Below are 57,171 nucleotides of genomic sequence, written 5' to 3'. Positions count from 1 at the left end.
GTCGCGCAGCGCGCCGGTGCCGTCGTAGAAGGCGCCGCGCTTTTCCACGCCCAGCTTCTCGGCCATGGTGATCTCGATGCTGGCCACCATCTCGCGGCGCCAGAGCGGCTCGAACAGCACGTTGCCGAAGCGCAGCGCCAGCAGGTTCTGCACGGCTGGCTTGCCCAGGTAGTGGTCGATGCGGAAGATCTGCTCTTCGCGGAACACGCGGCGCACGGCGGCGTTGATGGCGCGGTTCGACTCGAGGTCGTGGCCCAGCGGCTTTTCCAGCACCACCCGCGTCTTCGGCGTGGCCAGGCCCGCCGCGCCCAGCTGCTCGCAGGCGGTGGTGAAGAGGCTGGGCGCGGTGGCCAGATACATCACCACGGTGTCGGCATTGCGCTCGTGCAGGCGGGCGGCCAGTCGGGCGTAGTCCTCGGCCTTGGACAAGTCCACCCGCTGGTACTGCAACAGCGCGGCGAAGCGCTCGAACTCCTCGGCCGTGGGGCGCTTTTCCTGGATCACGGCGTCGAAGCGGCTGGCGATGAGCTCGCGGTAGGCCGCGTCGGTCATCTCGTCGCGCGCCACGCCGATGATGCGGCCGCCCTCGGGCAGCGAGCCGTGGCGGAAGGCCTGGAAGAGGGCGGGAAGCAACTTGCGCCATGCGAGGTCGCCCGTGCCGCCGAACAGAACCAGATCGAAACTCATCGTGCGGTGACTTTCCTGACTGAAAAACGAAGGAATGAAGCGAAGGGGGCCTGAAAATCTGGCGGTATGTTACCGAGTTTCATGGATGCGGTCATTCCCGACACGGGCAGGGTGCACCAGCGTCTTACACTGGCCGGTTGATGCACCGCAGGGCGCGGAAAGCCCCCCGCCCGGCCCTTCCATCGACATCGCCCCGGCCGCAAGAGGCCCCCAGCAGGAGAACGCCATGAACCAACTCGACGCCCTCAAACAGTTCACCACCGTGGTGGCCGACACCGGTGACTTTCGCCAGCTCGGCGCCTTCCAGCCGCAGGATGCGACCACCAATCCGTCGCTCATCCTGAAGGCGGTGCAGAAACCCGATTACGCGCCGCTGCTGACCGAGGCCGTGTCGCGCTGGCGTGGCCGCCCCCTGGACGAGGTGATGGACCGGCTCATCGTGCGCTTCGGCTGCGAAATCCTGTCGCTCATCCCTGGGCGCGTCTCCACCGAGGTCGATGCGCGCCTGTCGTTCGACACCGAGGCGACCATCGCACGCGGCGAACGCATCATCGAGCTGTACCAGGCAGAGGGCATCCCCACGGACCGCGTGCTCATCAAGATCGCCTCGACCTGGGAAGGCATCGAAGCGGCGCGCCGGCTGGAGGCGCGAGGCATCCACACCAACCTCACGCTGCTGTTTTCCTTCGCGCAGGCGGTGGCGTGCGGCCAGGCGCGGGTGAAGCTGATCTCGCCCTTCGTCGGGCGCATCTACGACTGGTACAAGAAGCAGGCCGGCGCCAGCTGGGACGAAGCCGCGATGGCCGGCGCCAACGACCCGGGCGTGCAGTCGGTGCGGCAGATCTACCAGCACTACAAGCATTTCGGCATTGCCACCGAAGTGATGGGGGCGAGCTTTCGCAACGTGGGCCAGATCGTCGCGCTGGCCGGCTGCGACCTGCTCACCATCGCGCCCGACCTGCTGGCCCAGCTGGCGCAGAGCGAGCTGCCCGTGCAGCGCGCGCTCGACCCCGAGGCGGCGCGCGGCTTGGAGCTGCCCGCCGTGAACTACGACGAGCCGGGCTTTCGCTACGCGCTCAACGCCGACGCCATGGCGACGGAAAAGCTGGCCGAGGGCATCCGCGCCTTCGCCGCCGACGCCGCCAAGCTGGAGCAGCTGATGCAGGCCGCCGGCTGAGCGGGCCTTTCGCCCCGCACGGCCGCGTCCGCGTTCGGGGCGGCGGCAGGGTGCATTCCTCCGACCGCACGGCGGCGCCTTCTCCGAACGCGCCGCCCTGTCGTTTTCAGATAGAAATACCTTCCCGCGCTTGATCTGCAAGCGGGAGAAGCTATCAAATCAATAGCACATCCCTGGCCCGGCCTGCGCACCTCATCCACCCACCACGCCCACACCATGCAACCACTGCGCCTGCTTGCCGACATCGGCGGCACCAACATCCGCCTGGCCTGGCAGGCATCGCCCACCGGCCCGATGAACGACACGCGGGTGCTGCCCTGCGCGCAGTTCCCCACCGTGGACGCGGCGCTGGCGGCCTATCTGCGCGACGTGGGCATCGCCACGCCGCGCGAGGCGGCTTTCGGCATCGCCAACCCGGTGACGGGCGACGCGGTGCGCATGACCAATCACAGCTGGAGCTTCTCGCAGCGCGCCGTGCAGGAGGCCTTCGGCTTCGAGCGGCTGGTGGTGATCAACGACTTCACCGCGCTGGCGCTGTCGCTGCCGCTGCTCACCCCCGACCTGCTGCGCCAGGTGGGCGGCGGCGACGCGGTGGCCGGCGCCGCCATCGCGCTCGTCGGGCCCGGCACCGGACTGGGCGTGTCGGGGCTGGTCTTTCCGATGGGCTCGCGCCACGGCGTGCCGCTGTCGGGTGAAGGCGGCCACGTCTCGCTCGCCGCGCAGAACGCCCGCGAGACGGACTTGCTGGCGATCCTGCAGGAGCGCTACGGCCATGTCTCGGCCGAACGGGCGGTCTGCGGCGCGGGGCTGGTCGACCTGTACCACGCGGTGCGGCGGCTGCAGGGGCAGGGCGGCGCCGAGGTCGATTCGCCCGCGCAGGTGACCGACTTGGCGCTGCAGCAGCAGGACGCGCTGGCGCTGGAGGCGCTGGAGCTGTTCTGCGGCTTCCTGGGCAACGTGGCCGGCAATCTGGCGCTCACGCTGGGCGCCCGGGGCGGGGTGTTCATCGGCGGGGGCATCGTGCCGCGCCTGGGCGACTGGTTCGACCGCTCGCCCTTCCGGGAGCGGTTCGAGGCCAAGGGGCGTTTCCAGGGCTATCTGGCCGGCATCCCGTGCTGGGTGATCGACGCGAGTGCCACGCCGGCGCTGTACGGCGCCTCGCGGGCGCTGGATATGTAATCTCGTTACAGCAATGGCGATCGCCGGGTTTGTAGGAGAAAGCCGCGCTTGAGCGCTGGCTTGCGTTGGCGTGCAATTAGTGCGCAGCACTGGGTGTAATCCAGTTACTCTTGTCGGGTTTGCGTTTTTCTTTCATCGATCCCATGTCCCTTCGTTGCGACCAAACCCCCGAGTGGCCTTTGCTGCAGACGGCCTTTGCCGGCGGCGCCCGTGATCTGGATTTGCGGCAGGCCTTCGCTGCCGACGGCCAGCGGTTCGACCGGTTCAGCCAGGCGGCGCCGCACGTGTTCGCCGACCTGTCCAAAAACCTGTGGGACGCGGAAACCGAAGCGCTGCTGCTGCGCATGGCCGCCGCCTGCGGCCTGGAGCAGCACCGCGCCGCCATGTTCAGCGGGCAGGCCATCAACACCACCGAGAACCGCGCCGTGCTGCACACGCTGCTGCGCCGCCCCGCCGGCCTGTCGCTGCCGGGCGACGAGGACGGCATCGCCGGGCAGCTTGCGCAGGTGCACGCCACGCTGGACGCCATGCTGGCCTATGCCGAGGCCGTGCGCGCCGACGAGGGCATCACCGACATCGTGAACATCGGCATCGGCGGCTCGGACCTCGGGCCGCACATGGCGGTGAAGGCGCTGGAGCACCACCGCGCACAGGGCAAGCGGCTCCACTTCGTCTCCAACGTCGATGGGCACGAACTGCACACGGTGCTGCAATCGCTGCAGGCCAGCAACACCCTGTTCCTGATCGCCTCCAAGACCTTCACCACCGCCGAGACGATGACCAATGCGCGCTCGGCGCTGGCCTGGTTCGGCCGGCAAGGCGGCCAGGACGTCGCCCGCCACTTCGCGGCGCTCACCACCAACGTCGACGCCGCCGCCGCGCTGGGCATCACCACCACCTTCGGGTTCTGGGACTGGGTGGGCGGGCGCTACTCGCTGTGGTCGGCCATCGGCCTGCCCATCGCCATCGCCATCGGCGCGGCGGGCTTTCGCGTTCTGCTGGCCGGCGCCCACGCCATGGACGAGCACTTCCGCACGGCGCCGCTGGCGCAGAACCTGCCGGTGCGGCTGGGCCTGCTCGACGTCTGGTACCGCAACTTCCACGGGTTCACCAGCCGCTGCATCGCCCCCTACCATGCGGCACTGGGCCGGCTGCCCGCCTACCTGCAGCAGCTGGAGATGGAGAGCAACGGCAAGCGCGTGGCGCTGGACGGCTCCCCGCTGGCGTTGGCCACCTCACCCGTGCTGTGGGGCGAGCCCGGCACCAACGGGCAGCACGCGTTCTTCCAGATGCTGCACCAGGGCACCGACGTCGTGCCGCTGGAGATCGTCGCCGTGCGCCAGCCCACGCACCCGCTGCCCGGCCACCACGACAAGCTGCTGGCCAACGCGTTGGCCCAGGCCCAGGCCCTGATGGTGGGCCAGCAGAGCGAGGGCGGGCACCGCCACTTCCCGGGCAATAGGCCCAGCACCTTCCTGCTGCTGGAGTCGCTCACGCCCGCCTCGCTGGGCGCGCTGATCGCGCTGCAGGAGCACCGGGTGTTCGTCAGCGGCAGCCTGTGGGGCATCAACAGCTTCGACCAGTGGGGGGTGGAACTGGGCAAGGTGCTGGCCAAGGACATCGAGGAGCGGCTGGCCTCGGGCGGCGTGGCCGGCCTGGACGGGTCCACCGCCGGGCTGCTGCAACGCGTGCGCGGCCGCTGAGCGGGAGCAGGGCGCAGCATGGCTGCGCCTCATAGGGGCCGAAGCGGTCCCGCCTCCCACCTCCGTTGTCTGGCCGCCACACAGCAGGCGCCAAGCTCGATGGTCAATAGAATAAGAATTGTTATCAATTCCACTTTCATTGACATCATGACGTTTCCCAACGCGAGGTCGCCGTCTGCGCGGCGCTGCTGTGCGGCCTGTCCGGCGCCGTGACGGCCCAGACACCGCAGGCCACCTTGTCCGAAGTGCGCGTGGACGCCAGCGCGGAAACGGAGAGCGCGAGCAGTCCCGTCGTCGGCTACCGCGCGCGGAACGCCTCGACTGCCACCAAGACCGACACGCCGCTGAGCGAGACGCCGCAGTCCGTCACCGTCGTCACCCGCGACCAGATCGTGGACCAGGGCGCCACCAGCTTCCAGGGCGCGCTGCTGTATGCGGCGGGCGTGCGCAGCGACGCCTACGGCCTGGACAGCCGCTCGGACAGCATCCGCGTGCGCGGCAGCTACCCCGACATCTACCTGGATGGCCTGCGCCAGAGCTACAACTACTACACCAGCACCATTCCGGCCGACCCCTACACGCTGGAGCGGCTGGAGGTGCTGCGCGGCCCGTCGGGCATGCTGTTCGGCGCCGGCACGGTCGCGGGGGTGGTCAACATGGTCACCAAGCGGCCGCTGCAGGAAACCCAGCGCGAAGTGGGCGTGCAGGTGGGCCGGTGGAACCGCAAGCAGCTGCAGGCCGACCTGAGCGGCCCGCTCACGGCCGACGGCCAGTGGTCGTACCGCCTGGTGGCGCTGGCGCGCGATGCCGACACGCAGGTGGACCACGTGCCCGACGACCGCCGGCTGATCGCGCCCTCGCTGATGTGGCGTCCCAACGCGGCCACCTCGCTGCTGCTGCAGGCGCACTGGCAGCAGGACCGCACGGGCAGCGTCGCGCAGTTCCTGCCCTGGTCGGGCACGCTGCTGCCCAATCCGAACGGACGCCTGCCCACCAGCCGCTTCATCGGCGAGCCGGGCGACTACTACGACACCGACCGCGAGACGCTGGGCTACCAGTTCGAGCACCGCTTCAACGACGCCTGGACGGTGCGCCAGAACCTGCGCTGGGCGCGCAACGAGAACCGGGGCTCCTATCACTACGCCGACTTCTTCACCGACCCGGGCGGCTTCGGCGCCGACCCGGTCAACCAGCGCGTGATCGGCCGCCTCTTCGGCCAGAACACCACCCGCACCCGCATGGCCACGGTCGACACCCACCTGCAGGGCCGGCTGAACACGGGCGGGCTGCAGCACCAGGTGCTGGTGGGCGTGGACTGGAACCGCCAGACCGAGAGCAAGACCGATTCCGGCGATGCCTACGACCTGCCCATCGACGCCTTCGCGCCCGTCTACACCGGCCGCCCGGCCGTGAACCCGGTGGCCGTGCCGGGCAACCGGCAGCGCCAGACGGGCCTCTACGTGCAGGACCAGATGAAGTGGGACCGCTGGATCTTCGTCGCCGGCCTGCGCCACGACCGAGTGACGAGCGGGGTGGACGGCACGCCCGACGAGCGCTCGAGCGACACCACCAAGCGCCTGGGCGTGATGTACCAGCTGGACGGCGGCTGGACGCCCTACCTGAGCTGGGCCGAGTCGTTCACGCCGGTCAGCGGCACCAATGCCTCCGGCGCCCGGTTCAAGCCGCTGCAGGGCGAGCAGGTGGAGGCGGGCGTGAAGTACATGCCGCAAGGCAGCGCCACCACGTTCACCGCGTCGGTCTACAAGCTGAAGGAAAAGAACCAGCTCGTCGCGGATCCCACCGACCCCAACAACCGTCTGCAGGCGGGCGAGACGACCAACAAGGGCGTGGAGCTGGAGGTGAAGACGCGCATGTCGTCGGTGTTCGACCTGATCGCGCACTACAACTACACCGACGTGGACAAGACGCTGGAGGGCCTGCCGCGCAACCAGGCGGCGGTGTGGGGGCTGTACCGGTTCTCGGTGGGCGATGTGAAGGGCTTTTCCGTGGGGGCGGGGGCGCGGTATCTCTCGGGCTTTCGCGACGGCGCCGCGCCGCGCGTGCCCTCGGCGCTGGTGGGCGACGCGCTGCTGGCCTACGACAGCCAGCACTGGCGATATGCCCTCAACGTCAATAACGTGGCCGACAAGCAGTACATGAGCATCTGCCTGGGCCGGGGCGACTGCTGGTGGGCGGCGCGCCGCAACGTGGTGCTGACGGCGACCTACCGATTCTGATCGGGCGCGCTCGCGCCCCGGGGTCGTTCCGCGCCCGAAGCGCAAGGCGCGGGCCGGAGCGCCTGAGCGGCCGACCCGCCGGCCCGGCTCGCAACCGCCCCGGACCGGCGCCGGTCCATGAGAAAAAACCCCGCAGGTCTCGCAACCTGCGGGGTTTTTTCGTGTCCGGTGCCGGGTGCGGCAAGGGCTGGCTACAGCCCCTGACTGCCCACGGCCGGGCCGCCGGGCATTACATGCCCATGCCGCCCATGCCACCCATGCCGCCCATGTCGGGCATGCCACCGGCGGGTGCGTCGTCCTTCGGTGCTTCGGCGACCATGGCTTCGGTCGTCAGCAGCAGCGAGGCCACGGAAGCGGCGTTCTGCAGGGCAGCGCGCGTGACCTTCGTGGGGTCCAGGATGCCCAGCTCGAGCATGTCGCCGTAGGTGTCGTTGGCGGCGTTGAAGCCGAAGTTGCCCTTGCCTTCCAGCACCTTGTTCACGACCACCGAAGGCTCGCCGCCGGCGTTGTAGACGATTTCGCGCAGGGGCGCTTCGACGGCCTTCAGCACCAGCTTGATGCCGGCTTCCTGGTCGACGTTGTCACCCTTCAGGCTGTCGCCCACGGCTTGCTTGGCGCGCAGCAGGGCCACGCCGCCGCCGGCCACGATGCCTTCTTCCACGGCAGCGCGGGTGGCGTGCAGTGCGTCTTCCACACGTGCCTTCTTTTCCTTCATCTCGACTTCGGTGGCAGCGCCGACCTTGATGACTGCCACACCGCCGGCCAGCTTGGCCACGCGCTCTTGCAGCTTTTCACGGTCGTAGTCGCTGGACGCTTCTTCGATCTGGATGCGCACTTGCTTGACGCGGGCTTCGATGTCAGCAGCGGCGCCGGCGCCGTCGATGATGATCGTGTTTTCCTTGCCCACTTCGATCGTCTTGGCCTGGCCCAGGTCGGCCAGCGTGACCTTCTCGAGCGTCAGGCCCACTTCTTCGGCGATGACCTTGCCGCCCGTCAGGATGGCGATGTCTTCCAGCATGGCCTTGCGGCGGTCGCCGAAGCCAGGCGCCTTGACGGCCACGACCTTCAGGATGCCGCGGATCGTGTTCACCACCAGCGTCGCCAGGGCTTCGCCCTCGACTTCTTCGGCAATGATCAGCAGGGGACGGCCGGCCTTGGCGACTTGCTCCAGCGTGGGCAGCAGGTCACGGATGTTGCTGATCTTCTTGTCGAACAGCAGCACGAAGGGGTTGTCCAGAATCGCGGCTTGCTTTTCGGGGTTGTTGATGAAGTAGGGCGACAGGTAGCCGCGGTCGAACTGCATGCCTTCGACGACATCGAGTTCGTTGTCCAGGCTCTTGCCGTCTTCCACGGTGATCACGCCTTCCTTGCCGACCTTGTCCATCGCGTCGGCAATGATCTTGCCCACGGATTCGTCGGAGTTGGCGGAGATCGAACCCACCTGGGCGATTTCCTTGGAGGTGGTCGTGGCCTTGGAAGCCTTCTTCAGCTCCTCGACCAGGGCCACCACGGCCTTGTCGATGCCGCGCTTCAGGTCCATCGGGTTCAGGCCGGCGGCCACGTACTTGGAGCCTTCGCGCACGATGGCCTGGGCCAGCACGGTGGCGGTCGTGGTGCCGTCACCGGCGATGTCGTTGGTCTTGGAGGCCACTTCCTTCACGAGCTGGGCGCCCATGTTCTGCAGCTTGTCCTTGAGTTCGATTTCCTTGGCCACGGACACGCCGTCCTTGGTCACGGTGGGGGCGCCGAACGAGCGCTCCAGCACCACGTTGCGGCCCTTGGGGCCCAGGGTGACCTTGACCGCGTTGGCCAGAACGTTCACGCCTTCAACCATGCGTGCGCGGGCTTCGCCGCCGAAAACTACGTCTTTTGCTGCCATGTTTGGCTCCTACAAGATTGAGGGATCAAATCAGCCGCTGGCGCTCGTGAATGAAGGGCGAGCAGCTATGAAAATATGAGTGTTTGCGGTGAAGCGGAGAATTACTTCTCGACGACCGCGAACAGGTCGTCTTCCTTCATGACCAGCAGCTCGTCGCCGTGGACCTTGACGGTCTGGCCCGAGTACTTGCCGAACAGGACGCGGTCGCCGACCTTCACGTTCAGGGCGACGACTTCGCCCTTGTCGTTCTTCTTGCCAGGGCCCACGGCCAGGACTTCGCCTTGATCGGGCTTTTCGGCAGCGTTGTCGGGGATCACGATGCCGGAAGCGGTCGTGGTTTCGCTTTCAATGCGCTTGACGATCACGCGATCGTGCAGAGGGCGAAGGTTCATGTGCATCTCTCCTGAGGGTCAAAGAATGAAGAAGTCAACGAAGCGCATGCCGAGGACAAGCGCTCCCGAAATCGACCGGCGACTGCACTTCCGCGATGGAATTAGCACTCTCCGGTGTCGAGTGCTAATCATACGGGCATTCGACTGGTTTTCAAGAGGCGCCTCGGCTGACAAGATGCATCGAAAGGTGTGCCGGAGCGGCTGCATGCGGCAAGGCCACCTCGGTGCCATTACGACAGCGGCCACTGCCGTCGGAGGGGCAATTCCCTTGCATAGCGCTCAAGGCACCGTTCCAGGCACCGGCTGAAGCACCCGTCGGGCCGCCTGCATCGCGCTTCGCGCCAGACGCTCCAGCCGAGGCGGCTGCTGGCGCCAGCTGTGCCAATACAGCGCCACGTCGATTGCCGCGCTGGGCAGGAGATCCACCAACTCGCCGCGTTCGACGGCTCCCTGGATCTGCAGCTCAGGCACCATGCCGTAGCCCAGTCCGCAGCGAACCGCCGCGAGCAGCGGCTCGGAAGCTGGAACGAAATGGCAGGGGCATGAACTGGCTTGCAATCCGAAGGCCTCTCTCAGCACCTGCGCCTGCAGGGCATCCTTGCGGTTGAACACGACCACGGGCGCCTGCCGCGCCGACGCGCGCGAGATGCCACGAGGAAACCACTCCGACGCGAAGCCAGGAGAACACACCAGGCGGTAGCGCATGGCGCCGAGTGGCTCCGCCACGCAGCCTCGCATGGCCTGCGCCTGGCTGGCGATGCAGGCATGCACCAGCCCGGCCTCCAGCAGTGCATGCGTGTGTTCCTGGTCGTCGGCCAGCAGTTCCAGCGCGATGCGTTCCCGCTGCAGCGCGGGCACGAGCGAAGGCAGCAGCCAGGTGGCGAGCGAGTCGGCGTTCACCGCCAGGGAAAAGGCGGAGAAGGCCCGTTGCTCGCCGTTGCCGTCTCCCGCCATGTCCGCCAGCAGTTCGCGCTCCATGGCGCGTGCGCGCTGGAGATGTTGCATCAGCTGCCTGCCCGAGCGCGTGGCGCGGCAGGGCCGACCGCGTACCAGCAGTGCCTGGCCCAGCTGCGTCTCCAGGGCCCGCACTCGCAGTGACACGGCCGAAGGCGTGAGATGCAGCGCCACGGCCGCCTGCTCGAAGCTACCCGCTTCGGCCACCGCCAGAAAGGCAGCTGACTGCTTGGAATCGATGTGCATGGCGGGTCGTATCGCGTTGATTGAGAAATTCTCGGCCTGGCCGATCATTTCCTAAGTTTGGCTCAAGTTTGCAATTGGTTGACGAAAATTGCGGCATGGGCGAGCGCCCCGGTCGTGGGCCTCGCCCATCGGCCCGCTTGCTGTCCATCGTCCTGGTCGCTTCTCTTGGCCGCTCCCGGCAACGCACCCGTTCCCGTTCCTCTCCTCAGGCCATCAACCCACCATGTCGTCTTCGTCAGCACTGCGGCTTCGCAGCGCCATTGAGCGCTGCCAGGTGTATCCCGTGTTCCAGCCCATCGTCCGCATCGAAAGCGGCGCGGTCGCCGGCTTCGAAGTGCTCGCGCGCTGGGACGATGCCGAGCAGGGCAGCATCAGCCCGGCGGTCTTCATTCCCCTGGCGCAAAACGCCGGACTGCTGCAAAAGCTCACCGGGCAGTTGCTGGAGCGGGCTTGCCGGGAGGCCGCATCGTGGTGCAGCGCGGTGACGCTCAGCGTGAACATCGCACCCGAGCTTCTGCAGGATGGTGGGCTGGCCCGGATGGTGCTGGACACGGCCCGAGCCACCGGGTTCACGCCGTCGCGTCTGTGCATAGAAATCACGGAACAGGCCCTGGAGCCGGTCTGGCTGCCGCATGCCCGCACGACGTTGGAGCTCCTCAAGCAGCACGGAGTGAAGCTCGCGCTGGATGATTTCGGTACCGGGCACTCCAGTCTTTCCCGGCTGCAGGAGCTCCCATTCGACAGCCTGAAGATCGACATGAGCTTCGTTCAGTCGATGCTGCAGCGCCGCGAAAGCCGCAAGATCGTCGCGGCGGTGATCGGGCTGGGCCAGAGTCTCGGCCTGTCCGTGGTGGCAGAGGGCGTGCAGACTCCGGCTCAGCTGGCGCTTCTACGAGAACTCGGGTGCTGTCTGGGGCAAGGCTTTCATTACGGCGCCGGGCTCACGGCCATCCAGGCTGCCGCGGCCATCTCGTCGCGCCGCGTAGTCCAAGCGATTCATTCAGGCCGCCCACTGGATCGATCCCCGAACCAGCGTCTCGCGCAACTGCAATCGATCTACGACAGTTCGCTCGTTGCAATAGCCTTCATCGACCAGGACCGCCGCGTCGTTGGGTGGAGACGTGATTCCGCAACGGGAAATATGGTTGCAGGGCCGGTGCTACATGGTGTCCTGCCGCGCAGTGAAAGACGAAGTGAAGGAAATCATGGGCGTATCCCTGGCCATGGTGGACATCACGGAAAGAAAATCGGTCGAGCGCGATTTGCGCACCAGCGAAGAGCACTATCGCAACACCGTGGAGCTGAGTCCCCAATGCAGTTGGGTGGTAGAGCCGAACGGGCATTTTCTGTATATCAGCCCCAAATACCAGGAAGCCGTCGGCAGGTCGCTGCATGAATTGCAGGATGCCGGATGGGCCCAGGTGCTGCATCCGGATTACCGGGAAAAAGCCTATGCAGCGTGGGCGCACAGCCTGAGAACGGGCGACATCCACGACGTGGACGTGCCGGTGTGGTACGTCAGATTCCAGGAGTACCGCTGGACCCGCTGCTACGCGGCGCCTTGCCGACGCGCGGATGGAGCGATCGTGCGCTGGTACGGCACCGTGGAGGACATCCATGCGCCAAACGCGCCGAAAGCCATCTGGACAAACTGATCGAAGACCACGCCTGGGTGTAATCCGGCCCAACCATCTCTTTATCGCATGAATACCTTCAAGTTTCTGGTTGCGGCATCGCTCGCGGCCATGCTGTCTCCGGCCCACGCCGTCTACACCGTCAATATCGCCCAGAACGGCGCCAACGTGGTCATGACGGGGTCTGGCGCCATCGACACCACAGGACTCAATCTTCAACCCGGTGTCGGAACCTGCGATGGCTTCGGCCGCATTTACCAGACCGGGTTCTGCGTGGGGCTGGGCGACACCGCTACCTATGCCTCCAATGCGCTCAATCCGCCCATTACCGGATTCAGTTCCGGACCGTTCGTGAATGCAGATGCCGCCTCGGGCGCTGCGGTCTATGGCGCCGGAACCTTCATCTATCTCCCGGCGGGCTATGTGTCCAATGCGCCGATCAACAACAGCTCGACATTCACCAACCGCACGGTATCGCAGCTGGGCCTGACCCCTGGCACCCGCCAGACCTACACGCTGCCATCGGGCGACACGCTGGTCTTCCAGGTCGCTGCCGCGCCGCCGGACATCCGCGCCACGGCCGTGCCGACGCTCGCGACGTCCTGGCTGGCGGCCATGGCGGGTGCGATCGCCCTGCTGGGCTGGGGCCGTCTGGCACGGCGCCGACAGGGGCAGTGACGCACCCCTTCAACCGGGTCGCAGGGCGGGTCCGGGCCCGCACGACCTCCGTTACACCAACCCCCCTGCAGTAGGGTTCTGTGGGTGCCAGCCACCCGCTACCTTTCTGCGCTTTGTTCTCACTGCCGCCCTGATCCCATGAAGCAACCTTTCCTGTCCCCTCCGTCCGTCACCTGGCCCGCCTCAAGCCGCAAGCGCCTACCCCTGCTGGCCACGGCCTGCGCCGCCGCCCTGCTGCTGGCCGGCTGCGAGACCACCAACATGCGCATGGGCAGCCCCGACGCCAAGACCGTCGCCACCGGCGCTGCCGGCGGCGCCAGCGCCTCCGGCGAGAGCAGCGAGCTGCAAAAGTGCGCCGCGCCTCTCGGCACCGTCTCCCTCGTGGAGAACCAGGACGCGGGCTGGTACACCATCCTGCGCAACGAATACAAGCTGCCGCCCACCGCCAACCTGCTGCGCCTGCTGATCCAGCAGTCCAACTGCTTCGTCGTCGTCGAGCGCAGCGCCTCCGGCATGCGCGCCATGGACCGCGAGCGCCAGCTGATGGGCTCCGGCGAGATGCGCGGGGGCAGCAACTTCGGCCAGGGCCAGATGGTCGCCTCCGACTATGGCCTCTCGCCCGAGATCATCTTCTCCAATTCCGACGCGGGCGGCATCGGCGGCGCCCTGGGGGGCCTGCTGGGCGGCGGGCGCGGCGCCGCCATCGCCGCCATCGGCGGCAGCATGAAGACGCGCGAGGCGAGCGCCATGCTGACCCTGGTGGACAACCGCTCGGGCGTGCAGGTCTCCGCCTCCGAGGGCAGTGCGTCCAAGAGCGACTTCGCGGGCTTCGGCAGCCTCTTTGGCGGATCGGCCGGCGGCTCGCTGGGCGGCTACCAGAACACCGCGCAGGGCAAGGTGCTGACGGCCGCCTTCATGGACGCATACAACCAGATGGTCGTGGCGCTGCGCAACTACAAGGCGCAGAGCGTGCAGGGCCAGGGCCTGGGCGGCGGCGGGCGCCTGGGCGTGGACGGGGGAGCTGCGCCCTCGCAGACCAAGGCGGGCGCCTCGATGTCCATGCGGCAGGCACAGGAGCGCCTCTCCGCGCTGGGCTACAACGTGGGCACGCCGGACGGCGCGGCCGGCCCGCGCACGACCAAGGCCTTGCGCGAATTCCAGAAGGACAAGGGCATCGCGGTGACGGGCCGCCTGGACGCGGCCACGCAGGACGCGCTCTCGCGCTGAACGCCGCCCCCGGCGCGCAGCCATTGCTGGCGCGCCGGCTGCACCGAACGGACCCGGCCCTGGCCGGGTCTTTTCGTTGGTGCCGGGCATGGTGCTACTTTTTTGATAGCTGCATGCGCTGATGGATCAAGCGCTGGGCTGCATTTTGACCCACCACGGCGGCTCAGACACTAGGTGAGCGCGGCCCGAACGGCGGCGATGCGTAGGCCACCCCGCACCCGCGCCGACCCACCCGCTTCCATTGAGCCTGAAGTCTCCCCGTTGCAGGCCGCCCGCACCCTGCTTCGATTCCATCCCACGGACTTGGCCGAATCGCCACGGACCTGATTGTTTCAAGTTGTTATATTGACCGATGACATTTTTGTGACAGTTCGTGGAGAGATCGAGATGAAGTTGAGAATACGCATCGTGCTTCTGTGCGGCACGACGCTGCTGGGTTTGCTGGTGCTGTCGGCAGTGGCGCTGACGACGCTGTACCAGTCGATGATGAAGGACCGGATCGCGCAGCTGTCCACGCTGGTGGTGCTGGCCAACGAGGCGGCCCAGAAGGCCTACGACCTGGAGAAGGCCGGCAAGATTTCGCGCGAGGAGTCGCTCAGGCAGGCCAAGCAGGCCATCGCCAGCTTCCATAAGGGCGACCTTTATTTCTTCGTGCGAGGCTATACCGACGACGTGAACTACGTGCACCCCAACCCCAAGCGGGTGGGCATCGTGGACGAGAAGGTGGGCCGCGCCGCGGGCGAGCGCTACCGCGCCGCGCTGCAGGGCAAGACGGTGGCCATGGTGGTGGCGCCGGGCACGCGCCCGGGCGCGAAGGAGCCGGTCGAGAAGATGTACGCCATCATCAAGTTCGAGCCCTTCGACTGGATCATCGGCTTCGGCGACTACATCGACGACATCGAGGCCGCGTTCTGGCGCAACACCGCCATCCTGCTGTCCATCGGCGGCGTGCTGATGCTGGCCGTGGGCTGGCTCGCCTGGAACATGCAGCGCACGCTGATGCGCCAGCTGGGCGGCGAGCCGCAGTACGCGGCCGATGTGGTGAACCAGATTTCCACCGGCAACCTGGCGGTCGACGTGCAGACGCGACCGGGAGATGAGACGAGCATCCTTCACGCCATCCGCGTGATGCAGGGCAACCTGGCGCACTTGGTGCGGCAGGTGCGCGACAGCACCGGCTCCATCACGACGGCCTCTGCCGAGATCGCCTCGGGCAACGGCGACCTGTCGTCGCGCACCGAATCGCAGGCCAGCGCGCTGGAGCAGACCGCCGCGTCGATGGAGGAGCTCACTTCCACCGTGCACCAGAACGCCGAGAACGCACGCCGCGCCAACGAACTGGCGCAGGCCGCTTCCGGCGTGGCCGCGCGGGGCGGCTCGGTGGTCGAGCAGGTGGTGGACACCATGTGCTCCATCGACCAGTCGTCGCGCAAGATCGTGGACATCATCAGCGTGATCGACGGCATCGCCTTCCAGACCAACATCCTGGCGCTGAACGCCGCGGTGGAAGCCGCCCGCGCCGGCGAGCAGGGCCGGGGCTTCGCCGTGGTGGCGTCGGAAGTGCGCAGCCTGGCGCAGCGCTCGGCCGAGGCCGCCAAGGAGATCAAGGGCCTGATCGACGATTCCGTCGCCAAGGTCAGCCTGGGCACGGGCCTGGTGCAGCAGGCCGGCCAGACGATGCGCGAGATCGTCGAAGGCGTGGGCCGCGTCACCAGCATGGTGGGCGAGATCACCGCCGCCAGCGCCGAGCAGAGCGCCGGCATCGCGCAGGTGAACCAGGCCGTCTCGCAGATGGACCAGGGCACGCAGCAGAACGCCGCGCTGGTGGAGCAAGCCCTGGCGGCGGCCCAGTCGCTCGCGCACCAGGCCCAGGCACTGGCGCAGACGGTGGACCAGTTCCGCATTGCCGACGATGCGGTGAGGGCGGTCGGTGCGCTGCCCGGCGGGGCGCTGCCGGCCTTGCGCTGAACGCGAAGGCGCCGCCCGGCACGGGGCGGCGTGGCGCGGGCGCTTCAGCCGCCCATGCGTGGCGTGGCGCGGGCGCTTAGCTGCCCACGCGTGGCGTGATGTCCAGGAAGTGGTCCAGCATGTGGAAGTGGTCCTCGAAGAAGGCTTCTTCCAGCGCGCCGATGCGGTCCACCGGCACCCACTGCACCTCGGCCGCGTCGTCGTCGGCCTGCACGGGCGGGAAGGCGTCACCCTCCAGGTCGAAGTAGTGCGCGTGGGTGATGGTGCGGCCCCGCTGGCTGCGGTCGGGGTGGTCGAACACGGTCACCGCGCGCAGCGCGGAACGCATGCGGGCTTCGGGCAATTGCACGTGCGTTTCCTCCAGCAATTCGCGCAGGCAGGACTGCCAGACGGTCTCGCGCTGCTCGATGAAGCCGCCCGGCACCGCCAGCTGGCCCCGGCCCGGCGCCTGGCCGCGGCGGATCAGCAGCACGTGGTCCTGGCAGCGCAGCACCGCGTCCACCGTCACGAACACCGGCGGGTAGGGGGCCGCCGACCAGGACTCGCGGTAGCCGCGCAGCATGCGCCACTCTTCCTGCAGCGCGGCGTAGGGCGCCTCGGCCGCGAAGGCGTGCAGGAACGACAGGGTGCTGGCGGGCATCTGGCCGGCCAGCGGTGCCAGCGCGGCGCCCACGCCCTGCGGCCCGGCGCCGAAGTAGGCGTCCCGGATGGCGGTGGCGTCGATGCTGCCTTGCCGCTCCACGGACAACAGCTCCCAGCCCGGAAAGGCGCGCAGGTAGCTGCTGGTCGCGTCCTTGAAATGCCCGACCAGGCCGATGCGCGCACCGGCGGCGCAATGCGGCTGCACCGCGTCGCGCACGGCGGCCACCCAGCGCGCCTCGTTGTAGTAGTCGCGCACCGGCAGCACGGTGAGGCGCGCCCGGTCGGATTCGGGCAGCGCGGCGCGCAGCATGCCCTCGCGCTCGCCCCAGGTGAAGGGGTTCTTGGGCGACCGGGCCTGCCAGGCCGAGCCCATGATCACGATGGCCTGGCGGGCGTTGGCGAGCGCATGCCGCAGCAGCGCCAGATGGCCGTTGTGGACCGGCTCGAAGCGGCCGATGAGGATGGCGGTGTCATGCATGCGAGGAGGACGCGGGCCTGCGGCCTGCGTGCGGTGATATCAAAAAGTGAGCAGCTGGCGCTTGTGCGACAAGCGCTGGAGGGCATTTTGACCTAAATGTGACAGCCGGGCCGCGCCGGGGCGGCGCCGGGGCCGTGATGTGGCGTTTAGCGGTACACCGCCGCGATCGGCATCTGCCGCCCGTTGCCGAAGGCCTTGGCGCGCACGCGCAGGATGGGCGGGGCCTGGCGGCGCTTGTATTCGCTGCGCGCCACCATCAGCCGCACGCGCTGCAGCAGCGCCAGGCCGGCGGCGTCGCCCTGCTGCAGCTGCCGGGCGAAGGCATGGGCCGATGCGTACTCTGCGTGCGACAGGCCCTCGCCCTCGATCAGCAGCTTCAGGATCTCGTCCAGCACCGGGTAGGGCGGCAGGCTGTCCACGTCGCGCTGCCCCGGCGCCAGCTCGGCCGAGGGCTCCTTGTCGATGATGGCCTGCGGGATCAACTCGCGGCCGGCCTGCTCGTTCACATGGCGCGAGAGCGCGAACACCTCGGTCTTGTACAGATCGCCGATCAGGCCCAGCCCGCCGTTGGTGTCGCCGTAGAGCGTGCAGTAGCCCACCGAGATCTCCGACTTGTTGCCGGTGGTCAGCAGCAGGGGGCCGAAGGCGTTGGAATACTCCATCAGCGTGGTGCCGCGGATGCGCGCCTGCAGGTTCTCGAGCGGCAGGCCGGCCAGCGGCTGGCCGAAGGATGATTCGAACTGCGCGGCGTAGCCGGCCACCAGGTGGGCGATGGGGTGGGTGTGCAGCTGCACGCCCAGGTTGCGGCACAGCTGCACCGAATCATCGACCGAGCCGCTGCTGGAAAAGCGCGAGGGCATGGTGATGCCCACCACGTTTTCGGGCCCCAGCGCCTGGGCGGCCAGCGCCAGGGTCAGCGCGCTGTCGATGCCGCCGGAGCTGCCCACCACCGCCTGCCGGAAGCCGCAGCGCCGGGCGTAGTCGGCCAGGCCCAGCACGATCTGCTGGCGGTAGAACTCCATCGTCGGCAGCCCCTCCAGCGGCACCGCCTGCGGCGCGCTGCCGTCGCCCAGGGCGAAGCGGCCGTCGGCCGACAGCTGCAGGGTGCGCACTTCTTCCGCGAAGCGCCCGGCCTCGAACACCACGCCGCCTTCGGGCTCGGCCGCGAACGAGGCGCCGTCGTAGACGATCTGGTCGTGCCCACCCACCTGGTTGACGTAGACGATGGGCAGGCCATGCCGGCGGGCCGCGCCGCCGAAGACCTGGTGGCGCTGCTCGCGCTTGCCGATGTGGCTGGGGCTGGCGTTGATGCTGATGACCACGTCCGGCGCGGCGTCGGCCATGCGCAGGAAAGGGTTGTGCGCGTAGTCGGCCTGGGCGTCGTTCCAGCCGTCCTCGCACACCATGAAGCCGACCTGCGCGCCGCCGATGCGCAGCACCTTGGCCACGTCGGGGCCGGGCTCGAAGTGGCGGCGCTCGTCGAAGATGTTGTAGGTGGGCAGCAGCTGCTTGGCGTAGTGCAGCCGCACCTCGCCGGCGCGCAGCACCAGCAGGGCGTTGTGCAGGCGCTTGCCCGGGCTTTGCGTGCGGGTGGGTGCGCCCACCACCCAGTGCAGCTGCGGCAGGGTGGCCGATGCTTCGCGCAGCGCGGCCAGGCCCGCCTCGATGCGGTCGAGGAAGACGGCTTCGTCCAGCATGTCGCCGGGGTAGTAGCCGCACAGCGCCAGCTCGGAGAAGACGACGATGTCCGAGCGCTCGGCGGCGGCCTGCCGGGCCGCCTCGGCCATGCGCAGGACGTTGCCCTCGATGTCGCCGACGGTGAGGTTGAGCTGGGCGATGGTGATGCGGAGCATGGTGCGCGTCCTTGTGCTGGAAGAGGAAGAGGAAAGGGCGTTCAGGCGGCCGGCGTGGTCTTCAAGGCCGTTGAGCCCGGTGGTGCCGGCGGGCTGACGTTGAACACCTGCCGCAGGTAGGCGAGGAAGGTTTCATCGTCGCAGAGCGTCTTGCCCGGGCTGTCGGAGAGCTTCGCCACCGGCTGGCCATTGGCCCGCACGATCTTCATCACGATGTGCAGCGGCCGTAGCGCGGGGCTGTCGCCCATGTCGTTGGTCAGCTGCGTGCCGATGCCGAAGCCCAGCTGCACGCGGTCGCCGAAGTGGCGGTAGAGCGCGATGGCGCGGTCCACGTCCAGCCCGTCGGAGAACACCAGCCGCTTGGTGTGCGCATCGATGCGCAGGCGCGCGTAGTGCGCCAGCGCCTTCTCGCCCCACGCGACCGGGTCGCCCGAGTCGTGCCGCAGGCCGTCGAACAGCTTGGCGAAGTAGAGGTCGAAGTCAGCGAGGAAGGCGTCCATGCCCACGGTGTCGGTCAGGGCGATGCCCAGGTCGCCCCGGTATTCCTGCACCCAGTCCTCCAGCGCGGCCTGCTGGAAGTCGCGCAGCCGCACGCCAAGCGACTGGTAGGTCTGCAGGTATTCGTGCGCCATGGTGCCGATGGGCACCAGGTTCAGGTCGCGCGCCAGCAGCACGTTGCTGGTGCCCTTGAACCACTGCGGCACCTCGCGGGCCAGGGTCTGCACCACCTCGCGCTGCCAGGGGCCGCTGAAGCGCCGGCGCAGGCCGAAGTCGAACATCTCGAACGGGTGGCGGCAGGCGGCCTCGCCCGCCAGGCGGCGCAAGCGGTCCAGCTTCGCGGCGAGCCGCGCCCGGCCGCCCGCCAGCGCAGCCGCCTGGTCCGCGCGGCGGAAATAGAGCTCGTTGACGATGGCCAGCACGAAGATCTCGAAACCCATCACATGCACCTGCGGCCCACGCGCCACGATGGCCAGGCCGTCGCCCTCCGCCCGCGCCTCGATGAAGCCGCGCTGGAACTGGAAGAGCCGCAGGAAGTCCACGAAGTCGCTCCTGATGAAGCGCAACCCGCCCAGGTAGTCGAGCTCGGCGGGCGTGAAGCGCAGCGCGCAGAGCTGGTCCAGCGCCGCGTTCACCTCGGGCAGCAGCTCGGCCAGCGGATAGGCCGGGCGGTTGCGGCAGACGAAGCGGTATTCGGCCTGCGTCTGCGGATGGCGGTGCAGCAGCGCCTGCCACATGGTGAACTTGTAGAGGTCGGTGTCGAGCAGGCTGGTGATGACGGGCTGCATGGTTTTGCTCATGTATTGATAGCTGGATGGTCAGGCGCTAGGGGAGCTCTGCACGAATCGAGCGGAAAGAGGGCGCTGCGGATCGGGAGGGGCTGCAAGGCGCCAACCGCAGTGATAGCCGTAGCTATCGCGAGGATTGGCAACGTCGCAGACTGCCCGAATCCGCAGATGCACACGGCGCGGTGATGCGTGCAGAGGTTCCCTAGAGTTTGATTTGACTGGAATTCGCAAGCTGAACGCCCTGGCTGCGCATGGCACCCAGAAAGGCTTCGTGCTGTGCCTCGAAGCCCGCCACCGGGCTCATGCAGTTGGTCAGCAGCACCATGCGGTCCGGTGCCCAGCCGGGTTGGCGATCGGGCAGGTGCTGCACCAGGTGTTCGACGGTGGAGCGCACGCAGTGGCTGCTCGCTTCGCCCGCCACCACCAGCAGGTCGGCGGTGGCAAGAAAGTCCAGCAGGGGCAGGTTGAGCGCGGTGCCGGGGTCGGCCGGGTCGGGTACCTCGGCCTGGATGGCGCTGTAGTGCTCGGTCCACGGGTTCAGTCCCTTGAACACGTTGCGCACCGCCCGCTGCTGCGCCGCCTGCCACGTGCCCAGCGCTGCCAGCAGGCTGGCGTGCACGCCGTGCCCCCAGCTGCCGACCTCGCAGTGCACGGGCCACACCATGAGCGTGTAGCGGCCCTGGGCCTCGAGCGCGTCCAGGTAGGCGAGCACGCGGGGCAGGGAGGAGGCGTCGCGCGGCACGTAGCCACCCGCCCGCACCTGGGCCGCGGTGATGGGGGTGAAGGGCACCACGTCGCCCCCGGCGCCGGTGCGCCAGAACCCCGGGTGGGCGATGTCGTAGCGCTGGTGCGAATCGAGCGTCACCGTCACGGCGTCGATGCGGCGGCTCTGCGTGTCCAGCCAGTGCGCGAGCCGCTGCATGTCGCCATGGGCACCGGCCACCGGCAGCGCCGGGGCGATGGGTTGGCCGTGGAGCGGCGCGAGGCCATGCCAGTCGGCGGGCAGATCGCAGAAGTCGTTTTGCGGATCGATGGCGAGCAACTGGATGCGGGAGCGGGGCATGAAGGTTCTCCGTGACGGTGTGACGGCAGTCTAATGGTGTTAGTTATTTATTGCAACTAAGTCGCCTGAAGGGGGCATGGCCGAGGCCACGAAAGTCGCAGGACCTGGGCGCGCGAATCGGAGGGAACGCTGCGCAGGCAGAGGGTGCTAAGCTTGTTCGTCCACTCTTGCACCGAACATGGCTCGTGCTGCTCCATCCCGCCCCATCGACGTTCCCGAAAGCCCGTCCCCCGTGCTCTGCACCGTTGACGTGGTGCTGCTGGCGCTCGATGCCGGTGCGCTTAAGGTGTTGCTGCTCCGCCGTGACCATGCGCCCTATGCCGGTGCCTGGGCACTGCCGGGCGGCTACATCCACCCCGAGGAAGATGCCGACGCCCAGGCGGCGGCATTTCGCGTGCTGCGGGCAAAAGCCGGCGTGGAAAGCCCCTATCTCGAACAGCTGGCGACCTTTTCCGGGCTGGCGCGCGATCCGAGGGGCTGGTCGGTGGCCGTGGCGTACTACGCGCTCGTCCCCGGCTCGCTGCTGTCCGCCTCCGAGGCGCTGCCGGGCATGCGCTGGCTACCGGTGGATGCGCTGCCTGCGCTGCCGTTTGACCATGCGGAGATCGTGCGCACGGCATTGGAGCGCCTGCGCGGCAAGAGCCTCTACTCGTCGCTGCCGGTGTACTTGTGCGGGGAGCGCTTCACCCTGCCGCAGCTCCAGGCCGCTTACGAGGCGGTGCTGGGCGAGCCGCTCAACAAGGTCAGCTTTCGCCGCAAGATGGAGGAAATGGCGATGCTGGAGCCCGTGGAGGGAGCCTTGCACTCGGGCGGTGCGCACCGGCCGGCCCAGCTCTACCAGCTCAAAGCCCGCTTCCGCCGCAACCTGTCGCTGTTGCCCCGGGGGCTGTAAGCGGCGCTGCCCGGGCCGGCACGAGAGTGCTGGCGCCGGGCAGCGGGGACGGACCAGTGGTGGCAGGGCGGCAGCCGCCAGTGCCCTGGCGGCTCCGCCCCGGGTTATCGAAGCGCCTTGCGCGCCGCGCCCACGCCCATCACCGCCAGGATGACGAACACCACGGCCAGCACCAGGAACAGGATGAACAGGATCTTGGCGATACCGGCAGCGCCTGCGGCCACGCCGGTGAAGCCCAGGGCGCCTGCGACGAGCGAAATGATGGCGAAGATGATGGCGAACTTGAGCATGGGAGAACTCCTTGAAAATTGCAGACGGTGGGCACCGGTGTGCGTTGACGATGGAGCAACGATAGATTTCGGTCCGCGCCAGCCACGTCGGCCGTGCGAGGTGAAAAGCGTAGGAGCCGGTCGATCCGCACCGCAATGGCGCTCGGCCCGGGCGTGGCTTTTTCTTCAGCGCAGCGCGTTGATGGCCATGCCGGCGGCGAGCGCCAGCAGCACGGCGCCGGTCGCACGCTCCAGCCGCCCTACATGGCGGGCGAAGCGCCGCATCACCACCGGGTGACCGGCTGCGGCCGCAACCAGCAAGTCCCACCCCAGCACGGCACATACCGTCCAGACACCGCATATCGCCTGCAGATAGCCGGGTGAAGAGGCCAGCAAGGTGAAGAGACTGGCGTACGACAGGGCGTTTTTCGGATTGAGCAAGGCGTTGATGAGCCCCATGCGCAGTGCTTGCGGCCATCCAGGCGCCAGGGCATCCGCCGCTCTCGGCGCCTGCACCGTGACGGGCGTGCCCGGTGAGCGCACCAGCCGCATGCCCAGCCATGCCAGATAACCGCAGCCGCCCCACTGCAACGCCGTGTACAGCATCCTGCCCGGCTGCACCGAGGACAGCCCTGCCCATGCCAGCGCGATGAAGAGCCCGTTGGCTAGCGCCACGCCCGCACAGATACCGCTCGCGCGGCGCCAGCCATGCAGGAGTGCCGTGCGCACGATGAGAAAGAAGTCGGGCCCGGGGCTCAGCAACGCCAGGAAATGCACACCGGCCACGATCAAAAAGAGTTCAAGCACCGTTTCGCCTTTGCTGCGGTCACGCGGGCGGGGTGCCTGCGGGTTGCCACAGTCTGGCGAGCGGGGGAGATGCCGTCTTGGAAAAAAAGACCAGGATGCGGCTGCTAGGCGGATGCGGGACAGACCCGTCAGGCGCTCAGCTCAGCGCCGGTACTCGCCCGGCGTCGCCGCCACGTGCTGCTTGAAGACGTGGTGAAAATGGCTCTGGTCGTAAAAACCCAGTGCGTGCGCCACGGAGGCGAGCGCCTCGCCGGTGCGAAGCCGCTCTCGCGCTGCGTTGACACGCAGATCCAGCTGGTAGGCGTGAGGCGTCATCCCTGTGACTGCACGGAAGGCGCGCACCAGCGCGCGTGGCGACGTGCCGGCCCTTTCTGCCAGCAGCGGCAGGGGGACCGCGTCCTCCGGCTGGGCATGCAGCAAGGCGAGCGTCTTCGCGACCGGTGAGTCGGCGGCGGCAGGCGCGAGAGGCACGGCGTCTCCGGCTCGCCAGCGGCCTTGCAGCACGAAACTCCGGATGGCTGCTTCCTTCGACTGCGCACAGGCGCTGGAGAAGATCGACTGGTTGAGCGCCGTGAACGCCTGGTAGGCCTGGGCTTCCTTCACGACCAAGGCATGGGACGGCCACGATGCAGCTCTGGCCGCGTTCAGAACGCCCTCGGCCCAGGCGGCGTCCAGATGCAGCATCTGATAGCTCCACGGCATGCCGGGCGACGGATTGCAGGCGTGGGTGCAGCCGGCCGGCACCACCACCAACGTCCCTGGATGCAGCGGTACGCTGTGCCCTTGCGAGGTGAAGACGCTGCGGCCTGCGTCCACTGCGCCGATGGAGAGTGTGGTGTGTGTGTGGGGTCGGTAGCAGGCGCGGTTTTGAACGGCCCGGCGGCTTTCGGCGAACGGCAGCGCAGGATCGCGCCAGAAGGCGGCAGAGGTCATGGCGGCCGATGTTAAAGGGCGGGCCGCCGACCCGCTGCGCGGGTTGCCGGGCTTACAGCCCGGCCGCTGCGCGCAGCGCGGTGATATGAATGGCTTGTGGCTGCGGCGCGGCCCTTTGGGCCTTCACATCGCTGCGCGATGTGAGCCTCGCCGCAAGGCCGCCGAACCCGCTGTGCGGGTTGCCGGGCTTTACAGCCCGGCCGCTGCACGCAGCGCGGCGGCCTTGTCCGTCTTTTCCCAGGTGAACTCGGGTTCTTCGCGGCCGAAGTGGCCGTAGGCGGCGGTCTTTTCGTAGATCGGGCGCAGCAGGTCGAGCATCTGGATGATGCCCTTGGGGCGCAGGTCGAAGTGCTCCTGCACCAGCTTGGCGATCTGGTCGTCGGGGATCACGCCCGTGCCTTCGGTGTACACCGTCACGTTCATGGGGCGGGCCACACCGATGGCGTAGGCCACCTGGATCTGGCACTGGCGTGCCAGGCCCGCGGCCACGATGTTCTTGGCCACGTAGCGGGCGGCGTAGGCGGCCGAGCGGTCCACCTTGGTCGGGTCCTTGCCGCTGAAGGCGCCGCCGCCGTGCGGGCAGGCGCCGCCGTAGGTGTCGACGATGATCTTGCGGCCCGTGAGGCCGCAGTCGCCTTGCGGGCCGCCGATGACGAAGCGGCCGGTGGGGTTGATCAGGTACTTGGTGTCCTGCAGCCATTCCTTGGGCAGCACGGGCTTGATGATCTCTTCGATCACGGCTTCGATGAAGCTGGGCTTCATCGTCTTGGCGGTTTCCGACTGGTCGGGGTGGTGCTGGGTGGAGAGCACGACGGTGTCGATGCTGTGCGGCTTGCCGTCCACGTAGCGCATGGTCACCTGGCTCTTGGCGTCGGGCCGCAGGAAGGGCAGGCGGCCGTCCTTGCGCAACTGGGCCTGGCGCTCGACCAGGCGGTGCGCGTAGTAGATGGGCGCGGGCATCAGCTCGGGCGTCTCGTCGCAGGCGTAGCCGAACATCAGGCCCTGGTCGCCGGCGCCGGTGTTCAGGTGGTCGTCGCTGGCATGGTCCACGCCCTGGGCGATGTCGTTGCTCTGCTTGTCGTAGGCCACCAGCACCGCGCAGCCCTTGTAGTCGATGCCGTAGTCGGTGTTGTCGTAGCCGATGCGCTTGATGGTGTCGCGCGCGACCTGGATGTAGTCGACGTGCGCGTTGGTGGTCACCTCGCCGGCCAGCACGACCAGGCCGGTGTTGGTCAGCGTCTCGGCCGCAACGCGGCTCAAGGGGTCCTGCTGGAAGATCGCGTCGAGGATGGCATCCGAGATCTGGTCGGCCACCTTGTCGGGATGGCCTTCGGAAACGGACTCGGACGTGAAAAGGAAATCGTTCGCCATTTGAATAAACTCCGGTGTTCAGCTTTTGGGGCGTTGCCCTCAGCCCGGGAGCCTGTGGCGAACGCTTTAGCAGTGTTGTTTTACGTCGCCCTGCAAGTTGCTCATTTAACTCAGCGACCGCGCCATTTTAATGCCATCCCTGTTTCGTTTCTTCGCGGCCTGGCCGCTGTGGCTTCTGCACGCGGTGGGCGCGGGCCTGGGCTGGGTCGTGTTCGCGGCCTCGCCCACCTACCGCCGCCGGTTCATCGAACACGCGGCGCTGGCCGGCTACCGGCTGCGCGACGTGCGGGCCGCCGTGGGCCACGCCGGCCGCATGGTGGCCGAGATGCCGCGCCTCTGGCTGCGGCCCGAGTCGCCGCCTTACCGGATCGAGGGCGCGGACTGCGTCGAGCGCGCCTGGGCGGCGGGCAAGGGGCTGGTCTTCCTGACGCCGCACATCGGCTGCTTCGAGCTCTCGGTGCAGGCCGCGGCGCAGCGCTGGAGCGGCGCGCACGGCCCCATCACCATCCTCTACCGCCCGGCGCGCCAGCCCTGGCTGGCCGAGATTCTGGAGACCGCGCGCCACCGCCCCGGCGTGGCGCCCGTGCCGACGACGCTGCTGGGCGTCAAGCAGATGATCAAGGCGCTGCGCCGGGGCGAGGCCGTGGGGCTGCTGCCCGACCAGGTGCCCCCGCAGGGCATGGGCATCTGGTCGCCGTTCTTCGGCCGCCCGGCCTACACCATGACGCTGGCGGCCCGGCTGGCCCAGCAGACCGGCGCCACCGTGGTGCTGGCGCGCTGCGAACGGCTGCCCCGCGGCCAGGGTTATGTGCTGACCTTCGAAGACCTGCCCGCGCCGCTGGATGCCGCCGACCTGGACGCTGCCGTGCTGCAGGTCAACCAGGCCATGGAGCACACCATCCGCCAGTGCCCGCAGCAATACCTGTGGGGCTATGGCCGCTACAAGCAGCCGCGCAACGAGGCGCCGCCGCCGGCCCCGGGCGCCGGCAAGGCCCCTGGCGGGGCCGCCGCATGATGTCGCGGATTGCTATCGCCCTGCTGGGTGCGCTGGGCCGGCTGCCGCTGCCCGTGCTGCGGGCCATCGGTGCCGGGCTCGGCCGGTTGCTGTTCGTGCTGGCGGCGGGGCGCCGCAGGGTGGCGTTGCGCAATCTGGCGCTGTGCTTTCCGGACATGCCCGATGCGCAGCGCCGGGCCCTGGCGCGCGAGTCGTTCGAGGTCTTCTGCCAGACCTTCCTGGACCGGGGCTGGCTCTGGGCCGGCTCCGAAGCGCTGGTGCGCAGCCGCGTGCGGCTGACCGGCGCGCTGCACGAGCTGGAGGGCGACGCGCCCACCATCGTCTTCGCCCCGCACTTCTACAGCATGGACGCGGGCGGCCTGGCGCTGCCGCTCAACACCCGGCGCGAATTCACCTCGATCTTCGCCACCCACCCCGACCCGGTGCAGGACGCCTGGTTCATGGCCGGGCGCCAGCGCTTCGGCAACGTGCGCATGCTGAACCGGGCCGATGGCGTCAAGCCCATCCTGTCCACCCTGCGCAAGGGCGGGCTGCTGTACCTGCTGCCCGACATGGATTACGGCCCGAACGACTCGGTCTTCGTGCCGTTCTTCGCCGTGCCGCGGGTGGCGACGATTCCGTCGCTCTCGCGCTTCGCCCGGCTGGGCCGCGCCAAGGTGGTGGCGCTCTACAGCCGCATGACGCCCGAGGGCTACGTGGCCGAGCTGACGCCCGCCTGGGAACATTTTCCGACCGACGACGCGGTGGCCGACACGGCCCGCATGAACCGCGAGCTGGAAGCGGCCATCCTCACCATGCCCGGCCAGTACTACTGGGTGCACCGGCGCTTCAAGACCCGGCCCGAGGGCGAGTCCTCGGTTTACGAGTGAGATCAGGCGCCGGCGCGCATGGATCAAGCGCCTGAAGCTATCGAATCAATAGCATTCGAGGCGGATTGCTGGCGTGACAGCAGGCTGGTGAGCGCCGCCGCCACGGCCTCGGGCTGCTCGTGCACCACCCAGTGCGATGCCGCCGGCAGCGGCTGCACCCGCAGGTCGGGCACCCAGTCGCCCAGGCCCTCCAGCAGGCCGGGCAGCAAGGCCGGATCGTTCAGGCCCCACAGCACCTGGGTCGGCACGCGCACGGTCAGCATCCCGGGGGGCAGCTGCACGGCGGCGGCGCCCGGGTCGTCGCTGCCGGGCGGGCGCAGCGGGCTGGCGCGGTAGTAGTTGCAGGGGCCGGTCAGGCCCTGGCGCCACTGCCGGCGGTACTGCTCGCGCACGGCCGGGGTCAGCCAGTCGGGCGCGCCGCCGCCGCCGGGCGTGTTGAAGAAGCCGAACATGCGGGCGAAGTCGTTCTCGGCCAGCAGCGCCTCGGCATCGGGCCGGCACAGGAAGCGCATGTAGTCGCTGGCGGCCTGCTGGGCGGGGTTGTTCTGCAATTCGCGCACGAAGGCGCCCGGGTGGGGCGAATTCACGATCAGCAGGCGCTGCAGCAGCTCGGGCCGCTGGTTGGCCACGTTCCAGGCCACGGCGCCGCCCCAGTCGTGCGCGACGAGCGCGGCCAGCGGCTGGCCGGCGCCGCACTCGGCGGCGATCAGCGCCACCACGTCCTGCACCAGGTGCTTGGCGCGGTAGGCCTGCGCGTCCGCCGGGCTGCTGGAGGGGCCGAAGCCGCGCAGGTTGGGCGCCACGCAGCGCCAGCCGCCGTGTTCCGGCCGGGAGAAATGTGCGAGCAGCCCGTCCCAGATGAAGGCCCCCTCGGGAAAGCCGTGCAGGAACATCAGCACGGGCCGGCCGGCTTCGCCGCTCACGCGGCAGTGCAGGGTGATGCCGTGCGGCAGGGCGTGGTCCACGGTGTCGATCATGCTGCGCTATGCTTTCTATAGCTGCCGGCGCAGATGGGACGGGCGCTGCAGGCTAATTGGATGGAGAGGGGGCGTCGCGGTCCGCGTCGTCGGCTGGCGTGTCGTCGCCCGGGGGCGCATCACCGGCGGCAGCCTCGGCGGTGCTGCCTGCCACCGGGTGCGACCACTGCCACAGCAGCTGGGCGACCTCGTCGACGCCCTGTTTCTTGAGCGCCGAGAACATCTTCACCTCGCCGCCGCCCGCCTGCAGTCGCGTGATGGACAGCACTTTGGCCTGCTCGGCGCGGGTCAGCTTGTCGGCCTTGGTCAGCAGCACGAGGAACTTCAGGCCCGCTTCGACGCGCGGGCGCACGGCCTCCAGCAGCGCCTCGTCCAGCTCGGTCAGGCCCAGGCGCGGGTCGCACAGCAGCACGATGGCCGTCAGGCCCTGGCGCGAGCGCAGGTAGTTCACCATCACCTGCTGCCAGCGCTGCTTGTCCGAGCGCGACACGGCCGCATAGCCGTAGCCGGGCAGGTCGGCCAGCACCGCGTCGGTCACGCCCTGCTTGCCCAGGGCGAACAGGTTGATGTGCTGCGTACGCCCCGGCTTCTTGGAGGCGAAGGCCAGCTGCTTTTGCTGGGTGAGGGTATTGATGCAGGTGGACTTGCCGGCGTTGGAGCGGCCGACGAAGGCGATCTCGGGCACGGTGATGTCCGGCAGGTGGTGCAGCTGCGCCGCCGTGGTGAGAAAACGTGCGGTGTGCATCCAGCCCATGGCGACCTTGGCGTCGGGTGCGGGCGGAAGACTGCCAGCAACTGGCGCATGTGATGTAGTCGTCATAAATCGGGGTTTGAAGGGATACGGCGCAAAGGGTGGCGATTGTAGAATCGTGTGGTTTTCGTGCCGCAATACCACAAACAAGAAACCCTCGATATGAAGTTGCTTGCCTCCTTGCTGATGGCTGCCGCGCTGGCAGTTCCCGCCATGATGGCCCAAGCGGCAGGCGAGGCCCAGGCCCCGGCCGCTGCGGCGCAAAAGCCCGCCCAGCCGGCCAAGCCGGACCTGGTCAAGGGCGAGGCCAGCTACACCGCCGTGTGCGTGGCCTGCCATGCGGTCGACGGCAATTCGTCCATCGCGGCCAACCCCAAGCTCGCGCAGCAGCACCCCGAATACCTGGTCAAGCAGCTGCAGGAATTCAAGTCCGGCAAGCGCAAGGATCCGGTCATGCAGGGCATGGCGGCCATGCTGTCGGACGACGACATGCGCAACGTCGCCGCCTGGCTGGCCACCAAGCCCGCCAAGGCCGGCTTCGCCAAGGACAAGGAACTCGTCGGCCTGGGCGAGCGCATCTACCGCGGCGGCATCGCCGACCGCAACATCGCCGCCTGCGCCGGCTGCCACAGCCCGAACGGCGCCGGCATCCCGGCCCAGTACCCGCGTCTGTCGGGCCAGCACGCCGACTACACCGCCAAGCAGCTGGTCGAATTCCGCGAGGGCAAGCGCGGCAACAGCCTGCAGATGACCCAGGTGGCCGCCAAGCTGAACGACCGCGAGATCAAGGCGGTGGCCGACTACATCGCCGGCCTGCGTTGATGCACGTCAAGCCGCAGGGGTTCTGCGCACGGCTGGGCGGAACCTCCCGCCGATAATCACCACCCAAGACGGGCGGGCGCATCTGAACGGATGGCCCGCCCTTGTCGTTTGGGGCCCCGGCCGCCGATTCCCTCCGCCTTCCTTTTCTCTCTTCATGTCCGACTCCACCCACGGCATCCGGCTCCAGTCGCGCTCGCAGGCGCTGCGGGCCGCGATCGAGCTGCTGTCGTCGATGCGGTTCGCCATCGCGCTGCTGACGGTGATCTGCATCGCCTCGGTCATCGGCACCGTGCTCAAGCAACACGAGCCGGCGGTGAACTACGTGAACCAGTTCGGCCCCTTCTGGGCCGAGGTGTTCCTGGCGCTGCACCTGAACGCCGTCTACAGCGCGTGGTGGTTCCTGCTGATCCTGGCCTTCCTGGTGATCAGCACCTCGCTCTGCGTGGCCCGCAACGCGCCGCGCTACCTGAGCGACGTGCGCAACTACAAGGAAAGCCTGCGCGAGCAGAGCCTGGGTGCCTTCGCGCACCGCGCCGAAAACCACCTGCCCGAAGCGCCCGAGGCCGCCGCCCGCCGGCTGGGCGCGCTGCTGGTGTCCGGCGGCTGGAAGGTCAAGCTGCAGCAGCGCGGCGACCGGGGCTGGATGGTGGCCGCCAAGGCGGGCGCCGCCAACAAGATCGGCTACATCGCCGCGCACAGCGCCATCGTGCTGATCTGCCTGGGCGGCCTGCTGGACGGCGACCTGGTCGTGCGGGCGCAGATGTGGCTGGGCGGCAAGACGCCCTACGCGGGCGGTGGCCTTATTTCCGAGGTCAAGCCCGAGCACCGGCTCTCGGAGCGCAACCCCACCTTCCGCGGCAATCTGCTGGTGGCCGAGGGCACGCAGTCCAGCATCGCCATCCTGAACCAGTCCGACGGCGTGCTGCTGCAGGAGCTGCCGTTTTCCATCGAGCTGAAGAAGTTCATCGTGGAGCACTACTCCACCGGCATGCCCAAGCTGTTCGCGAGCGACATCGTCATCCACGACAAGGCCACCGGCGAGGCCACGCCTGCGCGGGTCGAGGTGAATCACCCGGCCAGCTGGCGCGGCATCGAGATCTACCAGTCGAGCTTCGACGACGGCGGCTCGCAGGTCACGCTGCGGGCGCGCCCGCTGGTGGCCGGCGTGCAGCCCTTCGAGGTGCAGGGCGTGATCGGCGGCAGCTCGCCCCTGGATGCCGCGGCCTTGGGCCAGCCGCTCACGCTCGAATACGCGGCGCTGCGGGTGCTGAACGTCGAGAACTTCAGCGGCGCCAAAGAGGCCGGCGCGGGCGGGGCGAGCGGTTCCGCCGTCGACGTGCGCAAGGTCGATCTGCGCTCGTCCATCGAATCGCGCCTGGGGGCCGGCAACAAGACCGTCACGCCACGCGATCTGCGGAACGTCGGGCCCAGCATCACCTACAAGCTGCGCGACGCCTCGGGCCAGGCGCGCGAGTTCAACAACTTCATGCTGCCGGTGGACACGGGCGACGGCCAGCCCGTGTACCTGCTGGGCGTGCGCGAGACGCCGTCCGAGCCGTTCCGCTACCTTCGTGTGCCGGCCGACGACCAGGGCAGCATGGACGGCTTCGTGCGCATGCGGCTGGCGCTGGCCGACGGCGCGCTGCGCGAGCAGGCGGTCAAGCGCTATGTGGCGCTGGCGGTGGACCCGTCGCGCCCCGAGTTGGCCGAGCAGCTCAGCCAGTCGGCCGTGCGGGCGCTGGCGCTCTTCGCAGGCGCGTTGCCCAGCAGCGAAAAGAGCGAGCGTGCTGGCCGCGCCGTCGGCGGCCTGCAGGCCATTTCCGACTTCATGGAAGCCAACGTGCCCGAGGCCGAGCGCGCCCGGGCGGGCGAGGTGCTGGTGCGCATTCTGAACGGCACGCTATTCGAGCTCGCCCAGCTGACCCGCCAGCGCGCCGGCCAGCCGCCGCTGGAGCAGAACGCCCAGACCCAGGCCTTCATGACGCAGGCCGTGCTGTCGCTGAGCGACGCGCAGATCTACCCGGCGCCGGTGGCGTTCGAGCTGAAGGGTTTCAACCAGGTGCAGGCCAGCGTCTTCCAGGTGGCCCGCGCGCCGGGCAAGAACATCGTGTACCTGGGGTGCCTGTTCCTCATCGTGGGCATCTTCGCCATGCTCTACGTGCGCGAGCGCCGCATCTGGATCTGGCTGGCGCCCGAGGGTGAAGGCGCGCATGCCACCATGGCGCTTTCGACCAACCGCAAGACGCTGGACGGCGACCGCGAGTTCGGCCAGCTGACCCGGAAACTGATCGGGGCGCCGCCCCACGGAGACACCGCATGAACACCGCCACCACCGAGACGGTCACGTTGAATGAAGGCTGGCTTGCACGCCGCTCCGCCTTCGACTGGGTGTTCGCCGCCATCGTCATCGCGGGCGCGCTCTTCGCGCTGCAGCGCTATGCCGGCGGCATGGACGGGTACGAAAAGGCCATCCTGCTCGGCACCATTCCGTGCATGGTGTGGCTGGGGTGGTTCTGGCGACCGCTGCGCGTGCTGGCGCTGGTGGTGGCGGGCTGCTCGCTGCTGGCCATTGGGCTGTATCAGAACGGCGGCGCGGGCGACCTGGCGCGGGCCGACACCGTGTTCGGGCTCAAATACTTCCTGTCGAGCCAGTCCGCCATCCTGTGGATGAGCATGCTGTTCTTCATGAGCACCGCGTTCTACTGGATCGGCATGTTCTCCCGGGGCGAAGGGCAGACGCTGATGCTGATCGGCTCGCGCCTGGCCTGGACGGCCGTGGCCATGGCGCTGATCGGCACCATGGTGCGCTGGTACGAGAGCCACCAGATCGCGCCCGACATCGGCCACATCCCGGTCAGCAACCTCTACGAGGTGTTCGTGCTGTTCTGCTGGATGACGGCGGCCTTCTACCTCTACTACGAGGCGCAGTACAAGACGCGGGCCCTGGGCGGCTTCGTCATGCTGGTGGTGAGCGCTGCGGTGGGCTTTCTGCTCTGGTACACCGTGGTGCGCGAGGCCCATGAGATCCAGCCCCTGGTGCCGGCCCTGAAGAGCTGGTGGATGAAGCTGCACGTGCCGGCCAACTTCATCGGCTACGGCACCTTCGCGCTGGCGGCCATGGTGGCGTTCGCCTACCTCATCAAGCTGCAGGCGAGCGAAACCCGGTGGTGGCGCCTGGCGCCGCTGTGGCTGCTGGGCGTGGTGCTGTGCTTCGAGCCCATCGTGTTCCGCCAGGGCGGGGCGGACGGCAACGGCGGCGGCTACTGGATGGTCTATTTCGGCATCTCGGCCTTCATCGTGGCCGGCATCCTGCTGGGGCGGCGCCACATCGCGGCGCGGCTGCCGGCGTTCGAAGTGCTCGACGACATGATGTACAAGTCGATCGCGGTCGGCTTCGCCTTCTTCACCATCGCCACGGTGCTGGGCGCGCTCTGGGCCGCCGAGGCCTGGGGCGGCTACTGGAGCTGGGACCCGAAGGAGACCTGGGCGCTGATCGTGTGGCTGAACTATGCCGCCTGGCTGCACATGCGGCTGCTCAAGGGCCTGCGCGGCGCCGTGTCGGCCTGGTGGGCGCTGGTGGGGCTGGCGGTCACCACCTTCGCGTTCCTCGGCGTCAACATGTTCCTCAGCGGGTTGCACAGCTACGGCACGCTTTGACCCTCCCGGTGATCCATCGGGCAGCGGCCTGCGTACGAACCAGGCCCCCGCGTTTTGCAAAAAGCCGAGGGCCAGCGCAGCCCGCGGGATTCAGTTAGATTGACCGACGTCGCCGCACCCCGCTGCCGCCCTTCACGACCCGGAGATCGACCCATGCTGATTCCCTCCCGCCACGACGGTTTCGACCATCCCCATGCCAGCGAGATCACGCCGCGCTCCGTCTACGAAGGCCGGCGCGACATGCTGCGGTGGATGGCGACGGGCGCCGCCGGTGCCGCGCTCGCCTCCTGGGCGGGGCGCGAGGCGCTGGCCCAGCAGGTGGCACGTCCCGGCAAGCTGGCCACGCTGCCGGGTGCCAAGTCCGCGGTGGCGGGCGCCATCGCCATGGACAAGCTCACCGACTACAAGGACGCGAGCACCTACAACAACTACTACGAGTTCGGCGTGGACAAGGCCGACCCGGCCCGCAACGCCCACACGCTCAAGACCTCGCCCTGGACGGTGGAGGTGGAGGGCCTGGTCAACAAGCCGCGCAAGTTCGCCATTGAAGACCTGCTCAAGCTGAGCCCGCAGGAGGAGCGCATCTACCGCCTGCGCTGCGTCGAGGGCTGGTCGATGGTGATCCCGTGGGTGGGCTATTCGCTGGCCGAACTCATCAAGCGCGTGGAGCCCCAGGGCAGCGCGAAGTACGTGGAATTCGTCACGCTGGCCGACAAGGCCACCATGCCTTTCGTGGGCTCGCGCGTGCTGGACTGGCCCTACACCGAGGGCCTGCGCCTGGACGAAGCCATGCACCCGCTGACGCTGCTGGCGTTCGGCATGTACGGCGAGGTGCTGCCCAACCAGAACGGTGCACCCGTGCGCCTGGTGGTGCCGTGGAAGTACGGCTTCAAGAGCGCCAAGAGCCTGGTCAAGATCCGCTTCGTCGAGAAGGAACCGGGCACCGCCTGGAACAAGGCCGCCGCGCAGGAATACGGCTTTTATTCCAACGTGAACCCCAACGTCGATCACCCGCGCTGGAGCCAGGCCACCGAGCGGCGCATCGGCGAGGACGGCCTGTTCGCCAAGAAGCGCAAGACGCTGATGTTCAACGGCTACGAGCAGCAGGTCGGGCAGCTGTATGCCGGCATGGATCTGAAGAAGAACTACTGATGGACGGTCGTCGGGAAGGGCAGGGCGCGCGGGGCAACCCGGGCGCCATGGCGGCGTCGAAGGCTGGGCGCCTGCAGTCGGGTGGCGGTGCATGAAAAAGTGGTTGCTGCACCCCGCCGCCAAGCCGTTGGTGTTCGCGCTCTGCCTGGGCCCGTTCGCCTGGCTCTTCTATGGCGCGCTGGCCAACCAGCTGGGCGCCAACCCGGCCGAAGCCCTGATCCGCTCCACCGGCGACTGGACCCTGCGCCTGCTGTGCGTGGCGCTGGCCGTGACACCGCTGCGCGTGCAGTTCGGGCTGGCCCCGCTGGCGCGCTTTCGGCGCATGCTGGGGCTCTTCGTCTTCTTCTATGCCCTGGTGCACCTGCTGTGCTACAGCTGGTTCGACATGGGGTTCGAGCTGGGCGAGATCGTGCTCGACGTCGCCAAGCGGCCGTTCATCCTGGTGGGCATGCTGGCCTTCGTGCTGCTGCTGGCCCTCGCCGCCACGTCCTTCAACCGGGCGATCCGCTGGTTGGGCGGCAAGCACTGGCAGGCGCTGCACCGCGCCGTCTATGCCGTCGCCGCGCTGGCGTTGCTGCATTTCTTCTGGATGCGCGCGGGCAAGAACCACTTCGGCGAGGTCGCGATCTATGCGGCCATCATCGCGGCCCTGCTGGCCTGGCGGGTCTGGAACCACAGTCGCACGAAGCGGCTGAAAGCCGCGACACGGTGATGCTATTGAAATGATAGCTGACGGCGCTTGATTCATCAGCGCCAGAGGCATATTCGACCTGAATTTCTGCGCGAATCTCAGCGGGAAGGGCCCCTCCGCGCCGCCGGATCGATCCGCGCGGTCGGCAGGCGGTAGGCGGCCTCGTCGAACAGGTCGATGCCGCACTGCAGCTGGTCGAGCCAGTCGAAGAAGTCCCGAATGGCCACGGGGCCCAGGATGGGCGCGCCGTGCTGCGGCACCAGCATGGCGATGTCGAGCTGCCGCGCCATGCGGGTCCACAGCCGCAGGATCTTGTTGGACACCATGTAGCGCCGGTGGAAACCCTCCATGCGCGGAAGGTGCGGCGCCAGCTCGGTCACCGGCACGCGGGCCTGGGCGCCGCTTGTCATCGATACGCCCAGATCGCCGGTGAAGAGGATGCGGCTCACCGGGTCGTAGAAGTGGAAGTTGCCCTCGGAGTGCAGGAAGTGCGCCGGCAGCAGCACCAGTTCATGGCGGCCCAGCGGCAGGTGGCCGCCCGCGTCGGGCACGCCGATCACGCGGTTCTCGGTCTTGCCGACCTTGGTGAAGTGCGGCGCGAAACGTTCCCAGACGCGGGAGATGACCAGCGTGGCGCGGGTGCTGGTCATCCACCGGTCCAGCGAGGCGATGATGTCCGGGTCGGCGTGCGAGGCGATCAGGTAGGAGAGCTTGTGCGGCGGGAAGTGCTGGCTCATGCCGACGAACAGCTCGTTGAACGCCAGGTTGCCGCCGGGGTCGATGATGGCGCCCGTGTCGCCATCGACGATGAGGAACTGGTTGGCCTGCACGGCCTGGCCGTCTTCCTCGATCAGGTCCGAGAACATCAGGCAGGCATGCTGCGCATCTCGGTAGAGCTCTACGGGCGGCTGGGCCATGGCGGCGGTCTTCGGGGCAGTGGAAACGGCCACTGTAGGGCCGCACCGCCAGCGCCTTCTTGATGCGCGTCAAGCAGGCGTGAAGCGCTGGCCCGCAGCCGCCCGGGCCCGCGCGCCCAGGACGCCGTCAGGGCGTGGTCAGGCCTTGACGAGCTGCTCGCAGCGGAAGAGGTCGGTCACCGTCTCGCGCGAGCGGATCAGGTGCGACGCGCTGCCGTCCACCAGGACCTCGGCAGGGCGGGCGCGGGTGTTGTAGTTGCTGCCCATGGCGCTGCAGTAGGCACCTGCCGACAGCACCGCCAGCTGGTCGCCGGGTTGCACCGCCAGCGCGCGGTCGCGGCCGATCCAGTCGCCGCTCTCGCACACCGGGCCGACCACGTCGTAGATCTGCTCCTGCGCCGCCGCGTTGCCGCCGGCCTGCAGCGGGACGATGGCGTGGAAGGCTTGGTACATGGCTGGGCGGGGCAGGTCGTTCATGGCGGCATCGACGATGCAGAAATTCTTCTGCTCGCCCGGCTTCACGTACAGCACCTCGGTCAGGCACACGCCGGCGTTGCCCACCAGCGAGCGGCCCGGCTCGATCATGAACTGCCGGTCGCCGTAACCCCGCGCATCCAGCTTGGCCAGCAGCTTGGCCCAGAGCGCGTCGGCCTCGGGCGGCGTGTCGCCGTTGTAGTTGATGCCAAGGCCACCGCCGAAATCGAGGTGGTGCAGGGGAATGCCGGCGCCTTCGATGGCCTGCACCAGGTCGAGCAGGCGGTCGGTGGCGTCCAGGTAGGGCGTGTCGTCGGTGATCTGCGAGCCGATGTGGAAGTCGATGCCCACCACCTGCAGGCCCGGCAGCGACGCGGCATGTTGGTATGCCTGCAGCGTACGCTCATGCGCCACGCCGAACTTGTTGCCCTTCAGGCCGGTGGAGATGTAGGGATGGGTCTTCGGGTCCACGTTCGGGTTCACACGGATGCTGATGGGCGCCCGGGTGCCCATGGCCACGGCGACCTCGCTCAGCACGTCCAGCTCCGATTCGCTCTCCACGTTGAAGCAGCCGATGCCGGTGGCCAGCGCTTCGCGCATCTCGGCGCGGGTCTTGCCCACGCCGGAGAAGATGATCTTGCGCGGGTCGCCGCCCGCTGCCAGCACGCGCTGCAGCTCGCCGCCGGAGACGATGTCGAAGCCGCAACCCTTCTGCGCGAAGAGCTGCAGCACCGCCAGCGACGAGTTGGCCTTCATGGCGTAGCAGATCTGCACCTTGCGGCCCGCGAAGCCGCGCTGATAGGCCGCCAGCGCCGACAGCATGGACGCCTTGGAATAGACGTAGAGCGGCGTTCCGTGCTCACGCGCTAGATCGGCGAGGGGCAGCGATTCGATGCACAGGGCGTCGTCGCGGTAGGCGATGTGGGGATGGCCGGGCAGGGGGGAAGGCGTGGTCATGGCTTGGAAGGCGAGGCGGAAGACGAAGCGGAGGAGGCCGGCGAATCGGGAGGAGTGGGCGCTGGAAGAGGCGCCGAGGCGGGGGCGGCGGCCGGCACGGCTTGCGGTGGTGTGGCGGATGGCTGGGACGGCTGCCGCTGCTGGACGAAAGGCGTCAGCGTCTGCGGCAGGGTGGCGCGTTGCGCCGCGGCCGGCTCGGTGGGCAGGAACAGCGGGCCCCGCTGGCCGCAGCCGGCGATCGCCGCCACGCTGGCGGCAAGGGCGATCGTCCTGACTAGAATTTGGGAAGCTCTCAACATCGCCAAATTGTAATGACGGACCTCGAATTTCTGGACCAGGCCGAAAAACTCCTGCTCGCCGTGGAAGAAGCATGCGACCGGATCAACGACGCCACCGACGCCGACCTGGATGCGCAGCGGGTGGGCGGCATGATCACCATCACGTTCGGCAATGGCAGCCAGATCGTCATCAACCAGCAAAAGCCTTTGCATGAGATCTGGCTGGCGGCACGCACCGGCGGCTACCACTACCGTTTCGACGGTGCCCAATGGCAGGACACCAAGGGCGGTGCGGAGTTCTTTGCGGCGCTGAACGACAACGCCAGCCAGCAGGCCGGCATGCCGCTGCGCTTCGACCGCTGAACGCTGAGCGCAAGCGCCGTGGGGTCAGCGCACTCTGCGCCCGCGCAGCAGGCGCGCACGGCGCGATGATCCGTGCGCGGGGTGAGGGGCCGTCTGGGCTCCCCGGGCGCATCGGCATGCGCGCCGCCCGCACGCCGCCAACTCGATCAATTGCGGAACAGATCCAGGATCCGGCTGCGTTCTTCGGCCGGCGGCGGCGCGGAGGGCGCGACGCCCGGCACGGCCGGCGCATGGTCTTCCATGCCCACGCTGGCGATGCCGGCGTTGCGGGCGTACTCGTCGTAGAACCACTCGCCGCCCACGTTCGTCACGCCGGGCGGCACGGTGGGTTCGGCCACCGGCACCCCTTTCAATGCGCGCTCCATGAAGCTGATCCAGATCGGCAGGCTCAGGCCGCCGCCGGTTTCCCGGCTTCCTAGGTTGCGCGGCGTGTCGTAGCCGATCCAGGTCACCGCGGCGATGGTGGGCTGGAAGCCCGCGAACCAGGCATCGACCGCATCGTTGGTGGTGCCGGTCTTGCCGTACACGTCGGGTCGCTTGAGCGTGGCCTGGGCGCGCGCGGCCGTACCGGAGCGCGTGACCTCCTGCAGCAGGCTGTTGGTGATGAAGGCGTTGCGCGCATCGATGACGCGGGGGTTGTCGGCCGTGGCAGGTGGCTGGAAGTCCGACAGGATGCGGCCCTTGTGGTCGGTCACCCGGCTGATCAGGTAGGGGTTGACGCGATAGCCGCCGTTGGCGAAAACGGAATAGGCCGACACCATCTGCATGGCCGTCGTCGAACCCGCTCCCAGCGCCATGGTGAGATAGGGCGGGTGCTTGTCGGCGTCGAAGCCGAAACGGCTTACCCATTCCTGGGCGTTCTTGGGCCCCACCGCCTGCAGGATGCGGATCGAGATCACGTTCTTCGAACGCGCAAGCCCCGTGCGCATGGTCATGGGGCCGTCGTACTTGCCGTCGTAGTTCTTGGGTTCCCACGGCTGGCCGCCCGTGACGCCGGCGCTGAAGAACAGCGGTGCGTCGTTGATGACCGTCGCCGGGGTGAAGCCTTTTTCCAGCGCGGCCGAATAGATGAACGGCTTGAAGCTGGAGCCGGGCTGGCGCCATGCCTGGGTCACGTGGTTGAACTTGTTCTTGTCGAAGTCGAACCCGCCGACCAGCGCCTTGATGGCGCCCGAGCGGGGGTCTATCGCGACGAAGGCACCTTCGACCTCGGGCAGCTGGGTCGCCTCCCAGGTTTTCTTGGGCGTCTGCACCACGCGGATGATGGCGCCGCGGCGGATCTTGATGTTGGGCGGCGCCTTGTCGCTCAGGCCCGACTGCACTGGCTTCAGGCCGTCGCCGGTGATCTCGAAGGGCTCGCCGTTGGCACGGGCGGCCACGATCTTCTTAGCACTGGCCTGCAGCACCACGGCCGACAGCACGTCGCCGTTGTCCGGATGGCCCGCCAGCGCATCGTCGATCGCGTCCTCGGCTTCCTGGGCGTCGTCGGGCAGGGTGACGAACTTCTCGGGGCCGCGGTAGTGCTGGCGGCGTTCGTAATCCATGATGCCCTTGCGCAGGGCCGTGTAGGCGACTTCCTGGTCGCCGGCATTGAGCGTGGTGTACACGTTCAGCCCGCGCGTATAGGCCTCGTTGCCGTATTGCGCGAAGATGAGCTGGCGCGCCATTTCCGCAACGTATTCGGCATGGATGCGCGTGCTGTCGGTGCCGGAGCGCAGCTTCAGGTCTTCCGCCTTGGCGGCAGCGGCCTGCTCGGCCGTGATGAAGCCGTTCTCCTGCATGCGCTCGATGATGTACTGCTGGCGGATGCGGGCCCGCTTGGGGTTGCTGATCGGGTTGTAGGCCGAGGGGGCCTTGGGCAGGCCGGCCAGCATGGCCGCTTCGGCGATGGAAATGGACTTGAGCGGCTTGCCGAAGTAGGTTTCGGCCGCCGCGGAAAAACCGTAGGCGCGGTTGCCCAGATAAATCTGGTTCATGTAGATCTCGAGGATCTGGTTCTTGGTCAGCAGGTGCTCGAGCTTGAACGTCAGGAGGATCTCGTAGATCTTACGGGTGAAGGTTTTCTCGGAAGAGAGGTAGACGTTGCGCGCCACCTGCATGGTGATGGTGGATGCGCCCTGGCTTTTCACGCGCCCCAGGTTGGCGAGGGCCGCCCGGACCACACCCTTGTAATCCACGCCGCCGTGTTCGAAAAAGCGGGCGTCCTCGATGGCCAGCACAGCGTCCGTCATGACCTTGGGAATGTCCTGGATCGGCGTCAGGTTGCGGCGTTCTTCGCCGAACTCCCCGAGCAGTGCGCCTTCGGTCGAATACACGCGCAGCGGCAGCTTCGGGCGGTAGTCCGCCAGGTCGGACACGTCGGGCAGGTTGGGATAGGCCACCGCCAGCGCCACCGCGATGGTCAGCACGCCGGCGAGGCCCAGGGCTGCTCCGATGCCGACGATCCAGGCCAGCACACGCAGAAGGCCACGCCACCAGGCAGTGCTGGAGGGTGGAGTGGACGGGGCTTGGGCTGGTGGCGGCATGTCGCGCTTCGTGATGGAAAACCCACCATTATAAAAATGGACGGTGTCTGAAGGCTTGAGAGGAGACTTTCCCATCGGCGCGGCCTGATCTGGTGGAACTGCGCCCAACCTCTAGCAAGCACAGGCGAGGGATTGCCCTGCATGTAGGAAGAAATCGTCTGCTTTTGACAACGGCAGACTTGTTACACGGGTGCAAAAACTTTGCCGGGGTATGGCTGACTGCTAGCATGTGGCTAGAAGTGTTAAGTAATGTTGCGCCTTCTGGGTGTTGTAACGAGGGGCTAATCTTGATCTCACTGGGGTCTTTGTTCAAACGACAGTCGGCGCCCCTGCTGGGTATAGACATCAGCTCCTCGAGTGTGAAGCTGGTGGAGTTGGGCCGTGACAAAGCGGGTGCCCTCGTTCTGGAGCGCTGTGCGATGGAGCAGCTCGAGCGTGGCTGGATCACCGACGGCAACATCGAGAAGTTCGACGAAGTGGCCGAGGCACTGCGCCGCCTGGTCAAGAAAAGCGGCACCCGCACGCGCAACGTGGCGATGGCCCTGCCGCCTTCGGCGGTGATCACGAAGCGGTTGTCCTTGCCTGGCGGCCTGTCCGAGCAAGAGCTCGAGGTGCAGGTCGAATCCGAGGCCAATCAGTACATTCCGTTTTCGCTCGATGAGGTGAGCCTGGACTTCTGCGTCATTGGCCCGACGAAGAACGCCTCGGGTGACGTGGACGTGCTGATTGCCGCCTCGCGCCGGGAAAAGGTGCAGGATCGTCAGGGCTTGGCGGAGGCCGCGGGCCTGAAGCCCGTCATCGTGGACATCGAATCGCATGCGGCGCGTCTGGCCGCCGGCCGCCTCATCGAGGCCCTGCCCAACCGGGGGGTAGATTCGCTGGTGGCGCTCTTCGAGGTGGGTGCGCTGACCACCAGCCTTCAGGTGATCCGCAATGAAGAAGTGCTCTACGACCGGGACCAGGCCTTCGGCGGCGCCCAATTGACGCAACTCATCGTCCGTCAGTACGGCTTCTCTCAGGAAGAAGCAGAAAGCAAGAAGCGCAGCGGCGACCTGCCGGAGGACTACCAGTCCGCCGTGCTGCGGCCGTTCGTGGAGAGCATGTCGCACGAAATCAGCCGGGCGCTGCAGTTCTTCTTCACCAGCACCCCATACAACCGGGTCGATCACATCATGCTGGCCGGTGGCTCGGCGCCACTGCCCGGGCTGACCGAGGCCGTCGTCAAGACCACGGGCTTTGCCTGCTCCGCCGTCAATCCGTTCGAGGGCATGGAGATCGGCAACGCCGTGCGATTGAAGAAGATGGTGCGTGAGGCGCCATCCTATCTCACGTCCTGCGGGCTGGCCATGCGGAGGTTCCTGCAGTGATCCTGATCAATTTGCTCCCGCACCGGGAGGCGGCTCGCAAGCGCCGGCGCGAGGCCTACCAGGCGACGATGTTCGCCTCTGCGCTGGTGGGGCTGGCAATCGCCGGGCTCATCTATTGGTGGTTCCAGATGATGATCGCCAACCAGCAGGAGCGGAACACCTTCCTCAAGAGCGAGATCACCGTGCTGGAAGGGCAGATCAAGGAGATCGCCTCCATCGAAAGCGAGATCGCTTCGCTGCGCGCTCGCCAGAAGGCGGTGGAAGATCTCCAGGCCGACCGGAACCTCCCGGTGCACTTGCTCAACGAGTTGGTCCAGCAGTTGCCGGATGGCGTCTACATCACCAGCCTGAAGCAGGAAGGTCAGATCGTCACCATGCAGGGCATGGCGCAGTCGAACGAGCGGGTGTCCGAGATGCTGCGGAACCTGACCGACAACACGCCCTGGTTCAGCAAACCCGAGTTGGTGGAAATCGTCGCTGCCAACGTGGCGCTGACGCCTCGTGACCAACGCCGCGTGGCCTCGTTCAACCTCCGGTTCCGCTTGATGCGTACCTCCGACGCGCAGAAGGCCGGGGCGCCCGGCGTTGCGGCCACTCCGGCTGGAAAGTAGCAGATGGCGAAGAAGAAAGCCTCCCAGATCGATTTCGCTCGGCTGCAGGGTGACCTGCAGCGGCAATTCCAGAACCTGGATCCGAAGGATCCGTCCCGCTGGCCGGTGATTCCGCGCGCTCTGCTGTGCATTGCGATTGCCGTGGGCATTGCCACCTTCCTGTGGTTTTTCAAGCTGACGGACTATGAAGCCGAACTGGAGGCCGAGCGCGCGACCGAGCAGACCCTTCGTGCCGACTACCAGGCCAAGCTGATCAAGGCCGTGAGCCTGGATGCGCTCAAGAAGCAGCGTGAACAGATCCAGCAGTACGTGATCCAGTTGGAAAAGCAATTGCCCAGCAAGGCGGAAATGTCGGCATTGCTGTCCGACATCAACCAGGCAGGGCTGGGACGCAGCCTGCAGTTCGAGTTGTTCAGGCCAGGCCAGGTCGAGGTGCGCGACTACTACGCCGAGTTGCCCATCGCCCTGCGCGTCACGGGCAAGTACCACGACATCGGCGCGTTCGCGGCCGACATCGCCAATCTGTCGCGCATCGTGACGCTCAACAACCTGTCCCTAGCCCCCTCGGCGAAGGATGCGACCACCCTGTCGATGGACGCCACGGCCAGAACGTTCCGCTACCTCGATCCCGAGGAAATCCAGGCGCAGCGTGACGCCGCAGCAGGGAAGAAAAAATGACATCTTCAAGATGCCTGGCCCTGCTGCTCGCGGTTTCCGCACTCGCCGGATGCAGTCAATCGGGTGAGGAGGACCTCCGCGCCTGGATGAATGAATTGCGGGCCACCACCCGGCCGCGGGTGACTCCACTGACGGAGCCCAAGCAGTTCATTCCGCAGAACTATGTCGCCGACAGTGGCGCGGACCCCTTCAGCATCGCCAAGCTGACGCAGGCCTTGAGGCGCGATTCCGTGCAGTCGGTGACGAATGCCTCGCTGGTGGCGCCGGAGATGGCCCGCCGCAAGCAGCCGCTGGAGGCCTATCCCCTCGATGCGATGGCCATGGTCGGCAGCCTGAACAAGACCGGCACGCCCACGGCGCTGTTGAGCGTCGACAAGCTGCTCTACCAGGTGCGGGTGGGAGATTACCTGGGGCAGAACTACGGAAAGATCGTGAAGATCACGGAAACCGGAATTCAGATTCGAGAGATCGTGCAGGATGCGTCCGGCGACTGGATAGAACGCATGACCGCATTGGACCTGCAAGAGGGAAAGAGGTAAGGAATGAATCACAACCATCGCCCGTTGCTTGGGTGCTTCCGTGTGGCGGCCGTGCTCGCCGTGGCCGCTTTCGCAACGACCTTCGCCTCTGCCAGCGGATCCATCGAATCCGTGACCGGTGTATTGCAAGGCGGCGCGGAGACGGTACGCATCGAGTTGTCCGAGCCGCTGGCTGCCGTGCCCTCGGGCTTTGCCATCCAGTCGCCAGCGCGCATCGCGCTCGATTTTCCGGGCGTCACCAACGGCACCGGCCGGACCCTGATCGAGATCAACCAGGGCAACATCAAGTCCGCCAATATCGTCGAGGCCGGTGAGCGGTCGCGTCTGGTGCTCAACCTGAAGCAGCCCACGGCCTACCAGGCCCAACTGCAGGGCAAATCGCTGCTGGTGTCCCTGGCGCCCGTGAGCAGCGCGGCCAGCGTGGCGCAGGCCGCGCCCACCGTGTTTGCGGAAGATCACAACAACAACGTGCTGGCGCTGCGGGACCTCGACTTCCGCCGCGGGAGCGACGGCGCCGGCCGCGTCATCGTGGGCCTGGCCAACAGCCAGGTCGGCGTGGACCTGCGCCAACAAGGCAAGTCGCTGGTGGTCGAGTTCATGCGCTCGTCCTTGCCAGAGGGGCTGCGCCGCCGGCTGGACGTGACGGACTTCGGCACTCCCGTGCAAACGATCACGGCTTCGCAGCAGGGCGAGCGTGTGCGGCTGGTCATCGAGCCTACCGGCGAATGGGAGCACAGCGCCTACCAGAGCGATGGCCAGTTCGTGGTCGAGGTGCGCCAGAAGAAGGTCGACCTGAGCAAGCTCACCCAGGGCCCCGGTTACAGCGGAGAAAAGCTGTCGCTGAACTTCCAGAACATCGAGGTACGTTCGCTGCTGCAGGTGATCGCCGACTTCACCAACTTCAACATCGTCACGTCCGATACCGTGACCGGCGCGCTTACGCTGCGCCTGAAGGATGTGCCCTGGGATCAGGCGCTGCAGATCATCATGGATGCCAAGGGCCTCGGCATGCGCAAGTCGGGCACGGTGCTCTGGATCGCGCCCAAGGACGAGATCGACGAGCGTACCCGCAAGGATTACGAGGCCGCCCAAGCCATCCGCCGGCTGGAGCCGCTGCGCACCCAGGCCTACCAGTTGAATTACGCGAAGGCGGCCGACATGGTGACCCAGCTCACCACCACGACCGGGGGCAGCGGTGGTGGCGGCGCGTCGGGCCAGAACAACCGATTCCTCTCCGAGCGTGGCAGTGCCTTGGCCGAACCCCGTACCAATCAGCTGTTCGTGACGGACACGCCGAGCAAGCTGGAAGAGGTGCGTCTGCTGCTGCAGACGCTTGACGTCGCGGTGCGGCAGGTGATGATCGAGGCGCGCATCGTGGAGGCCCGCGACTCTTTCGGTCGCTCGCTCGGGGTAAAGCTGGGCGGCGGCGATCTGCGCGCCAACCGGGGCGGTGACGGCGGTTACGGCATCGGCGGGGGCAATCGCGTGGCGCTGGGCACGGGCTATGCCAACGCGGTGAACTCGTCCGGCTTCGGCTCGGCCGTGGATGTGGGGGGCACCTTCGTCAACCTGCCGGCGTCGATCTCCAGCGTGCCGACGGTGGGGACCTTCGCCCTGTCGATCTTCAATTCCGCCGCCAACCGTTTCCTGTCGCTCGAACTGTCGGCCATGGAGGCCGACGGGCAGGGCAAGATCGTCTCCAGCCCCCGCCTGATCACTGCCGACCAGACCAAGGCTCTTATCGAACAAGGTACGGAGTACCCGTACTCGGTGACGGCCCCGAACGGCGCGACCACCATCGCCTTCAAGAAGGCCGTGCTGAAACTGGAAGTGGTTCCTCAGATCACGCCCGAGGGCAATATCATCCTGGACCTCGATGTGAACAAGGACAGCCGAGGCGAGAGCACGACGCAGGGCGTGGCCATCGATACCAAGCACATCAAGACCCAGGTGCTTGTCGAAAACGGCGGTACGGTGGTGATCGGGGGGATTTTCGAGATGGAAGAGACCAATCAGGAAAACAAGATTCCCGTCCTTGGCGATGTGCCGGTGGTGGGCAACCTGTTCAAGAGCCGGACCAAAGAGTCGACCAAGCGTGAGATGCTGGTGTTCATCACGCCGAAGGTGATTTCGGACAAGGGTCCGGTTCGTTGAGGGAAGCAAGGTAATGAATATGAACAAAATGCTGAAATTCTTTTGGGCGCTTGCCTGTGTGGTGCTGGCCAGTTGCGGCGGCGGTGGCGGCAGCGGCGGTGGTTCTGGCGGCGGTGGCTCGGGAGGCGGCACTACCACGCCTGCTATTTCAGTCAGCGTGGCGTTGACCAATGCCGCCGGTCAGGTGGTGACCAGCATCACCGCCGGCAATGCTTACCAAGCGAAGGCGACCGTCAAAGATGCTTCCGGCGTGGCTGTGGCCAATCGCACGGTGACTTTCAGCATCAACAACACGGCGATTGCTGTGCTGTCTCAAACCACTGCGCTGACCGATGCATCGGGCGTGGCCGCAATTTCCATCAGTGCGGCCTCGTTCACTGCATCGGGTGCCGCAACGCTGACCGCGGCAGTGGACTTGCCATCCACCTCGGGGACGAATGTCACGGGTCAGGGAACGGTTGATTTCGCCGTCGCTGCCGCTGGACTGACTCTCTCTCCGATCTCCATCGCCACCTCCAGTCTGGCGGCCGGGGGTAACACGCAGCTTTCCGTGACGGCACTGGTGAACAACGCACCGCTGACCGGCACTCCGGTGAATGTGGCGTTCTCAGTCTCTTGTGGCCGTATCAACGGTTCCGATGCCTCCGGTGGCGGCGTCAGCGTGGCAACCAACGGAAGTGGTGTGGCTGCTGCCAACTACACCTCCGTCAACGCCGATGGCTCCCTGTGCAGCGGCAACGTCAATATCACCGCGACCAGTGCAGGCGCCGCAGCGCGAGTGGCCACCATCACCGTGGCCGCTCCCATTGCCAATGCCATTTCCTTCGTGTCGGCGCAGCCAAATCAGATTTTCGTGGCGGGCTCGGGCAATCCTGAGCAGGCTGTAATCACCTTCAAGGTGCTGGCGGCGTCCAACACCCCCCTCGCTGGCGTCAGCGTGTTGTTCAACATCGTGGAGAACCCCGGCGGCGTGGGGTTGAACGCCTCGGGCGCCACCGGGCCCGTGACCGTGACGACTGACCAGTCCGGTCTGGTGTCGATTTCCGTGTTCTCCGGCACCATCCCAGGCCCGGTGAAGGTTCGAGCGGCTCTCGCGTCAAGTCCTTCTGTCTTTGCGGAGACTCAAGCTCTGACGATTGCGTCGGGACCTCCATCGCAGCGGTTCATGAGTCTTTCTGCCAGCAGCCACAACATCGAAGGTTGGGCAGTTGACGGAACGCCTACGACGTTGACGGTTCGCATCGCCGATCGCCAGGGCAATGCTGTTGTGGATGGTACGACCGTCAACTTCACCGCAGAAGGAGGCCAAGTAGCCAACAGCTGCACGACGGTCACGGTGAACAAGATCTCTTCGTGTTCCGTGGATTTCCGTACGCAGAATCCCAGGACCGCGGGAGGACGCGTTTCCGTGATGGCCTATTTGGCAGGCGAAAAAGATTATGACGACCTGAACGGCAACAACATCTTCGATGCAGGGGATGTCATGAAGCAGCAGGGTGATGCTTTCCGCGATGACAATGAGAACAATGCCTTCGACGCGGGCGAGTTTGTCGTATCGCGGGGTGGCAGCTTGGCGTGTGCAGGTTCCGGTGGTGCATTTGCATCGCGCGAGAACACGTGCAATGCGGGGCTGACCACGACGGTTCGTCAAACTGCCGTCATCCTGTTTGCTTCTTCGTCGCCAGCGGTGGCCGACCTGACTGCCAATCCCGGCGGCATCACTTTCCGCTTGGGAAGTGCTGACAACCCCCTTCTGTCCATGCCTGTCGGAACGGTGATTTCGGCGACGAGCAACGCAGATAGCTGCACGGTGGGGGACGTGGGTGGATCGCCCGTCGTCAACACGCCGGCGACGCCTGGTGCGCCTCTGGAAGACCTCAAGACTCGGGTTTCCATTGGCCTGAAGGGCTGTGCCGCTGGTCAATCAGTAACCGTGAAAATCACCTCCCCCGGTGGACTTACCACCTCCTTCGGAGTTACGCTGTAATTCCTACGGCCTCGGCGTTCGGGAGAACGGGTATGAAGACCGTTCTCCTCGCCGATTTTTACGACACAGGCGGCGGCTGTGGACCCGATGGACGCCTGCCTGTTGCTTCATCTCAGATCCCTACGCGCGCGCTCTCCAGGCCGGGCTGGCTGAGTAGCCTGATGCGCCCCATTGGATAAGCTTTGAATCGCATGCCCGAAGAAGACCCTTCTGACGTTCTCATCCGCTTGGGTGACAGAAGCTACAACATTGTGATTGGTACGGGGCGGTTGCATGCCCACTCGACCTTCGGCCAATTGCCTCCGGCACAGACTGCGGTGGTAGTAACGAACGAAACCGTCGCGCCGCTGTATGCGCAGAAGCTGGTGACCGCACTCCAGCCGCACTATCCGCGCGTGCATGTGGTCACGCTCCCCGACGGCGAAGCCCACAAGGACTGGCAAACCCTCAACCTCATCTTCGACGCCCTGCTGTCCCACTGCTGCGACCGCAAGACGGTGCTCTTCGCCCTGGGCGGGGGCGTGGTCGGTGACATGACTGGCTTTGCCGCCGCTTCCTACATGCGGGGTGTGCCCTTCGTGCAGGTGCCGACCACCTTGCTCGCCCAGGTCGATTCGTCGGTGGGTGGCAAGACGGCGATCAACCACCCCTTGGGCAAGAACATGATCGGCGCGTTCTACCAGCCGCAACTGGTGGTGTGCGATCTGGACACGCTGAGCACGCTGCCCGCGCGCGAGTTCAGCGCGGGGCTGGCCGAGGTCATCAAGTACGGGCCGATCGCGGACATGGAGTTCATGGCGTGGCTCGAGGAAAACATCGAGGCACTGCGCGCTGGCGACCACGCCGCGCTGGCGCATGCCGTGCGCCGCAGTTGCGAGATCAAGGCCCATGTGGTGGGTGTCGATGAGCGCGAGTCCGGCTTGCGTGCCATCCTGAACTTCGGCCACACCTTTGGCCACGCCATCGAGGCCGGCATGGGCTACGGCACCTGGCTGCACGGTGAAGGCGTGGGCGCGGGCATGGTGATGGCGGTGGAGCTGTCGCACCGGCTCGGCCTGGTGGATGGGGCGTTCGTGCTGCGGCTGCGCCTGCTGATCGAGCGGGCCGGGCTGCCGGTGCGTGGTCCGGTGATCGATGGGCAGGACAACGCCGGCCGATACCTGGCCTGGATGCGGGGTGACAAGAAATCGGAAGCCGGTGAGATTCGCTTCGTGCTGATCGACGGACCTGGGCGGGCCGTGATGCGATCGGCTCCGGACGCCCTGGTGCGCGAGGTCATCGACGCGTGCTGCGCATGACGGCCGTGCCGTGCGGTGACGCGATGGCAGCGCTCACGGCACCCCCTATGGCTTTGGCAGTTTGCTATGAATTCAATAGCTGCATGTGCTTGATGTGCAAGCGCTGGCGCCTGAATCGATCATGAATCCCGCTCTGGCTCCCTACGCGTGCGATCCGGCCCGCACCCGCGGCCGCCGCTATGCGGAGGTGGCCGCGCCGACGCGGACCGAGTACCAGCGCGACCGCGACCGCATCGTGCATTCGTCGGCCTTCCGGCGGCTGGTCTACAAGACGCAGGTGTTCCTCAACCACGAGGGCGACATGTTCCGCACGCGGTTGACGCACTCGCTGGAAGTGGCGCAACTGGCCCGTTCCATCGCCCGGTCGCTCGGCATCAACGAAGATCTGGTGGAGGCGATTTCCCTCGCCCACGACCTGGGCCATACCCCGTTCGGCCATGCCGGGCAGGATGCGCTCAACGAATGCATGGCAGCCTTCGGCGGCTTCGAGCACAACCTGCAGAGCCTGCGGGTGGTCGATACGCTTGAAGAGCGCTACCCCGACTACGACGGCCTGAACCTGACTTTCGAGACGCGCGAAGGCATTCTCAAGCACTGCTCGCGCCGGCATGCCGAGCTGATCGAGGCGCGGGAGCCGGGCGGCGTGGGCCAGCGTTTCCTGTTGCGCCAGCAACCTGCCCTGGAGGCGCAACTCTGCAATCTCGCCGACGAGATCGCCTACAACGCCCACGACATCGACGACGGCGTGCGCTCGGGTCTCATCACGCTGGACCAGTTGCAGCAGGTGCCGCTCTTCGACCGGTTCCGCCGCCAGGCGCTGGCTGCCCACCCGCACCTGGGCAAGCCGCAGTCCCGGCGCCGCTGGCTGAACGAGGCCATCCGCCGCATGCTGAGCGCGCAGGTATACGACGTGATCGACACGACCCGTGCGGCGCTGGCTGCGCGGGCTCTCGCCGACGCGGATGCTGTGCGACAGTCGCCCGGCCCGCTGGTGGGCTTCAGTGACGGCATGCGCGCTGAGTCGCAAGCGCTCAAGCGGTTTCTGTTCAGCCAGCTCTATCGCCATCCGCAGGTGATGGAAACCACCGGGCATGCGCAGCAGATCGTGCGGGATCTGTTCGGCATCTACATGGCCCGTCCCGAAGAAATGAAGCCCGCATTTGCTGCCCGCGCCCGCGTCGGGACGGGCAGCGGCGAAGCATCGATCCAGGCGCGGGTGGTGGCGGACTTCATCGCCGGCATGACGGATCGATTCGCCGGGCGGGAGCATGAACGGCTGACAGGCCTGCACTTGCTGGGACACTGACGGTATCGAAAGCCCATGCCGATCGGCGATGGCGAGCGGCCCCGGCGCGACAGCGTGTTCGGGGCCGTCGCCGGTGCGGCATGCCCGCCGCCGTTGCCCGCGGCGGAGGAGGGGGCCGCGCCCCCTGGCAGAGTGGTGCTGCCCCGCCGTGCCAGGTCCTCAGGACCGCACATCCTTAAAATGACGGACTGCGGCACGCGCAGCCGGAGCCACAGGCCACATGCCCCGAGCAGGGCCGGCCCACTGGACGCTCAGCAGCCCGACATGGCAGCGCGCAGCTGTCCCTTCTTCCCGAACGCCCCACGTTCTCCTCTCTCCACACACCATGACCACCCTCCCGCCATCGTCCACGGGCTCCGAAGCCGATCCTGCCGCGTCGCCCCAGGCGCCCCACCTCCGCGCATCCGGCGACCGCGTCGTGGTGGAAGACACGGTGCGCTGGCTGGAGCGTGCGGTGATCGGACTGAACCTGTGCCCCTTCGCCAAGGGTGTGCATACCAAGGGGCAGATCCACTATGCCGTCAGCGCCGCGACCGATGCGCGGGAGCTGCTGCAGGACCTGCAGCGCGAACTGGAAGCGCTGGCCGAGATGTCGGCGGAAAAGCGGGACACCACCCTGCTGATGGCCCCCGACTGCATGGCGGACTTTCTGGACTTCAACGACTTCCTGGAACTGGCCGACGACCTGGTGGACGCGATGGACCTGGGCGGCATCCTGCAGGTCGCGTCGTTCCACCCGCAATTCCAGTTCGAGGGCACGTCGCCCGACGATGTGACCAACAGCACCAACCGCGCGCCGTATCCGACGCTGCACCTGCTGCGCGAAGACAGCATCGACCGCGCGGTCGAGGTCTTTCCTGAAGCCGAGGCCATCTTCGAGCGCAACATGGAGGTGCTGGAAGCACTGGGAGCCGAAGGCTGGGCAGCGCTGGACGTGGGCGCACGGCGTGGCTGCCCGGCCCACGGGGCGGCGGGCAGCACCGACATGGGTACGGGCCCGGCAACAGGCCACACCGGGGTGGGCGCATGAAGGCAGCCCGCTCGTCCTCCCCGGGCCGCGCAGGCGGCAACCCTGGCCGATTCGCCGATACCAAGTCTTCTCGCGCCGATCACGACGCGGCGCTTCAGGCCGAACTGCGTCCTGGCCAATCGATCGATCTGCTGAAAGAACTGCACATCCTCACCCGGGATGGCCGCTTGAACCAGGACTCCCGCCGCAAGCTCAAGCAGGTCAATCACCTGTTCCAGTTCATCGAGCCGCTGCTGCAGGAACTGGCCACGCCTGCCGATGCCTCTGCCGCTGCGGTTGCCGGCCCCACCCTGGCGGACCATGGCGCCGGCAAGTCCTATCTGGGCTTCATCCTCTACGACCTCTACTTCAAGGCTATGGGGCGAGGCCATATCTATGGAATCGAGACCCGGGCGGAGCTGGTTGATCGTTCGCGGGTCCTGGCCCAGCAATTGGGGTTCGACCGCATGTCGTTCCTCAACCTCTCGGTGGCCGAATCCACCGACGCCGCCGAACTGCCTGAGCAGGTCGACGTGGTCACCGCACTGCATGCCTGCGACACCGCCACCGACGACGCGATCGCCTTCGGCCTGCAGAAGCAGGCCCGGGCCATGGTGCTGGTGCCTTGCTGCCAGGCCGAAGTGGCTGCGTGCCTGCGCCAGGGCAAGGCGCTGCAACTGGCGCGCACGCCGCTGGCCGAGCTGTGGCGCCATCCGCTGCACACCCGCGAGATGGGCAGCCAGATCACCAATGTGCTGCGCTGCCTGTATCTGGAGGCCAGCGGCTATCAGGTCACCGTGACCGAGTTGGTGGGCTGGGAACACAGCATGAAGAACGAGCTCATTGTCGCCCGCTACACCGGCCAGAAAAAGCGCAGTGCGGCGGATCGGTTGCGGGCGATCCTGGCGGAGTTCGGGCTGGAGCAGACGATGGGGCGGCGCTTCGGGTTGGCCGAGCCTGCTGTCGCCGAGCCACCCAGAGGGGGACCCGGGCGACCTTCGGCGCCTTGATGTGCTCCGCAGTACGGCGAGCCGCGCGCCCGCAGCTGAGACACACCTGAACCTGCCCTCGGCCCGAGATGGTCAGGACAGGTGCGGATGAATCGGGGTGGGATGAATCGGGGTCAGAGCGTGGATGAATCGGGGTCAGAGCGCGTTTTTCGCTAGCATCGCGTTTTCTCATCCCACCATCCGACCATGGCTCGTCTGCCTCGCCTCACCCTCCCGGGCCATCCCCACCACATCATCCAGCGCGGCAACAATCGGCAACGCATCTTCCTCGACCGGCAGGACTTCGAAACCATGCTGGCGCTGCTGGTGGAGCAGGCGCGCCGCTGCCAGGTGGCCGTGCACGCCTATGTGCTGATGGACAACCACTTCCACCTCTTGGCCACGCCGCAGACGGCCGAGGGCTTGCCGCAGATGATGCAGGCCGTGGGCCGCAGCTATGTGCGGTATTTCAACGACCGCCACGGACGCACCGGCACGTTGTGGGAAGGGCGGTATCGGTCCACGGTGGTGCAGTCCGACCGCTATCTACTGGCCTGCATGGTCTATCTGGATCTCAACCCCGTCAGGGCCGGAATCGTCAGCCAGCCGATCGACTATCCCTGGTCCAGCCACGCCCATGCGCTCGGACTTCGCAACGACCGGCTGGTCACGCCCCACGCGCTGTTCTGGGCCATGGGCAACACCCCGTTTGCCCGTGAAGCCGCCTATGCCGAGCTGGTGCGCGCAGGCATCGCCAACGCGGAACAGACCGCCATCACCGCATCCGCCCTGACGGGCTGGGTGCTGGGAGAGGGCGCCTTCATCGAAGCCGTCCAGCAGCAGACAGAACGGCGCGTGACCAAGGCGTCGCCGGGCCGGCCGAGAAAAGCCGAGCCGCCCGATGTGGCTGGTACGGAATTAGCAAGGGACATCGGCCCGCTTCGCAAGAGCTGACGATGTGCCTGCGCCTTTGAGTCGAGCAATTACCACTTAATCTGTCCCCAATTAAAACCAACTGACAGCATCGCATTTTATTATCGGAATCTGACCCCCATTAATCTGCTTGCGTGCCCTTGCTGCAATGCACTACGCTTGCGGTCCCTGCGAATCTTTATACCGAGGAGTGCGCCATGACGACGGCCGCCGAAATTCTGCACCTGCAACAGCACGGTCTGTATTCATCCAGCAACGAGCACGATGCGTGCGGTCTGGGCTTCGTGGCCCATATCAAAGGGGTGAAACGTCACGACATCGTGACCCAGGCACTGAAGATCCTCGAGAACATCGACCATCGCGGCGCCGTGGGTGCCGACAAGCTGATGGGCGATGGCGCGGGCATCCTGATCCAGATTCCCGACGCGCTTTACCGTGAAGAAATGGCCAAGCAGGGCGTGATCCTGCCGCCCGCCGGCGAATATGGCGTGGGCATGATCTTCCTGCCCAAGGAGCATGCCTCCCGCCTGGCTTGCGAGCAGGAGATGGAGCGCGCCATCAAGGCCGAAGGCCAGGTGCTGCTGGGCTGGCGCGACGTGCCGGTGAACGTGGACATGCCCATGTCGCCCACCGTGCGCAAGAAGGAACCCATCCTGCGCCAGGTGTTTATCGGCCGTGGCAACGACGTGATCGTGCAGGACGCGCTGGAGCGCAAGCTCTACGTGATCCGCAAGACGGCCAGCGCCAACGTCCAGGCGCTCAAGCTCAAGCACAGCAAGGAATACTACGTTCCCAGCATGTCCAGCCGCACCGTGGTCTACAAGGGCCTGCTGCTGGCCGACCAGGTGGGTACCTATTACCTGGACCTGCAGGACGAGCGCTGCGTGTCGGCCATCGGCCTGGTGCACCAGCGTTTTTCCACCAACACCTTCCCCGAGTGGCCGCTGGCCCACCCGTATCGCTACGTGGCGCACAACGGCGAGATCAACACCGTCAAGGGCAACTACAACTGGATGAAGGCGCGCGAAGGCGTGATGGCCTCGCCCGTGCTGGCCGCCGATCTGAAGAAGCTCTACCCCATCAGCTTCGCCGACCAGTCCGACACCGCCACGTTCGACAACTGCCTCGAACTGCTGACCATGGCCGGCTACCCCATCAGCCAGGCCGTGATGATGATGATCCCCGAGCCGTGGGAGCAGCACACCACCATGGACGAGCGCCGCCGCGCCTTCTATGAATACCACGCCGCCATGATGGAGCCCTGGGACGGCCCCGCTTCCATCGTGTTCACCGACGGCCGCCAGATCGGCGCCACGCTGGACCGCAACGGCCTGCGCCCCTCGCGCTACTGCATCACCGACGACGACCTGGTGGTGATGGCCTCGGAATCCGGTGTGCTGCCCATCCCCGAGAACAAGATCGTGCGCAAGTGGCGCCTGCAGCCCGGCAAGATGTTCCTGATCGACCTGGAACAGGGCCGCATGATCGACGACGACGAGCTCAAGGCCAACATCGTCAACACCAAGCCCTACAAGCAGTGGATCGAGAACCTGCGCATCAAGCTGGACGACGTGGGCGCCGATGCGCCGACCGCGCCTGGCGCGGCCGAGCTGCCGCTGCTGGAGCGCCAGCAGGCCTTCGGCTACACGCAGGAAGACATCAAGTTCCTGATGGCGCCCATGGCCAAGAACGGCGAAGAGGGCATCGGCTCCATGGGCAACGACAGCCCGCTGGCCGTGCTCTCGGGCAAGGACAAGCCGCTCTACAACTACTTCAAGCAGCTGTTTGCCCAGGTGACCAACCCGCCGATCGACCCGATCCGCGAGGCCATCGTGATGTCGCTCAACAGCTTCATCGGCCCCAAGCCCAACCTGCTGGACATCAACCAGGTCAACCCGCCGATGCGGCTCGAAGTGAGCCAGCCCATCCTGGACTTCGCCGGCATGGCCAAGCTGCACGCCATCGAGCAGCACACCCAGGGCAAGTTCAAGAGCGCCACCATCGACATCACCTACCCGCTGGCGTGGGGCCGCGAAGGCGTGGAAGCCAAGCTCGCATCGCTGTGCGCGCAGGCCGTCGATGCCATCAAGGGCGGGGCCAACATCCTCATCATCAGCGACCGCGGCGTGAGCGCGACCCAGGTGGCCATTCCCGCGCTGCTGGCGCTGTCGGCCATCCACCAGCACCTGGTGCGTGAAGGCCTGCGCACCACCGCCGGCCTGGTGGTGGAGACCGGCACCGCGCGCGAAGTGCACCACTTCGCCGTGCTGGCCGGCTACGGCGCAGAAGCCGTGCACCCCTACCTGGCGATGGAAACCCTGGCGGAGCTGCACGCCGGCATGCCGGGCGACCTGTCGCCCGAGAAAGCCATCTACAACTACGTCAAGGCCATCGGCAAGGGCCTCTCCAAGATCATGTCCAAGATGGGCGTGAGCACGTACATGAGCTACTGCGGCGCGCAGCTGTTCGAGGCCATCGGCCTCAACAGCGACACCGTGAGCAAGTACTTCACCGGCACCGCCAGCCGCGTGGAAGGCATCGGCGTGTTCGAGATCGCCGAAGAAGCCATCCGCATGCACAAGGCCGCCTTCAGCGACGACCCCGTGCTGGAAACCATGCTGGACGCCGGCGGCGAATACGCCTGGCGCGCCCGTGGCGAAGAGCACATGTGGAGCCCCGACGCCATCGCCAAGCTGCAGCACTCCACCCGTGCCAACAACTGGAACACGTACAAGGAATACGCGCAGATCATCAACGACCAGAGCCGCCGCCACATGACGCTGCGCGGCCTGTTCGAGTTCAAGTTCGATCCGGCCAAGGCGATTCCGGTGGACCAGGTCGAGTCGGCCAAGGAAATCGTCAAGCGCTTCGCCACCGGCGCCATGTCGCTGGGCTCGATCTCCACCGAGGCGCACGCCACGCTGGCCGTCGCCATGAACCGCATCGGCGGCAAGAGCAACACCGGCGAGGGCGGCGAAGACGCGGCGCGCTACCGCCAGGAATTGAAGGGCATCCCGATCAAGCAGGGCGATACGCTCAAGAGCGTGATCGGCGCCGAGAACGTCGAGGTCGACCTGCCCCTGCAGGACGGCGATTCGCTGCGCTCGCGCATCAAGCAGGTCGCTTCGGGCCGTTTCGGCGTCACGGCCGAATACCTCTCGTCGGCCGACCAGATCCAGATCAAGATGGCCCAGGGCGCCAAGCCCGGCGAAGGCGGCCAGCTGCCCGGCGGCAAGGTCAGCAACTACATCGGCAAGTTGCGCCACAGCGTGCCGGGCGTGGGCCTGATCTCGCCCC

General features: G+C 67.1%; 48 protein-coding genes (2 of these 48 cut by a window edge). 30 read left to right on the top strand and 18 right to left on the bottom strand.

The window, feature by feature from the left end; all coding sequences use genetic code 11:
* A protein-coding gene (gene zwf, locus ABWV53_RS12345; RefSeq protein ID WP_353366247.1) for a glucose-6-phosphate dehydrogenase crosses the window boundary here: on the bottom strand, positions 1–687 show its 5' end (the start). The gene continues 783 nt to the left of window position 1, outside the view; only the first 687 of its 1,470 coding nucleotides appear in the window; it begins with the start codon at positions 685–687; its stop codon lies off the left edge, out of view.
* A 226-nt stretch (positions 688–913) separates the two neighbouring features.
* On the opposite strand from zwf, the gene tal reads away from it, so the two are divergent.
* From tal to ABWV53_RS12325, 4 genes are all read left to right on the top strand, one after another.
* The gene (tal, locus tag ABWV53_RS12340; RefSeq protein WP_353366245.1) at positions 914–1,864 is read left to right on the top strand and encodes a transaldolase; all 951 of its coding nucleotides are present in this window, start codon (positions 914–916) and stop codon (positions 1,862–1,864) included.
* A 216-nt stretch (positions 1,865–2,080) separates the two neighbouring features.
* The gene (gene glk / locus ABWV53_RS12335) at positions 2,081–3,043 is read left to right on the top strand and encodes a glucokinase (protein WP_353366243.1); all 963 of its coding nucleotides are present in this window, start codon (positions 2,081–2,083) and stop codon (positions 3,041–3,043) included.
* A gap of 143 nt (positions 3,044–3,186) precedes the next feature.
* Entirely contained in the window at positions 3,187–4,746 is a 1,560-nt protein-coding gene (gene pgi, locus ABWV53_RS12330; protein WP_353366241.1) for a glucose-6-phosphate isomerase, read from the top strand.
* A gap of 209 nt (positions 4,747–4,955) precedes the next feature.
* On the top strand, positions 4,956–6,983 hold the full coding sequence (locus tag ABWV53_RS12325; protein WP_353366239.1) for a TonB-dependent siderophore receptor: 2,028 nt from the start codon (positions 4,956–4,958) through the stop codon (positions 6,981–6,983).
* Positions 6,984–7,212: 229 nt separating this feature from the next.
* Here the strand turns inward: ABWV53_RS12325 and groL are convergent, their stop codons facing one another.
* The 3 genes from groL to ABWV53_RS12310 form a co-directional block, all read right to left on the bottom strand.
* Positions 7,213–8,862 (bottom strand): chaperonin GroEL, encoded by a 1,650-nt coding sequence (gene groL / locus ABWV53_RS12320; RefSeq protein WP_056660659.1) that lies wholly within the window; start codon positions 8,860–8,862, stop codon positions 7,213–7,215.
* Positions 8,863–8,963: 101 nt separating this feature from the next.
* Positions 8,964–9,254 carry a co-chaperone GroES gene (locus ABWV53_RS12315; protein ID WP_056660833.1) on the bottom strand — a complete coding sequence of 97 codons (291 nt, stop codon included), beginning with the start codon at positions 9,252–9,254 and terminating at the stop codon, positions 8,964–8,966.
* A 279-nt stretch (positions 9,255–9,533) separates the two neighbouring features.
* Entirely contained in the window at positions 9,534–10,454 is a 921-nt protein-coding gene (locus tag ABWV53_RS12310; protein ID WP_502903892.1) for a LysR family transcriptional regulator ArgP, read from the bottom strand.
* A gap of 223 nt (positions 10,455–10,677) precedes the next feature.
* On the opposite strand from ABWV53_RS12310, the gene ABWV53_RS12305 reads away from it, so the two are divergent.
* From ABWV53_RS12305 to ABWV53_RS12285, 5 genes are all read left to right on the top strand, one after another.
* Complete coding sequence (locus ABWV53_RS12305; RefSeq protein ID WP_353366234.1) at positions 10,678–11,850, top strand: EAL domain-containing protein; 1,173 nt, start codon at positions 10,678–10,680, stop codon at positions 11,848–11,850.
* Positions 11,750–12,109: a PAS domain-containing protein gene (locus ABWV53_RS12300; protein WP_353366232.1), complete on the top strand. Its 360-nt coding sequence runs from the start codon at positions 11,750–11,752 to the stop codon at positions 12,107–12,109. The genes ABWV53_RS12305 and ABWV53_RS12300 overlap by 101 nt, the downstream gene beginning before the upstream one ends.
* Positions 12,110–12,157: 48 nt before the next feature.
* Complete coding sequence (locus ABWV53_RS12295; RefSeq protein WP_353366230.1) at positions 12,158–12,766, top strand: hypothetical protein; 609 nt, start codon at positions 12,158–12,160, stop codon at positions 12,764–12,766.
* A 138-nt stretch (positions 12,767–12,904) separates the two neighbouring features.
* Positions 12,905–13,993, top strand: coding sequence for a peptidoglycan-binding protein (locus ABWV53_RS12290; protein ID WP_353366228.1), 1,089 nt, complete (start codon positions 12,905–12,907; stop codon positions 13,991–13,993).
* Positions 13,994–14,380: 387 nt separating this feature from the next.
* Positions 14,381–15,961, top strand: coding sequence for a methyl-accepting chemotaxis protein (locus ABWV53_RS12285; protein WP_353366226.1), 1,581 nt, complete (start codon positions 14,381–14,383; stop codon positions 15,959–15,961).
* 76 nt (positions 15,962–16,037) lie between these two features.
* Here the strand turns inward: ABWV53_RS12285 and ABWV53_RS12280 are convergent, their stop codons facing one another.
* From ABWV53_RS12280 to ABWV53_RS12265, 4 genes are all read right to left on the bottom strand, one after another.
* Entirely contained in the window at positions 16,038–17,081 is a 1,044-nt protein-coding gene (locus ABWV53_RS12280) for a bifunctional nicotinamide-nucleotide adenylyltransferase/Nudix hydroxylase (protein ID WP_353366224.1), read from the bottom strand.
* A gap of 146 nt (positions 17,082–17,227) precedes the next feature.
* The gene (locus ABWV53_RS12275; protein WP_353366222.1) at positions 17,228–18,934 is read right to left on the bottom strand and encodes an NAD+ synthase; all 1,707 of its coding nucleotides are present in this window, start codon (positions 18,932–18,934) and stop codon (positions 17,228–17,230) included.
* A gap of 41 nt (positions 18,935–18,975) precedes the next feature.
* Entirely contained in the window at positions 18,976–20,220 is a 1,245-nt protein-coding gene (gene pncB, locus ABWV53_RS12270) for a nicotinate phosphoribosyltransferase (RefSeq protein ID WP_353366220.1), read from the bottom strand.
* Positions 20,221–20,422: 202 nt separating this feature from the next.
* On the bottom strand, positions 20,423–21,283 hold the full coding sequence (locus ABWV53_RS12265) for a cysteine hydrolase family protein (RefSeq protein WP_353366218.1): 861 nt from the start codon (positions 21,281–21,283) through the stop codon (positions 20,423–20,425).
* A 178-nt stretch (positions 21,284–21,461) separates the two neighbouring features.
* On the opposite strand from ABWV53_RS12265, the gene ABWV53_RS12260 reads away from it, so the two are divergent.
* Complete coding sequence (locus ABWV53_RS12260; RefSeq protein WP_353366216.1) at positions 21,462–22,175, top strand: NUDIX hydrolase; 714 nt, start codon at positions 21,462–21,464, stop codon at positions 22,173–22,175.
* A 104-nt stretch (positions 22,176–22,279) separates the two neighbouring features.
* On the opposite strand, the gene ABWV53_RS12255 is transcribed toward ABWV53_RS12260, so the two are convergent.
* The 4 genes from ABWV53_RS12255 to metK all read right to left on the bottom strand — a co-directional run bounded on the left by ABWV53_RS12255 (position 22,280) and on the right by metK (position 25,555).
* Positions 22,280–22,465, bottom strand: coding sequence for a DUF1328 domain-containing protein (locus tag ABWV53_RS12255; RefSeq protein WP_056668781.1), 186 nt, complete (start codon positions 22,463–22,465; stop codon positions 22,280–22,282).
* A gap of 165 nt (positions 22,466–22,630) precedes the next feature.
* Positions 22,631–23,251 (bottom strand): LysE family translocator, encoded by a 621-nt coding sequence (locus ABWV53_RS12250; protein WP_353366213.1) that lies wholly within the window; start codon positions 23,249–23,251, stop codon positions 22,631–22,633.
* A 141-nt stretch (positions 23,252–23,392) separates the two neighbouring features.
* Positions 23,393–24,184: an AraC family transcriptional regulator gene (locus ABWV53_RS12245; protein WP_353366211.1), complete on the bottom strand. Its 792-nt coding sequence runs from the start codon at positions 24,182–24,184 to the stop codon at positions 23,393–23,395.
* Positions 24,185–24,373: 189 nt separating this feature from the next.
* Positions 24,374–25,555 carry a methionine adenosyltransferase gene (gene metK, locus ABWV53_RS12240; protein WP_353366209.1) on the bottom strand — a complete coding sequence of 394 codons (1,182 nt, stop codon included), beginning with the start codon at positions 25,553–25,555 and terminating at the stop codon, positions 24,374–24,376.
* A gap of 130 nt (positions 25,556–25,685) precedes the next feature.
* Here metK and ABWV53_RS12235 point away from each other — a divergent pair, with 130 nt between their 5' ends.
* Both ABWV53_RS12235 and ABWV53_RS12230 read left to right on the top strand, forming a co-directional pair.
* Positions 25,686–26,570, top strand: coding sequence for a lysophospholipid acyltransferase family protein (locus tag ABWV53_RS12235; protein ID WP_353366207.1), 885 nt, complete (start codon positions 25,686–25,688; stop codon positions 26,568–26,570).
* Entirely contained in the window at positions 26,567–27,439 is an 873-nt protein-coding gene (locus ABWV53_RS12230; protein ID WP_353366205.1) for a lysophospholipid acyltransferase family protein, read from the top strand. Before ABWV53_RS12235 ends, ABWV53_RS12230 begins: the two co-directional genes overlap by 4 nt.
* Before the next feature lie 23 nt (positions 27,440–27,462).
* Here the strand turns inward: ABWV53_RS12230 and ABWV53_RS12225 are convergent, their stop codons facing one another.
* Together ABWV53_RS12225 and yihA are read right to left on the bottom strand one after the other, a co-directional pair.
* The gene (locus ABWV53_RS12225) at positions 27,463–28,416 is read right to left on the bottom strand and encodes an alpha/beta fold hydrolase (RefSeq protein WP_353366203.1); all 954 of its coding nucleotides are present in this window, start codon (positions 28,414–28,416) and stop codon (positions 27,463–27,465) included.
* Between the two features lie 52 nt (positions 28,417–28,468).
* Complete coding sequence (gene yihA, locus ABWV53_RS12220; protein ID WP_353366201.1) at positions 28,469–29,236, bottom strand: ribosome biogenesis GTP-binding protein YihA/YsxC; 768 nt, start codon at positions 29,234–29,236, stop codon at positions 28,469–28,471.
* A 93-nt stretch (positions 29,237–29,329) separates the two neighbouring features.
* Here yihA and ABWV53_RS12215 point away from each other — a divergent pair, with 93 nt between their 5' ends.
* The 5 genes from ABWV53_RS12215 (at position 29,330) to msrQ (ending at position 35,510) form a co-directional block, all read left to right on the top strand.
* Positions 29,330–29,989: a c-type cytochrome gene (locus ABWV53_RS12215; RefSeq protein WP_353366199.1), complete on the top strand. Its 660-nt coding sequence runs from the start codon at positions 29,330–29,332 to the stop codon at positions 29,987–29,989.
* A 154-nt stretch (positions 29,990–30,143) separates the two neighbouring features.
* A complete protein-coding gene (locus tag ABWV53_RS12210) occupies positions 30,144–32,309 on the top strand; it encodes a cytochrome c biogenesis protein ResB (RefSeq protein WP_353366197.1) in 2,166 nt (721 codons plus the stop codon).
* Entirely contained in the window at positions 32,306–33,646 is a 1,341-nt protein-coding gene (ccsB, locus tag ABWV53_RS12205) for a c-type cytochrome biogenesis protein CcsB (protein ID WP_353366195.1), read from the top strand. Before ABWV53_RS12210 ends, ccsB begins: the two co-directional genes overlap by 4 nt.
* 153 nt (positions 33,647–33,799) lie before the next feature.
* Positions 33,800–34,798, top strand: a complete 999-nt coding sequence (gene msrP, locus ABWV53_RS12200; RefSeq protein ID WP_353366193.1) for a protein-methionine-sulfoxide reductase catalytic subunit MsrP — start codon at positions 33,800–33,802, stop codon at positions 34,796–34,798.
* Positions 34,799–34,889: 91 nt separating this feature from the next.
* Entirely contained in the window at positions 34,890–35,510 is a 621-nt protein-coding gene (msrQ, locus tag ABWV53_RS12195) for a protein-methionine-sulfoxide reductase heme-binding subunit MsrQ (protein ID WP_353366191.1), read from the top strand.
* A gap of 77 nt (positions 35,511–35,587) precedes the next feature.
* On the opposite strand, the gene ABWV53_RS12190 is transcribed toward msrQ, so the two are convergent.
* From ABWV53_RS12190 to lptM, 3 genes are all read right to left on the bottom strand, one after another.
* Positions 35,588–36,406 carry an oxygen-binding di-iron domain-containing protein gene (locus ABWV53_RS12190; protein WP_353366188.1) on the bottom strand — a complete coding sequence of 273 codons (819 nt, stop codon included), beginning with the start codon at positions 36,404–36,406 and terminating at the stop codon, positions 35,588–35,590.
* Between the two features lie 138 nt (positions 36,407–36,544).
* Complete coding sequence (lysA, locus tag ABWV53_RS12185) at positions 36,545–37,837, bottom strand: diaminopimelate decarboxylase (protein WP_353366186.1); 1,293 nt, start codon at positions 37,835–37,837, stop codon at positions 36,545–36,547.
* Positions 37,834–38,136 (bottom strand): LPS translocon maturation chaperone LptM, encoded by a 303-nt coding sequence (gene lptM / locus ABWV53_RS12180; protein ID WP_353366184.1) that lies wholly within the window; start codon positions 38,134–38,136, stop codon positions 37,834–37,836. Before lptM ends, lysA begins: the two co-directional genes overlap by 4 nt.
* Positions 38,137–38,148: 12 nt before the next feature.
* Between lptM and cyaY the strand changes: the two genes are divergently transcribed.
* Positions 38,149–38,478 carry an iron donor protein CyaY gene (cyaY, locus tag ABWV53_RS12175; RefSeq protein WP_353366182.1) on the top strand — a complete coding sequence of 110 codons (330 nt, stop codon included), beginning with the start codon at positions 38,149–38,151 and terminating at the stop codon, positions 38,476–38,478.
* A 146-nt stretch (positions 38,479–38,624) separates the two neighbouring features.
* Here the strand turns inward: cyaY and ABWV53_RS12170 are convergent, their stop codons facing one another.
* Positions 38,625–41,003 carry a penicillin-binding protein 1A gene (locus ABWV53_RS12170; RefSeq protein WP_353366180.1) on the bottom strand — a complete coding sequence of 793 codons (2,379 nt, stop codon included), beginning with the start codon at positions 41,001–41,003 and terminating at the stop codon, positions 38,625–38,627.
* Positions 41,004–41,290: 287 nt separating this feature from the next.
* Here ABWV53_RS12170 and ABWV53_RS12165 point away from each other — a divergent pair, with 287 nt between their 5' ends.
* The 12 genes from ABWV53_RS12165 to ABWV53_RS12110 all read left to right on the top strand — a co-directional run.
* Positions 41,291–42,370: a pilus assembly protein PilM gene (locus ABWV53_RS12165; protein WP_353366178.1), complete on the top strand. Its 1,080-nt coding sequence runs from the start codon at positions 41,291–41,293 to the stop codon at positions 42,368–42,370.
* Positions 42,367–42,981 carry a PilN domain-containing protein gene (locus ABWV53_RS12160; protein ID WP_353366176.1) on the top strand — a complete coding sequence of 205 codons (615 nt, stop codon included), beginning with the start codon at positions 42,367–42,369 and terminating at the stop codon, positions 42,979–42,981. The genes ABWV53_RS12165 and ABWV53_RS12160 overlap by 4 nt, the downstream gene beginning before the upstream one ends.
* A 3-nt stretch (positions 42,982–42,984) precedes the next feature.
* Positions 42,985–43,659: a type IV pilus inner membrane component PilO gene (locus ABWV53_RS12155; protein WP_353366174.1), complete on the top strand. Its 675-nt coding sequence runs from the start codon at positions 42,985–42,987 to the stop codon at positions 43,657–43,659.
* Positions 43,656–44,198 (top strand): pilus assembly protein PilP, encoded by a 543-nt coding sequence (locus ABWV53_RS12150; RefSeq protein WP_353366172.1) that lies wholly within the window; start codon positions 43,656–43,658, stop codon positions 44,196–44,198. Before ABWV53_RS12155 ends, ABWV53_RS12150 begins: the two co-directional genes overlap by 4 nt.
* 3 nt (positions 44,199–44,201) lie before the next feature.
* Positions 44,202–46,352, top strand: a complete 2,151-nt coding sequence (locus tag ABWV53_RS12145) for a type IV pilus secretin PilQ (protein ID WP_353366170.1) — start codon at positions 44,202–44,204, stop codon at positions 46,350–46,352.
* A 19-nt stretch (positions 46,353–46,371) separates the two neighbouring features.
* On the top strand, positions 46,372–48,339 hold the full coding sequence (locus tag ABWV53_RS12140; RefSeq protein WP_353366168.1) for a hypothetical protein: 1,968 nt from the start codon (positions 46,372–46,374) through the stop codon (positions 48,337–48,339).
* Positions 48,340–48,530: 191 nt separating this feature from the next.
* Positions 48,531–49,637: a 3-dehydroquinate synthase gene (gene aroB, locus ABWV53_RS12135; protein WP_353366166.1), complete on the top strand. Its 1,107-nt coding sequence runs from the start codon at positions 48,531–48,533 to the stop codon at positions 49,635–49,637.
* Between the two features lie 121 nt (positions 49,638–49,758).
* Positions 49,759–50,943, top strand: coding sequence for a deoxyguanosinetriphosphate triphosphohydrolase (locus tag ABWV53_RS12130; protein ID WP_353366164.1), 1,185 nt, complete (start codon positions 49,759–49,761; stop codon positions 50,941–50,943).
* Between the two features lie 325 nt (positions 50,944–51,268).
* Positions 51,269–51,973, top strand: coding sequence for a DUF1415 domain-containing protein (locus ABWV53_RS12125; RefSeq protein ID WP_353366162.1), 705 nt, complete (start codon positions 51,269–51,271; stop codon positions 51,971–51,973).
* Positions 51,970–52,962, top strand: coding sequence for a class I SAM-dependent methyltransferase (locus tag ABWV53_RS12120; protein WP_353366160.1), 993 nt, complete (start codon positions 51,970–51,972; stop codon positions 52,960–52,962). Before ABWV53_RS12125 ends, ABWV53_RS12120 begins: the two co-directional genes overlap by 4 nt.
* A 186-nt stretch (positions 52,963–53,148) precedes the next feature.
* A complete protein-coding gene (locus ABWV53_RS12115) occupies positions 53,149–53,895 on the top strand; it encodes a transposase (RefSeq protein ID WP_353366158.1) in 747 nt (248 codons plus the stop codon).
* Between the two features lie 176 nt (positions 53,896–54,071).
* Positions 54,072–57,171, top strand: the 5' portion of a protein-coding gene (locus tag ABWV53_RS12110; RefSeq protein ID WP_353366156.1) for a glutamate synthase-related protein. It continues 1,637 nt past the right edge of the window; 3,100 of the gene's 4,737 nt are visible here — the first part of the coding sequence; its start codon is at positions 54,072–54,074; its stop codon lies beyond the right edge, outside the window.

The sequence above is a fragment of the Acidovorax sp. FG27 genome (genome assembly GCF_040365715.1).
Classification (GTDB): Bacteria; Pseudomonadota; Gammaproteobacteria; order Burkholderiales; family Burkholderiaceae_C; genus Paracidovorax.
The sequence above is the reverse complement of the archived record's forward strand: the minus strand, read 5'-3'. Positions and strand labels throughout refer to the sequence as shown.

What these genes read in the sequence shown, in the direction of transcription:
- tal (WP_353366245.1), top strand. Translation starts at nt 914, where the DNA reads ATGAACCAACTCGACGCCCTCAAACAGTTCACCACCGTGGTGGCCGAC.
- glk (WP_353366243.1), top strand. Translation starts at nt 2,081, where the DNA reads ATGCAACCACTGCGCCTGCTTGCCGACATCGGCGGCACCAACATCCGC.
- pgi (WP_353366241.1), top strand. Translation starts at nt 3,187, where the DNA reads ATGTCCCTTCGTTGCGACCAAACCCCCGAGTGGCCTTTGCTGCAGACG.
- groL (WP_056660659.1), bottom strand. Translation starts at nt 8,862, where the DNA reads ATGGCAGCAAAAGACGTAGTTTTCGGCGGCGAAGCCCGCGCACGCATG.
- ABWV53_RS12315 (WP_056660833.1), bottom strand. Translation starts at nt 9,254, where the DNA reads ATGAACCTTCGCCCTCTGCACGATCGCGTGATCGTCAAGCGCATTGAA.
- ABWV53_RS12310 (WP_502903892.1), bottom strand. Translation starts at nt 10,454, where the DNA reads ATGCACATCGATTCCAAGCAGTCAGCTGCCTTTCTGGCGGTGGCCGAA.
- ABWV53_RS12305 (WP_353366234.1), top strand. Translation starts at nt 10,678, where the DNA reads ATGTCGTCTTCGTCAGCACTGCGGCTTCGCAGCGCCATTGAGCGCTGC.
- ABWV53_RS12295 (WP_353366230.1), top strand. Translation starts at nt 12,158, where the DNA reads ATGAATACCTTCAAGTTTCTGGTTGCGGCATCGCTCGCGGCCATGCTG.
- ABWV53_RS12290 (WP_353366228.1), top strand. Translation starts at nt 12,905, where the DNA reads ATGAAGCAACCTTTCCTGTCCCCTCCGTCCGTCACCTGGCCCGCCTCA.
- ABWV53_RS12285 (WP_353366226.1), top strand. Translation starts at nt 14,381, where the DNA reads ATGAAGTTGAGAATACGCATCGTGCTTCTGTGCGGCACGACGCTGCTG.
- ABWV53_RS12280 (WP_353366224.1), bottom strand. Translation starts at nt 17,081, where the DNA reads ATGCATGACACCGCCATCCTCATCGGCCGCTTCGAGCCGGTCCACAAC.
- ABWV53_RS12275 (WP_353366222.1), bottom strand. Translation starts at nt 18,934, where the DNA reads ATGCTCCGCATCACCATCGCCCAGCTCAACCTCACCGTCGGCGACATC.
- pncB (WP_353366220.1), bottom strand. Translation starts at nt 20,220, where the DNA reads ATGCAGCCCGTCATCACCAGCCTGCTCGACACCGACCTCTACAAGTTC.
- ABWV53_RS12265 (WP_353366218.1), bottom strand. Translation starts at nt 21,283, where the DNA reads ATGCCCCGCTCCCGCATCCAGTTGCTCGCCATCGATCCGCAAAACGAC.
- ABWV53_RS12260 (WP_353366216.1), top strand. Translation starts at nt 21,462, where the DNA reads ATGGCTCGTGCTGCTCCATCCCGCCCCATCGACGTTCCCGAAAGCCCG.
- ABWV53_RS12255 (WP_056668781.1), bottom strand. Translation starts at nt 22,465, where the DNA reads ATGCTCAAGTTCGCCATCATCTTCGCCATCATTTCGCTCGTCGCAGGC.
- ABWV53_RS12245 (WP_353366211.1), bottom strand. Translation starts at nt 24,184, where the DNA reads ATGACCTCTGCCGCCTTCTGGCGCGATCCTGCGCTGCCGTTCGCCGAA.
- metK (WP_353366209.1), bottom strand. Translation starts at nt 25,555, where the DNA reads ATGGCGAACGATTTCCTTTTCACGTCCGAGTCCGTTTCCGAAGGCCAT.
- ABWV53_RS12235 (WP_353366207.1), top strand. Translation starts at nt 25,686, where the DNA reads ATGCCATCCCTGTTTCGTTTCTTCGCGGCCTGGCCGCTGTGGCTTCTG.
- ABWV53_RS12230 (WP_353366205.1), top strand. Translation starts at nt 26,567, where the DNA reads ATGATGTCGCGGATTGCTATCGCCCTGCTGGGTGCGCTGGGCCGGCTG.
- ABWV53_RS12225 (WP_353366203.1), bottom strand. Translation starts at nt 28,416, where the DNA reads ATGATCGACACCGTGGACCACGCCCTGCCGCACGGCATCACCCTGCAC.
- yihA (WP_353366201.1), bottom strand. Translation starts at nt 29,236, where the DNA reads ATGACGACTACATCACATGCGCCAGTTGCTGGCAGTCTTCCGCCCGCA.
- ABWV53_RS12215 (WP_353366199.1), top strand. Translation starts at nt 29,330, where the DNA reads ATGAAGTTGCTTGCCTCCTTGCTGATGGCTGCCGCGCTGGCAGTTCCC.
- ABWV53_RS12210 (WP_353366197.1), top strand. Translation starts at nt 30,144, where the DNA reads ATGTCCGACTCCACCCACGGCATCCGGCTCCAGTCGCGCTCGCAGGCG.
- ccsB (WP_353366195.1), top strand. Translation starts at nt 32,306, where the DNA reads ATGAACACCGCCACCACCGAGACGGTCACGTTGAATGAAGGCTGGCTT.
- msrP (WP_353366193.1), top strand. Translation starts at nt 33,800, where the DNA reads ATGCTGATTCCCTCCCGCCACGACGGTTTCGACCATCCCCATGCCAGC.
- msrQ (WP_353366191.1), top strand. Translation starts at nt 34,890, where the DNA reads ATGAAAAAGTGGTTGCTGCACCCCGCCGCCAAGCCGTTGGTGTTCGCG.
- ABWV53_RS12190 (WP_353366188.1), bottom strand. Translation starts at nt 36,406, where the DNA reads ATGGCCCAGCCGCCCGTAGAGCTCTACCGAGATGCGCAGCATGCCTGC.
- lysA (WP_353366186.1), bottom strand. Translation starts at nt 37,837, where the DNA reads ATGACCACGCCTTCCCCCCTGCCCGGCCATCCCCACATCGCCTACCGC.
- lptM (WP_353366184.1), bottom strand. Translation starts at nt 38,136, where the DNA reads ATGTTGAGAGCTTCCCAAATTCTAGTCAGGACGATCGCCCTTGCCGCC.
- cyaY (WP_353366182.1), top strand. Translation starts at nt 38,149, where the DNA reads ATGACGGACCTCGAATTTCTGGACCAGGCCGAAAAACTCCTGCTCGCC.
- ABWV53_RS12170 (WP_353366180.1), bottom strand. Translation starts at nt 41,003, where the DNA reads ATGCCGCCACCAGCCCAAGCCCCGTCCACTCCACCCTCCAGCACTGCC.
- ABWV53_RS12155 (WP_353366174.1), top strand. Translation starts at nt 42,985, where the DNA reads ATGGCGAAGAAGAAAGCCTCCCAGATCGATTTCGCTCGGCTGCAGGGT.
- ABWV53_RS12150 (WP_353366172.1), top strand. Translation starts at nt 43,656, where the DNA reads ATGACATCTTCAAGATGCCTGGCCCTGCTGCTCGCGGTTTCCGCACTC.
- ABWV53_RS12145 (WP_353366170.1), top strand. Translation starts at nt 44,202, where the DNA reads ATGAATCACAACCATCGCCCGTTGCTTGGGTGCTTCCGTGTGGCGGCC.
- ABWV53_RS12140 (WP_353366168.1), top strand. Translation starts at nt 46,372, where the DNA reads ATGAACAAAATGCTGAAATTCTTTTGGGCGCTTGCCTGTGTGGTGCTG.
- aroB (WP_353366166.1), top strand. Translation starts at nt 48,531, where the DNA reads ATGCCCGAAGAAGACCCTTCTGACGTTCTCATCCGCTTGGGTGACAGA.
- ABWV53_RS12130 (WP_353366164.1), top strand. Translation starts at nt 49,759, where the DNA reads ATGAATCCCGCTCTGGCTCCCTACGCGTGCGATCCGGCCCGCACCCGC.
- ABWV53_RS12125 (WP_353366162.1), top strand. Translation starts at nt 51,269, where the DNA reads ATGACCACCCTCCCGCCATCGTCCACGGGCTCCGAAGCCGATCCTGCC.
- ABWV53_RS12120 (WP_353366160.1), top strand. Translation starts at nt 51,970, where the DNA reads ATGAAGGCAGCCCGCTCGTCCTCCCCGGGCCGCGCAGGCGGCAACCCT.
- ABWV53_RS12115 (WP_353366158.1), top strand. Translation starts at nt 53,149, where the DNA reads ATGGCTCGTCTGCCTCGCCTCACCCTCCCGGGCCATCCCCACCACATC.